The organism is Chryseobacterium sp. JJR-5R, from assembly GCF_034047335.1.
Taxonomy (GTDB): domain Bacteria; phylum Bacteroidota; class Bacteroidia; order Flavobacteriales; family Weeksellaceae; genus Chryseobacterium.
The window spans coordinates 4,151,497-4,207,579 of the sequence record NZ_CP139137.1; the positions used below are offsets into that span (position 1 = coordinate 4,151,497).

The 56,083-nt window shown below is 40.9% G+C and carries 58 protein-coding genes and 2 tRNA genes (2 of these 60 running past the window's edge); 27 read left to right on the forward strand and 33 right to left on the reverse strand.

What is annotated here, in order from left to right; all coding sequences use genetic code 11:
• The 7 genes from SD427_RS18350 to SD427_RS18380 form a co-directional block, all read left to right on the forward strand.
• Window positions 1-231 carry the end of an NAD kinase gene (locus tag SD427_RS18350; protein WP_320559228.1) on the forward strand. The gene continues 636 nt to the left of window position 1, outside the view, so only the last 231 of its 867 coding nucleotides appear in the window; the start codon falls outside the window, past its left edge; its stop codon occupies window positions 229-231.
• A 69-nt stretch (window positions 232-300) separates the two neighbouring features.
• A complete protein-coding gene (gene fbaA, locus SD427_RS18355) occupies window positions 301-1,371 on the forward strand; it encodes a class II fructose-bisphosphate aldolase (protein WP_320559229.1) in 1,071 nt (356 codons plus the stop codon).
• 95 nt (window positions 1,372-1,466) lie between these two features.
• Complete coding sequence (accD, locus tag SD427_RS18360; protein WP_320559230.1) at window positions 1,467-2,321, forward strand: acetyl-CoA carboxylase, carboxyltransferase subunit beta; 855 nt, start codon at window positions 1,467-1,469, stop codon at window positions 2,319-2,321.
• A gap of 53 nt (window positions 2,322-2,374) precedes the next feature.
• Complete coding sequence (locus tag SD427_RS18365; RefSeq protein WP_320559231.1) at window positions 2,375-2,887, forward strand: DUF6973 domain-containing protein; 513 nt, start codon at window positions 2,375-2,377, stop codon at window positions 2,885-2,887.
• Between the two features lie 573 nt (window positions 2,888-3,460).
• A complete protein-coding gene (locus SD427_RS18370; RefSeq protein ID WP_320559232.1) occupies window positions 3,461-4,864 on the forward strand; it encodes a nucleoside recognition domain-containing protein in 1,404 nt (467 codons plus the stop codon).
• Window positions 4,865-4,873: 9 nt separating this feature from the next.
• Window positions 4,874-5,611: an ATP-grasp domain-containing protein gene (locus SD427_RS18375; RefSeq protein WP_320559233.1), complete on the forward strand. Its 738-nt coding sequence runs from the start codon at window positions 4,874-4,876 to the stop codon at window positions 5,609-5,611.
• A 15-nt stretch (window positions 5,612-5,626) separates the two neighbouring features.
• A complete protein-coding gene (locus SD427_RS18380) occupies window positions 5,627-6,022 on the forward strand; it encodes a hypothetical protein (protein WP_320559234.1) in 396 nt (131 codons plus the stop codon).
• 23 nt (window positions 6,023-6,045) lie between these two features.
• Here SD427_RS18380 and SD427_RS18385 read toward each other — a convergent pair whose 3' ends face one another.
• From SD427_RS18385 to SD427_RS18400, 4 genes are all read right to left on the reverse strand, one after another.
• Complete coding sequence (locus SD427_RS18385; RefSeq protein ID WP_320559235.1) at window positions 6,046-6,927, reverse strand: ferric siderophore ABC transporter substrate-binding protein; 882 nt, start codon at window positions 6,925-6,927, stop codon at window positions 6,046-6,048.
• Window positions 6,928-6,964: 37 nt separating this feature from the next.
• Complete coding sequence (locus SD427_RS18390; RefSeq protein WP_320559236.1) at window positions 6,965-7,363, reverse strand: biopolymer transporter ExbD; 399 nt, start codon at window positions 7,361-7,363, stop codon at window positions 6,965-6,967.
• Window positions 7,364-7,370: 7 nt separating this feature from the next.
• A complete protein-coding gene (locus SD427_RS18395) occupies window positions 7,371-8,078 on the reverse strand; it encodes a MotA/TolQ/ExbB proton channel family protein (RefSeq protein ID WP_320559237.1) in 708 nt (235 codons plus the stop codon).
• A gap of 174 nt (window positions 8,079-8,252) precedes the next feature.
• Window positions 8,253-8,714 (reverse strand): hypothetical protein, encoded by a 462-nt coding sequence (locus SD427_RS18400; protein ID WP_320559238.1) that lies wholly within the window; start codon window positions 8,712-8,714, stop codon window positions 8,253-8,255.
• A 463-nt stretch (window positions 8,715-9,177) separates the two neighbouring features.
• Between SD427_RS18400 and SD427_RS18405 the strand changes: the two genes are divergently transcribed.
• From SD427_RS18405 to SD427_RS18415, 3 genes are all read left to right on the forward strand, one after another.
• Window positions 9,178-10,974: a DUF885 domain-containing protein gene (locus tag SD427_RS18405; protein WP_320559239.1), complete on the forward strand. Its 1,797-nt coding sequence runs from the start codon at window positions 9,178-9,180 to the stop codon at window positions 10,972-10,974.
• A gap of 89 nt (window positions 10,975-11,063) precedes the next feature.
• Window positions 11,064-11,786 (forward strand): hypothetical protein, encoded by a 723-nt coding sequence (locus SD427_RS18410; protein WP_320559240.1) that lies wholly within the window; start codon window positions 11,064-11,066, stop codon window positions 11,784-11,786.
• Window positions 11,787-11,791: 5 nt separating this feature from the next.
• Window positions 11,792-12,241 carry a DinB family protein gene (locus SD427_RS18415; protein WP_320559241.1) on the forward strand — a complete coding sequence of 150 codons (450 nt, stop codon included), beginning with the start codon at window positions 11,792-11,794 and terminating at the stop codon, window positions 12,239-12,241.
• Between the two features lie 89 nt (window positions 12,242-12,330).
• Here the strand turns inward: SD427_RS18415 and SD427_RS18420 are convergent, their stop codons facing one another.
• Window positions 12,331-12,951 (reverse strand): endonuclease III, encoded by a 621-nt coding sequence (locus SD427_RS18420; protein ID WP_320559242.1) that lies wholly within the window; start codon window positions 12,949-12,951, stop codon window positions 12,331-12,333.
• A 33-nt stretch (window positions 12,952-12,984) separates the two neighbouring features.
• On the opposite strand from SD427_RS18420, the gene SD427_RS18425 reads away from it, so the two are divergent.
• Window positions 12,985-13,434, forward strand: a complete 450-nt coding sequence (locus SD427_RS18425) for a peroxiredoxin (RefSeq protein WP_320559243.1) — start codon at window positions 12,985-12,987, stop codon at window positions 13,432-13,434.
• 158 nt (window positions 13,435-13,592) lie between these two features.
• On the opposite strand, the gene SD427_RS18430 is transcribed toward SD427_RS18425, so the two are convergent.
• The 5 genes from SD427_RS18430 to SD427_RS18450 form a co-directional block, all read right to left on the reverse strand.
• Window positions 13,593-14,135, reverse strand: coding sequence for a GNAT family N-acetyltransferase (locus tag SD427_RS18430; protein WP_320559244.1), 543 nt, complete (start codon window positions 14,133-14,135; stop codon window positions 13,593-13,595).
• On the reverse strand, window positions 14,095-14,646 hold the full coding sequence (locus SD427_RS18435; RefSeq protein WP_320559245.1) for a hypothetical protein: 552 nt from the start codon (window positions 14,644-14,646) through the stop codon (window positions 14,095-14,097). Before SD427_RS18435 ends, SD427_RS18430 begins: the two co-directional genes overlap by 41 nt.
• Before the next feature lie 154 nt (window positions 14,647-14,800).
• The gene (locus SD427_RS18440) at window positions 14,801-15,886 is read right to left on the reverse strand and encodes a mannose-1-phosphate guanylyltransferase (protein WP_320559246.1); all 1,086 of its coding nucleotides are present in this window, start codon (window positions 15,884-15,886) and stop codon (window positions 14,801-14,803) included.
• A gap of 2 nt (window positions 15,887-15,888) precedes the next feature.
• Window positions 15,889-16,479, reverse strand: coding sequence for a SprT-like domain-containing protein (locus tag SD427_RS18445; RefSeq protein ID WP_320559247.1), 591 nt, complete (start codon window positions 16,477-16,479; stop codon window positions 15,889-15,891).
• Window position 16,480: 1 nt separating this feature from the next.
• Window positions 16,481-17,821, reverse strand: a complete 1,341-nt coding sequence (locus tag SD427_RS18450) for a TolC family protein (protein ID WP_320561064.1) — start codon at window positions 17,819-17,821, stop codon at window positions 16,481-16,483.
• Between the two features lie 98 nt (window positions 17,822-17,919).
• Between SD427_RS18450 and SD427_RS18455 the strand changes: the two genes are divergently transcribed.
• The 8 genes from SD427_RS18455 (at window position 17,920) to SD427_RS18490 (ending at window position 25,142) form a co-directional block, all read left to right on the forward strand.
• Entirely contained in the window at window positions 17,920-19,164 is a 1,245-nt protein-coding gene (locus tag SD427_RS18455; RefSeq protein ID WP_320559248.1) for a folylpolyglutamate synthase/dihydrofolate synthase family protein, read from the forward strand.
• 42 nt (window positions 19,165-19,206) lie between these two features.
• Window positions 19,207-19,281, forward strand: a tRNA-Val gene (locus SD427_RS18460).
• Window positions 19,282-19,316: 35 nt separating this feature from the next.
• Window positions 19,317-19,391, forward strand: a tRNA-Val gene (locus tag SD427_RS18465).
• 127 nt (window positions 19,392-19,518) lie between these two features.
• Window positions 19,519-20,499, forward strand: coding sequence for a hypothetical protein (locus SD427_RS18470; RefSeq protein WP_320559249.1), 981 nt, complete (start codon window positions 19,519-19,521; stop codon window positions 20,497-20,499).
• 43 nt (window positions 20,500-20,542) lie between these two features.
• Window positions 20,543-21,013 carry a DUF4280 domain-containing protein gene (locus SD427_RS18475; protein WP_320559250.1) on the forward strand — a complete coding sequence of 157 codons (471 nt, stop codon included), beginning with the start codon at window positions 20,543-20,545 and terminating at the stop codon, window positions 21,011-21,013.
• Window positions 21,013-23,688 (forward strand): hypothetical protein, encoded by a 2,676-nt coding sequence (locus SD427_RS18480; RefSeq protein WP_320559251.1) that lies wholly within the window; start codon window positions 21,013-21,015, stop codon window positions 23,686-23,688. The genes SD427_RS18475 and SD427_RS18480 overlap by 1 nt, the downstream gene beginning before the upstream one ends.
• 16 nt (window positions 23,689-23,704) lie before the next feature.
• Window positions 23,705-24,655, forward strand: a complete 951-nt coding sequence (locus SD427_RS18485; RefSeq protein ID WP_320559252.1) for a hypothetical protein — start codon at window positions 23,705-23,707, stop codon at window positions 24,653-24,655.
• Between the two features lie 10 nt (window positions 24,656-24,665).
• Window positions 24,666-25,142 carry a DUF3592 domain-containing protein gene (locus SD427_RS18490; protein WP_320559253.1) on the forward strand — a complete coding sequence of 159 codons (477 nt, stop codon included), beginning with the start codon at window positions 24,666-24,668 and terminating at the stop codon, window positions 25,140-25,142.
• Window positions 25,143-25,329: 187 nt separating this feature from the next.
• Here SD427_RS18490 and SD427_RS18495 read toward each other — a convergent pair whose 3' ends face one another.
• The 4 genes from SD427_RS18495 to SD427_RS18510 all read right to left on the reverse strand — a co-directional run bounded on the left by SD427_RS18495 (window position 25,330) and on the right by SD427_RS18510 (window position 28,155).
• Entirely contained in the window at window positions 25,330-26,298 is a 969-nt protein-coding gene (locus SD427_RS18495) for a glycosyltransferase family 9 protein (RefSeq protein WP_320559254.1), read from the reverse strand.
• Window positions 26,299-26,300: 2 nt separating this feature from the next.
• Window positions 26,301-26,720: a SufE family protein gene (locus SD427_RS18500; RefSeq protein ID WP_320559255.1), complete on the reverse strand. Its 420-nt coding sequence runs from the start codon at window positions 26,718-26,720 to the stop codon at window positions 26,301-26,303.
• Window positions 26,721-26,815: 95 nt separating this feature from the next.
• Entirely contained in the window at window positions 26,816-27,931 is a 1,116-nt protein-coding gene (locus SD427_RS18505; RefSeq protein WP_320559256.1) for a glycosyltransferase, read from the reverse strand.
• Window positions 27,931-28,155 carry a uroporphyrinogen decarboxylase gene (locus tag SD427_RS18510; RefSeq protein ID WP_320559257.1) on the reverse strand — a complete coding sequence of 75 codons (225 nt, stop codon included), beginning with the start codon at window positions 28,153-28,155 and terminating at the stop codon, window positions 27,931-27,933. Before SD427_RS18510 ends, SD427_RS18505 begins: the two co-directional genes overlap by 1 nt.
• A 152-nt stretch (window positions 28,156-28,307) precedes the next feature.
• On the opposite strand from SD427_RS18510, the gene SD427_RS18515 reads away from it, so the two are divergent.
• Window positions 28,308-30,839, forward strand: a complete 2,532-nt coding sequence (locus SD427_RS18515) for an ATP-dependent Clp protease ATP-binding subunit (protein ID WP_320559258.1) — start codon at window positions 28,308-28,310, stop codon at window positions 30,837-30,839.
• Window positions 30,840-30,934: 95 nt separating this feature from the next.
• Here the strand turns inward: SD427_RS18515 and SD427_RS18520 are convergent, their stop codons facing one another.
• Window positions 30,935-31,462, reverse strand: coding sequence for a hypothetical protein (locus SD427_RS18520; protein WP_320559259.1), 528 nt, complete (start codon window positions 31,460-31,462; stop codon window positions 30,935-30,937).
• Between the two features lie 114 nt (window positions 31,463-31,576).
• Between SD427_RS18520 and mnmA the strand changes: the two genes are divergently transcribed.
• Window positions 31,577-32,764 carry a tRNA 2-thiouridine(34) synthase MnmA gene (gene mnmA / locus SD427_RS18525; protein WP_320559260.1) on the forward strand — a complete coding sequence of 396 codons (1,188 nt, stop codon included), beginning with the start codon at window positions 31,577-31,579 and terminating at the stop codon, window positions 32,762-32,764.
• 61 nt (window positions 32,765-32,825) lie between these two features.
• On the opposite strand, the gene SD427_RS18530 is transcribed toward mnmA, so the two are convergent.
• Window positions 32,826-33,179: a helix-turn-helix domain-containing protein gene (locus SD427_RS18530; protein ID WP_320559261.1), complete on the reverse strand. Its 354-nt coding sequence runs from the start codon at window positions 33,177-33,179 to the stop codon at window positions 32,826-32,828.
• 104 nt (window positions 33,180-33,283) lie between these two features.
• Here SD427_RS18530 and SD427_RS18535 point away from each other — a divergent pair, with 104 nt between their 5' ends.
• The gene (locus tag SD427_RS18535; protein ID WP_320559262.1) at window positions 33,284-34,039 is read left to right on the forward strand and encodes a glucose 1-dehydrogenase; all 756 of its coding nucleotides are present in this window, start codon (window positions 33,284-33,286) and stop codon (window positions 34,037-34,039) included.
• Between the two features lie 56 nt (window positions 34,040-34,095).
• On the opposite strand, the gene SD427_RS18540 is transcribed toward SD427_RS18535, so the two are convergent.
• Entirely contained in the window at window positions 34,096-34,239 is a 144-nt protein-coding gene (locus SD427_RS18540) for a hypothetical protein (protein ID WP_320559263.1), read from the reverse strand.
• A gap of 218 nt (window positions 34,240-34,457) precedes the next feature.
• Window positions 34,458-35,204 (reverse strand): hypothetical protein, encoded by a 747-nt coding sequence (locus SD427_RS18545; protein ID WP_320559264.1) that lies wholly within the window; start codon window positions 35,202-35,204, stop codon window positions 34,458-34,460.
• A 118-nt stretch (window positions 35,205-35,322) separates the two neighbouring features.
• On the opposite strand from SD427_RS18545, the gene SD427_RS18550 reads away from it, so the two are divergent.
• Entirely contained in the window at window positions 35,323-36,219 is an 897-nt protein-coding gene (locus tag SD427_RS18550; protein WP_320559265.1) for a hypothetical protein, read from the forward strand.
• 47 nt (window positions 36,220-36,266) lie between these two features.
• Here SD427_RS18550 and SD427_RS18555 read toward each other — a convergent pair whose 3' ends face one another.
• From SD427_RS18555 to SD427_RS18595, 9 genes are all read right to left on the reverse strand, one after another.
• Window positions 36,267-37,010, reverse strand: coding sequence for a LytTR family DNA-binding domain-containing protein (locus tag SD427_RS18555; protein WP_320559266.1), 744 nt, complete (start codon window positions 37,008-37,010; stop codon window positions 36,267-36,269).
• A 58-nt stretch (window positions 37,011-37,068) separates the two neighbouring features.
• A complete protein-coding gene (locus tag SD427_RS18560) occupies window positions 37,069-37,344 on the reverse strand; it encodes a 2TM domain-containing protein (RefSeq protein ID WP_320559267.1) in 276 nt (91 codons plus the stop codon).
• A 42-nt stretch (window positions 37,345-37,386) separates the two neighbouring features.
• Complete coding sequence (locus SD427_RS18565; protein WP_320559268.1) at window positions 37,387-37,668, reverse strand: 2TM domain-containing protein; 282 nt, start codon at window positions 37,666-37,668, stop codon at window positions 37,387-37,389.
• 268 nt (window positions 37,669-37,936) lie between these two features.
• Entirely contained in the window at window positions 37,937-38,506 is a 570-nt protein-coding gene (locus SD427_RS18570) for an isoprenylcysteine carboxylmethyltransferase family protein (protein ID WP_320559269.1), read from the reverse strand.
• Window positions 38,507-38,546: 40 nt separating this feature from the next.
• Entirely contained in the window at window positions 38,547-38,852 is a 306-nt protein-coding gene (locus SD427_RS18575) for a 2TM domain-containing protein (protein WP_320559270.1), read from the reverse strand.
• Between the two features lie 11 nt (window positions 38,853-38,863).
• Window positions 38,864-40,180 carry a 2TM domain-containing protein gene (locus SD427_RS18580; RefSeq protein ID WP_320559271.1) on the reverse strand — a complete coding sequence of 439 codons (1,317 nt, stop codon included), beginning with the start codon at window positions 40,178-40,180 and terminating at the stop codon, window positions 38,864-38,866.
• A 135-nt stretch (window positions 40,181-40,315) separates the two neighbouring features.
• Window positions 40,316-40,966 carry a hypothetical protein gene (locus SD427_RS18585; RefSeq protein WP_320559272.1) on the reverse strand — a complete coding sequence of 217 codons (651 nt, stop codon included), beginning with the start codon at window positions 40,964-40,966 and terminating at the stop codon, window positions 40,316-40,318.
• 95 nt (window positions 40,967-41,061) lie between these two features.
• Window positions 41,062-43,305 carry a TonB-dependent receptor gene (locus SD427_RS18590; RefSeq protein ID WP_320559273.1) on the reverse strand — a complete coding sequence of 748 codons (2,244 nt, stop codon included), beginning with the start codon at window positions 43,303-43,305 and terminating at the stop codon, window positions 41,062-41,064.
• 253 nt (window positions 43,306-43,558) lie between these two features.
• Window positions 43,559-44,461, reverse strand: a complete 903-nt coding sequence (locus SD427_RS18595; RefSeq protein ID WP_320559274.1) for an AraC family transcriptional regulator — start codon at window positions 44,459-44,461, stop codon at window positions 43,559-43,561.
• 152 nt (window positions 44,462-44,613) lie between these two features.
• Here SD427_RS18595 and SD427_RS18600 point away from each other — a divergent pair, with 152 nt between their 5' ends.
• Window positions 44,614-45,117 (forward strand): superoxide dismutase family protein, encoded by a 504-nt coding sequence (locus SD427_RS18600; protein ID WP_320559275.1) that lies wholly within the window; start codon window positions 44,614-44,616, stop codon window positions 45,115-45,117.
• Between the two features lie 77 nt (window positions 45,118-45,194).
• Here the strand turns inward: SD427_RS18600 and SD427_RS18605 are convergent, their stop codons facing one another.
• The 3 genes from SD427_RS18605 to SD427_RS18615 all read right to left on the reverse strand — a co-directional run bounded on the left by SD427_RS18605 (window position 45,195) and on the right by SD427_RS18615 (window position 50,716).
• Window positions 45,195-47,324: a carboxy terminal-processing peptidase gene (locus SD427_RS18605; protein WP_320559276.1), complete on the reverse strand. Its 2,130-nt coding sequence runs from the start codon at window positions 47,322-47,324 to the stop codon at window positions 45,195-45,197.
• Window positions 47,325-47,566: 242 nt separating this feature from the next.
• Entirely contained in the window at window positions 47,567-48,373 is an 807-nt protein-coding gene (locus SD427_RS18610) for a DUF4249 domain-containing protein (protein WP_320559278.1), read from the reverse strand.
• 3 nt (window positions 48,374-48,376) lie between these two features.
• The gene (locus tag SD427_RS18615; RefSeq protein WP_320559279.1) at window positions 48,377-50,716 is read right to left on the reverse strand and encodes a TonB-dependent receptor; all 2,340 of its coding nucleotides are present in this window, start codon (window positions 50,714-50,716) and stop codon (window positions 48,377-48,379) included.
• Between the two features lie 320 nt (window positions 50,717-51,036).
• Between SD427_RS18615 and surE the strand changes: the two genes are divergently transcribed.
• Both surE and SD427_RS18625 read left to right on the forward strand, forming a co-directional pair.
• Window positions 51,037-51,807, forward strand: a complete 771-nt coding sequence (gene surE / locus SD427_RS18620) for a 5'/3'-nucleotidase SurE (protein ID WP_320559280.1) — start codon at window positions 51,037-51,039, stop codon at window positions 51,805-51,807.
• Window positions 51,807-52,469, forward strand: coding sequence for a GNAT family N-acetyltransferase (locus tag SD427_RS18625; protein ID WP_320559281.1), 663 nt, complete (start codon window positions 51,807-51,809; stop codon window positions 52,467-52,469). Before surE ends, SD427_RS18625 begins: the two co-directional genes overlap by 1 nt.
• 87 nt (window positions 52,470-52,556) lie before the next feature.
• Here SD427_RS18625 and SD427_RS18630 read toward each other — a convergent pair whose 3' ends face one another.
• From SD427_RS18630 to SD427_RS18640, 3 genes are read right to left on the reverse strand one after another with little or no spacing between them, the layout of a single operon-like run.
• Window positions 52,557-53,960: a radical SAM protein gene (locus tag SD427_RS18630; protein WP_320559282.1), complete on the reverse strand. Its 1,404-nt coding sequence runs from the start codon at window positions 53,958-53,960 to the stop codon at window positions 52,557-52,559.
• A gap of 11 nt (window positions 53,961-53,971) precedes the next feature.
• Window positions 53,972-54,205, reverse strand: a complete 234-nt coding sequence (locus SD427_RS18635) for a hypothetical protein (protein WP_320559283.1) — start codon at window positions 54,203-54,205, stop codon at window positions 53,972-53,974.
• Complete coding sequence (locus tag SD427_RS18640; RefSeq protein WP_320559284.1) at window positions 54,202-55,023, reverse strand: prolipoprotein diacylglyceryl transferase; 822 nt, start codon at window positions 55,021-55,023, stop codon at window positions 54,202-54,204. Before SD427_RS18640 ends, SD427_RS18635 begins: the two co-directional genes overlap by 4 nt.
• A 128-nt stretch (window positions 55,024-55,151) precedes the next feature.
• Here SD427_RS18640 and SD427_RS18645 point away from each other — a divergent pair, with 128 nt between their 5' ends.
• On the forward strand, window positions 55,152-56,083 hold the 5' portion of the coding sequence (locus SD427_RS18645; RefSeq protein WP_320559285.1) for a GMP reductase. It continues 109 nt past the right edge of the window; 932 of the gene's 1,041 nt are visible here — the first part of the coding sequence; its start codon is at window positions 55,152-55,154; its stop codon lies beyond the right edge, outside the window.

Below are 56,083 nucleotides of genomic sequence, written 5' to 3' on the forward strand. Positions count from 1 at the left end.
AACGTAAGGCCGCTGGTGGTCAATGACCGGGTTGAAATTAAATTTAAAGTGGAGAGCCGAGTATCACAATACTCCCTTTCCCTGGACTCCAGACTGATCCACATAGAAACAGATAAGGAAATTATCATCAGAAAAGCAAATTTCCAGATCCTTCTCGTGCAGCCCAATAACCTGAGCTTCTATGAAACCATCCGCCAAAAGCTGCTTTGGGGGCGGGACAAAAGAAATTAGCAATTAAGCAAAAATGATTACCTTTACAGGAATTTTACAATCCGAATAATTTATATTAAAAAGTAAAACATGAGCAGAATTTTCCCGGCAGGAGTTGCCACAGGTCAATTAGTTACCGATATTTTTCAGCATGCTAAAGAAAACAAATTTGCATTACCCGCAGTGAACGTCATTGGTTCCAGCAATGTAAATGCAGTAATGGAAACTGCAGCAAAGCTGAACTCGCCTGTTATTATCCAGTTCTCTAACGGAGGTGCTGCCTACAATGCAGGAAAAGGGTTAAGCAATGATGGACAGAAAGCGGCCATTCTGGGAGGTGTAGCCGGAGCGAAACACATCCATACCCTGGCAGAAGCTTACGGAGCTACCGTAATTCTTCATACGGACCACTGTGCCAAGAAATTATTGCCTTGGATCGACGGCTTAATGGATGCCAGCGAAGAATTCTTCAGACAGACCGGAAAATCACTGTACTCTTCCCATATGCTTGACCTTTCTGAGGAATCCCTTGAAGAAAACCTTGAAACATCTGCAAGATATTTCGAAAGAATGGCTAAAATGCAGATGACCCTTGAGGTGGAAATCGGTGTTACAGGAGGTGAAGAAGATGGTGTTGACAATTCTGATGTTGACAATTCAAAACTGTATACGCAACCTGAAGATGTAGCTTATACGTATGAAAAGCTGAAAGCTATCTCTGAAAACTTTACCATTGCAGCCGCTTTCGGTAATGTACACGGCGTATATAAGCCAGGAAACGTAGTCCTGACCCCGAAAATCCTTGACAATTCCCAGAAATATGTTCAGGAGAAATTCGGGACTGCTGAAAAGCCGGTGAATTTCGTATTCCACGGAGGTTCCGGGTCCACACTGGAAGAAATCAGGGAAGCGATTGACTACGGAGTTATCAAAATGAATATCGATACCGATCTGCAGTTTGCTTATACGGAAGGCGTAAGAGATTACATGGTTGACAATATTGATTATCTGAGAGCCCAGATCGGAAATCCGGACGGAGAAGAAAAACCGAACAAAAAATTCTATGACCCGAGGGTATGGGTAAGAAAAGGTGAGGAAACATTCTCTAAAAGGCTGGTTCGCGCATTTGAAGATTTAAATAACATAAATACTTTAAAATAATTTTGTAAAAAGTACAATGTATAGCGTAAAATGTAATTAACTGCATTCTACTTTAAACATTGTACTTTTCTTCATTATACACTAATACAGACACTATGGCATTCGAGTGGTTTAAAAGAAAAGCACAAAATATCACGACATCTACTGATGAGAAAAAAGACGTTCCCAAAGGTCTTTGGCATCAGACTCCTTCCGGAAAAATTGTTGAGCATGACGAATTGAAGAGAAACAACTATGTTTCTCCTGAAGACGGCTTTCATGTAAGAATAGGAAGTGCCGAATTTTTTGATATCCTTTTTGACGAAGGGAAGTTCACTGAGCTGGATGCCAATGTTGAAAGTATCGACATCCTGAACTTTAAGGATACGAAACCTTATGCAGACCGGCTGAAAGAGGTAAGAGCCAAGACCAAACTTACCGATTCCATCAGAAATGCGGTAGGAACCGTAAAAGGGACCGAAATGGTGGTTTCCTGTATGGATTTCGCCTTTATCGGAGGTTCTTTGGGTTCTGTCATGGGAGAAAAAATAAGAAGAGCTGTTGACTACTGCATAGAAAAGAAGCTTCCTTATATGATTATCTGTCAGTCGGGAGGGGCAAGAATGCAGGAAGCTACTTATTCCCTGATGCAGCTGGCTAAGGTTCAGGCAAAGCTGGCACAGCTTTCAGAAGCAGGCCTTTTATATATTGCTTATCTGTGCGACCCGACGTTCGGAGGAATTACGGCTTCTTTTGCCATGACAGCCGATATCATTATGGCTGAGCCTAAGGCGCTGATCGGTTTTGCAGGACCTAGGGTAATCCGCGAAACCATCGGAAGAGACCTTCCCGAAGGGTTCCAGACTTCTGAATTCCTTCAGGAAAAAGGATTTGTGGATTTCATTGTAAAAAGAACCGAAATAAAGGATATTGTTGCTAAAACAATCAATCTACTGACGGTAAAAGCCTAAAATAGTATAACAAGATATTCTCTCCCTGATTAATTAGGGAGAGATTTTTATTGATGAGGACTTTCAGAATATTTTTCAACACCATCCGGAGTATGAGCTTAAAAAAGATCATGCGCCTTCTGTCGCTTGTTCTCCCCCATCCTGTTTTTGCTGTACTGAGTTTTTACGCTACGCTTAAAGCGTACAGCATTGCTCAGAGAAAATTTCCGGATACGGCCTCTACCAACGGCATCGGAAATTCATTCAGGCATGCACTCTGGTGCTGTTTTATCCTGATGTACTGCTGCAAGGTCTCTTCTCCTGAAAAAGCCCTGGATTTCTGCAAAAGAATTACGGATCTTCACGAAGAACTTTTCCCCAACAAGCTGTTGGAAACCAAAATGGATCTTCACAACAACAAGATAGGAATGGATTATTTTATGGAAATGCTTGAAGGCGTCCACCGCCAGTTTTTTGAAAAGAGCTTTTTCATCAACGGACTGGAGAAAAAAATGAAAGATGCCAAAATACTGAAGGATACAGATGACGATTTTGAAGGTTTCCTGGTGTATCTGGACGAGAAATAGAGCTGTTTGAAATTCCTGCCGTACATTATCCGTGCCTTTAACACAAAATAGCTAAATATCTGGAATTAAAATAATTACCATTACCTTACACATGTAAGTAACAACAGCTTCAGTAGCATTTCTTTCTATCTAAGCTTAAATATTCAACCGATCATGCTTTTATCATCCGGTTATCCATCTGCTTACTGGATTTAACCCTCCGCTTCAAATCAGGAATAACATTTCTAATTTTAAAATTTTTATCTTCCGGAATAACAGTGAAAATGTATAAGAATTCTGACGGGACTGATCCGAAACAATAAACTTCTCTCTTCTATAAGAAAAAGCCTGAGGATTCACTCCCTGCCACATCCCTAGCCCGGATAGAAACGGTTACCCCACAGCAGGCCGGGAACTGCTGCTGCGCGAGGAGTAAAAGTGGATAGCCGGAACAAGCTCCCGATAAAAGACGTTTCCTGTACAGCCGGATACTGAACATTTCCGGGTTATCCAGCATTTACAAATGTTCAAATGTACCTGCCTGCTTTGTAATCTGAAGTTTTTTTGATAAGTTTAACCCATCTAATTTAATCTATGGTCCTCAGCAGAATCTGGTCGGCATTCATCATTATTGCCATTGCCATTGCCGGTATAAAATACATTTCATCAAGCCATTACCAAACCATTTTTAATGATATGGTGGTAGGAAAAGGCGGCGATACCGTGCAGATCTCCACACAGAAAATAAGCACTTTGTCTCCTGTGGTGCGGGACAGCCTGATGAAAAAGCCTGACTTTGCAGAAAGCCGCATCCATTATAAAACGGATTCCCTGAAACAGGAAGTGAAGGTGTACCGGGTGCAGGAAGCAGATGGCGTTATCGGGACTTCTGAAACGGCAGTAAAGATCTGCATCGGCCTTATTGGTATCATGACGCTGTTCATGGGATTCATGAGTATTGCTGAAAAAGCAGGCGGCATCAATCTTTTAAGCAGGCTGATCCAGCCTTTTTTCTCCAGGCTGTTTCCGGACATCCCCAAAAACCACCCTGCTTTCGGACATATGCTGATGAATTTCAGTGCCAATCTTCTGGGACTGGATAATGCGGCCACGCCATTCGGACTGAAAGCGATGGAAAGCCTGCAGTCTTTGAACCCCGATAAAGATACCGCGAGCAATTCCCAGATCATGTTCCTCTGCCTTCATGCCGGAGGAATGACTTTGATTCCCGTTTCGATTATCGCCATCCGGGCTTCCATGGGTTCAAAAACTCCGACCGATATTTTTCTTCCCTGCATGATTGCAACATTTGCCGCAACTTTAGCCGCTATGGTCATCGTTTCACTATACCAGAAGATCAACTTATTAAAACCGGTTGTTATTGCCTATGTGGGCGGGATTTCCGCAATGATTGCGCTGCTGGTTCTGTATCTGGTACAATTAAATAAAGATGAACTGGATATTTTCAGCAAAGTACTGAGCAACGGACTGATCCTCTTTATTTTCCTGGCGATTGTCCTGGGTGCGGTTTATAAGAAAATCAATGTTTTTGATGCATTTATCGAAGGGGCAAAAGAGGGCTTCTGGACTTGTGTGAAAATTATCCCTTACCTGGTCGGGATGCTGATTGCCATTTCCCTGTTAAGGACTTCCGGGGTTTTTGATGTAGTTATCGACGGCATGAAATGGGTTGCTTACAGGGCAGATCTGGATGCAAGGTTCGTGGACGGGCTTCCAACTGCTTTAATCAAACCATTATCAGGTTCCGGAGCACGGGGCATGATGGTGGATACCATGTCAACCTTCGGAGCCGACAGTTTCCAGGGCAAACTGGCAGCGGTTCTCCAGGGGAGCTCAGATACAACTTTTTATGTGATCGCCGTCTATTTTGGAGCTGTAGCCGTGAAAAACACAAGATATACAGTGGTGGCCATGCTTCTGGCAGATCTGGTAGGTGTTATTACGGCAATTGCTTTGGCTTATCTTTTCTTCGCTTAACCTGAATTTATGAAAGCCTATATTCAGACTGATAAAGATGGTGAGTTCTATAATATTAATGCTTTTGTAGCTTTCGAGGGCTTCAGAAATTTTGGCTATGAAACCGGGAATTTTGTCAATGCAGACGAAATTTCAGATGACAATCCTGAGAATATATTAGTCGGCGGCATTGGAAATGTAAGGAAAAGGCTTAAAAACCTGAATATAGCCCGTACTGATAAAGAAATAGATTATCCTGAAGAATTAAAGCCGTTTTTAAAAAGAAAAGTATGGGAATCCACTGTCAATACCATTTTTAAGGATAAAAACAGCCGGAATATCTTCATTAAGCCCAAAACCGAGACCAAATTATTTGCTGGAAAGGTCATCAGACATGAAATGGATTTCCTGGGATTGATTGATCAGGAAAAAGATACAGAAATCTGGTGCTCAGAACGTATTGACTTTAAAACGGAATGGCGCTGTTTCATCCGGTATAAAGAAATCCTGGATATCAGAAGGTACAAAGGCGATTGGGATACGAAATTAGACGTAAAAACGGCAGAAGATGCCATTGAGCGGTTTACCTCTCAGCCCAATTCATATGCCTTGGACTTTGGTATTACCGGAAATAATGAAACCGTATTGATAGAAGTGAATGACGGGCATTCACTGGGGACATACGGAATTTCATCTGCCCATTATGCAAAATTCCTTTCCGCAAGGTGGAGCGAATTAACCCATACAGAAGATTACTTAAACTTTTAATTCAAAATATATTATATGATTACTGATAAAGAATTTACGTTGCGCCTGATCCGCCAGCTGACCCAGGCACTGGAAAAACTGATCCTTGATAAGCCTGAAGAAAGCCTGATGCAGAAAGAGCTGGATTTCGATTCCTTAATGAAGGATATTTTTAAAATGGATTTTACTGAAATTTCCTCAAAATCCAAAGAAGAACTTATTGAAATGGTTAATGAAAGACAGGAAAGGGACCATAAGGATTATTATGAAATGCTGGGAAACCTTTTCTATTTTACCGGCAGGCAGAATAACAATACAGACTGGTTAGACAAATCAAAAACATGTTATGAACTGTACCTGCAGACCAGCGGAATTTTTGCGCTTCCGGTGATCAACAGGATTAATGAAATAAAAAAAGCACTTGAATCATAAAGTAAATAAAGTGCTTTTAAATTTTAGAAGGTAATTTTATAGGTTCCGGTGGAAGATACACCGGACTTTTCCGCTTTTACGTATCTTTTTACCCATGAAACGGCGGTTGATGCGATGCACGGATCGGCTGTACCGCCTGATCTTCTTGCGGAAACTACATTTCCTGCCTTATCTACCGTATAAGCTACCGTAATGGTTCCGCTTGCCGTACAGCTGTTGGCCGGCTGAGAACCGCCTCGGCCCATGGTCCCGGGAATAAACCCGACCAGCTTGCGGTCGATTCCCACTTTGCTGTCGCCATTCCCGTCACCGCCTAACGGATCCCCGGCATTTCCGATTCCGTCGCCGTCGCCCTGGCTTCCGGCTTTGGTGCCTCTACCCCTGATCAGGTTGCCGATTGCTGCCGTGCCTTTACCGTCCCCGTTTCCGGTTTTTGAATTGGCCGTTGCCGCACCGGATTTTTTTGAAGTTTTGGAAGCACTTGTGCTGGCCGTTGATTTTTTATTCTCTTTTGATTCTTCTTTTTTAGGAACCGTAACTTTAGCATTATTCCCGGTAATGATCTTATCTTTAGCCTCGGATTTCTTGGTTTCCGGCTGAGGCTGGGGTTCAATCACTGTTTTTGTTTCCGGAACAGCCGCTTCTAAAGGGTCCGGAGTAATTTCTGACGGTGCTGCCAGGCTTCCCGGCTGGTCAGCCGGCTCCTCCGCTCCGTTTCCGTTCCTGTTGTCCCCGAAGTTCACCAGCATGGTCGTGATCACTTCCGGCTCCTGCCCCTGAGGCTTCGGCTTTAATTTATATAAAAAAACAAACAGCAGGATGGCAGACCATATCAGGACAGAAAGCAGCGCGCTTTTTATCCGGTCTCTGTTCTGTTCATTCTTACCTATACTATCGCTTCTCATCTTTACATGATCTTACCGGATCTTCCGGATTGATTGGCTATTTATCTTTAACGGTTGCAATGGCAATGTTAAACTTATGTTTTTCAGCAATTTCCATCGCAAAAACCACGTCTTTATGCATCGTGTTTTCATCTGCCCGGATGGTAAAGGACTTATTGGTCTGGCCGGCAAGCTTATTCACTACCACCTGCTCTAAGTCTCCTTTATTCACAGGACTGTCATCTACAAAATAAGATCCGTCCGGCTTGATGCTTACGGTAAGCGGATTCGGAATGTTGTCATCAACAGCCCCTGTTTTTGGCAGCTTTACATCAATCGCGCTCTGGTTGGCTGCAGAGGAGGTGATCATAAAGAAGATCAGCATCAGCAGGATAACGTCTGTCATCGCAGCTAAACTGAATTCCGGGCGGGCTTTATTTTTTCTCTGAATCTTCATTGAAATATTATAAAGGTTTGTTGATTAAATCTAGAAATTCACCGGACATATTCTGTGCTTTCAGAACAAACTTATCAATCCTCGTTAAAAGGATATTGTAGAAAAAGTTCGCCGGAATGGCTACGGCCAGACCGACTGCCGTCTGTCCCAATGCCGTATAGATTCCTTCGGAAAGCGTTTTCGGGGAGAAAGCCCCTTCCATATTGGATAAATCAAAGAATGCAATAATCATCCCGATTACGGTCCCCAAAAGCCCGAGCATCGGAGCAATACTGGGTACTACGGCCAAAAGGTTCAGGTTTTTTTCCATATTTGCCACTTCAACCTGTGCCTGGGATTCCATGGCGCTGACAATATCAGAAACCGGCCGCCCCAGTCTTGAAATTCCTTTCTCCAGGATTCTTCCTTCCGGCGAATTCTGCCTTTTACAGTAATCTGCTGCAGATTCAATCTTCCCTTCTTTGATAAAATCTTCAATGTTATTCATGAAATCGGCATCGGTTTTTGAGGTGACCCTTTTGATGAAGAAAAACCGCTCAAAGAAAAGATAGACCGAGAATATCCCCAGTAACAATACTGTAACCATTACTATTTTTGCGAATATTCCTCCGTGAAACATAATTTCCCAGAATGAAAATACTTTCTTGGGAGCCTCTGCCACCGCAGATGTTGTAACCTGTGCGAATAAAATCTGAGTAAGTTCCGTTAACAGCATTAATATGTATTTTTATAAAAGTTGTAACGACAAATGTAATGGAATATTATGAAATGTTCTCTTAAAAATTGCTTAAAAACCACTTAAAATCTATTATTACCCAAAACAGCAAATTTCTCTTCAAACCGTTTTTGAAAAGAAATTACTTGTATAAATTATCTGGAGAAAGACTTTTTAGTCTTCGTCTACCACAATATCATCCTGCTTGAATTCACATTTCAGCCTGAAAGGAATCGGGGTGTCTGATCCGGTATAGAAATCATCAATGGTGCCTTTCCAGATTACCTGGAGCACATCTTCTTCGTTTTTTTCAAACTGGAGCTCATTATCATAAATAAAAGCATCTTCATCATCAAACAGATCCACTTCGGTAAAAGTATCTTCGTCTGAATCGTTGATCCTGATGGTTTTCCCTTCTATTTCACCTGATTCCAGGGGGAAATCAAAAACTTCAAGTGAAAGTTGCGGAAAGTTGTACTGCAGAGAATCATCATCTACATGATCCAGGCTGTCATCCGTAATTATTTCAACCTCTAATAAATGCTGCTGGTTGCTGTAAACCGCTTTACAATAAGTGTTTCTGATATTGTACTTTAGCGTTTCCTCCGGATGGTAAATTTTTAAAATCCCTTTCATTATTTCTTAAAAAAGAACTGTAATACTATGATTGTTAAACGTTTTCAACAAAGATAAACAATAGATTGAATGTGAAAAATTTTTTGAAAATTATTTTTAAAAAATAATTGATAATTTAAAATAGCCTTGCTTAAAGAGTATTTTAAAGATAGCAACCTTAAACTTCAGAATTTTATTTCAGGAGCTGTTTCCCGCTATCCACTCTTACTCCTCGCACAGCCGCTTCTGCCTCTCCTGCTGTGGGGTAACCGTTTCTATCGGGGCTAAAAAAGTGGACTGTACATAAAAATTAATCCCGTACCATTTACTTTAAACCATATCATCACGAAATTTCAGAAAAGATTTCGCGGACTTATCAGAGGCAGAATTTTTTGCGGCATTGAGAAAATCAGAGCTAAAAAATAATCTTTGCCTTTTTATTATTGTTTTAATATTTACATTTGCCTCACAAATATTCTGAAAAATGAAAAGCATTGTATCGAAAAGTATTCTGGGTTTAGGTTTAGTAGCAAGTCTTATTTCCTGCAAAAAATCAGATTCCCCTTTAACAAAAGTGACCCCTTCCAACCTGGATTCCATAGCTTCCAATTATTATGAGCAGTATCTGAAGATGTACCCTCTGGAAGCAACTTCACAGGGCGATTTAAGATACAATGACCAGCTTCCGATTACCATTGACAAAGATTTTATTTCCGGGGAAGTGGCGTTTTATCATTCCGTACAGAAACAGCTTGAGAATGTTGATTATAAAAACCTTCCGGATGAGAAAAAAGTAATCTATGATGTACTGGACTATACCTTAAAAGATAAGATTGAAGCCTATGCCTATCATCCGGAATACATTCCGTTTACACAGTTTGGCGGCCTCCCGCTGACTTTTCCGCTGTATGGAAGCGGCCAGGGAAGCCAGCCGTTCAAAACCGAAAAAGATTACGGCGACTGGATGAAGAGAATGGAGAAATTCCCGGACTGGATGAATGCGGCAGCTGATAATTTCCGCGAAGGCATCAACAGTAAAATAGTGCTGCCTAAGAAACTGGTGGTTAAAATGATCCCGCAGATGAGAGCGGAAGAAATTACATCAGCCGATCCCGATAAAAATATTTTTTACGGACCGATTAACAATTTCCCGAAGGATTTCACCAAAGAGCAGAAAGAAAGGCTTACAGCATCTTACAAAGAGGTGATTACCAAAAAAATTATTCCGGCCTATATCCAAATGGGCGATTTCCTGGAAAAGGAATACCTGCCGAAGGCCCGTGATACGGACGGTTACAACAGCCTGCCGAACGGAAAAGAAATCTATCAGTTTTACGTAAAAAGCTGGACAACCACCAACCAGTCTCCCGAAGCCATCAATAAAACCGGGCTGCAGCAGGTTGCCATGCTCCGTGCAGAAATGGAAAAAGTAAAGCAGCAGGTAGGCTTTACCGGAACGCTGGAAGAATTTATCAGCTTTGTAAAAACAGATCCGAAGGCCATGCCGTATACCACCTCAAAAGAAGTGATGGACGCATTTAACGGGATTCTGGCGAAAATTACCCCAAAGCTGAAAACCATGTTTTCCGTTACCCCGAAAACAAAATTTGAGATCCGCCAGACTGAAAAATTCAGAGAGGCCAGTGCCAGCGCAGAATATATCCAGGGAACCCCTGACGGGAAAAGGCCGGGCATTTTTTATGTTCCGCTTCCTGATCCTGCGAAATTCAATGTCACTTCAGGAATGGAATCGCTTTTCTTACATGAAGCCATTCCGGGACATCACTATCAGGTTTCTCTTCAGCAGGAAAACACGGAACTTCCGAAATTTATGAGATTCGGCTGGTTCGGTGCTTATGGTGAAGGCTGGGCGCATTATTGTGAGACGCTGGGTCCTGAATTCGGCTTATATACCGATCCTTACCAGAAAATGGGCTATCTGAGCGACCAGATGCTGAGGGCCGTACGATTGGTTGTGGATACCGGCCTACACACCGGAACCATGAAAAGAGAGGAAGCCATTAAATATTTCCTGAGCAATATCGCTTATGACGAAGCCGGCGCAACCGCAGAAGTGGAACGGTATATGGCCATGCCGGGACAGGCCTTGGGCTACAAAATCGGTTCCCTGAGAATCCGTGAGCTGCGGGAAACATACCAGAAGGAACTTGGGAAAAAGTTCAGCCTGGCCAAGTTTCATGATGAAGTATTAAGCCAGGGATGCCTTCCGTTGGATGTGCTGAACAGGAAAATGGATCTTTGGGCGAAGAAACAGAAATAAAACTGTTAATAGATTTACCATATGCCACTCAATTTTATATTTAACAACAAACAACTCTATTGATCCCTATAATCAGAAAACTATTATTTATGGCAGCTTTTTTACTGTCTCTTCAGTCTTTTGGGCAAGAAGTAGATTGTGAAAAACTTTATAATGAAGCTAAAGAAAAATTTGAAAAGAATTTTGGAGATGCTTCAGATGTAGATTATTCCGGATTGGGTAAAACCATTCTGGAAAATCTTAATATGAGTAAGTTTACAGAAAAAAATCTGGTCTTGTATGTCAGCAATATTATAGAATACTGCCCTTCCGGCATTCCAAAAAATCCTTGCAGAATATTTAAAGATACTGCATATCGATTTAATGAAGAAAGATTGTGGACTTCTGATCAGATCCTGACTCTGCGGGAAAAAACAAAAAAAAATATCATTCCGGTAAACAATCAGAATTTCTTTACAGAACAAGACCGTTTTTACAGTCAGTTTAAAATTAAGAACTTTAAAAAAGGGATTCAGAAAATGAGCTGGCAAATAAATGACGGTTCAGAACTTACACAAAGAGGCAGATCGTATTATTATTTTCCTTACAAAAATCACGTAAAAGAATTAATACTTATGAAAATCTCGACACATAATATATTTTTGGATACAGACACTATGCAAACTATCGTATATCATCCAAATTCTAAAGAAATATATGTTAATTTTATTTTTGAAAATGATCCGGCTAAAAATTATGTGCAAACCTGCCGGTACATCGATGATCAATGGAAATTAACGGATTCAGAAAATGGAAATTATAATTCAAACTGATTAAAATGATCATAGAAAGCCTGAAATCCCTTTACACAAGGGATTTAAATAAACTGAAAACAGAAATTGAAGCGTATGAGAATGAGGAAATCCTCTGGAAAACAGATAAAAACATCTCCAATTCTGCGGGAAACCTGTGTCTCCATCTGGTGGGGAACCTCAACACTTATATCGGAGCCCAGCTTGGAAATTCCGGATATGTAAGACAGCGGGATTTAGAATTTTCATTAAAAGATATTCCCCGGCCCGAACTTATTCAACAGATAGAAAAAACGATTGATGTCATCTTTTATTCACTTGGCAAAATTACGGAAGAAGATCTCAAAAAAGATTATCCGGGTGAACCGTTAGGATATAAAATGACCACAGAATATTTTCTTATCCATCTGTTCGGGCACCTGAATTACCATTTGGGACAGGTCAATTACCACAGGAGGCTGCTGGATGTAGAATAATTTTTCAAATTTCAACTTTTTAACCATCCGGTAATTCCTGAATTTTAGCGGCCTCAATGAAGAAAAATTTCATGCCTGCCAGCTAAGCTTTATTTTTCAAACAACATCTTTGTAATAAAGTCTTTTTCTCCCCTTCCTCTTGCCGGAGAATATTCCCTTCCGTAGTAAATAATCTGGAGGTGAAGCTTGTTCCAGACGCTTTCAGGCCAGATGGACTTTGCATCTTTCTCTGTTTCTACCACATTTTTTCCGGATGTCAGCTTCCATAGGGTCATCAGCCTGTGAATGTGCGTATCTACGGGAAAAGCGGGAAACCCAAAGCCCTGGCTCATCACCACGGAAGCCGTTTTGTGCCCGACGCCCGGCAGCGCTTCCAGCTCTTCATAAGTCTGTGGGACTACTCCATTGTGCCTCTCCAGTAAAAGTTCGGCCATTCTCTTAAGGTTCCTGGCTTTGGTATTCGATAGCCCGATTTCTTTAATCAGCTCCCTGATTTCCTCCACTTCCAGCTCAGCCATCTTTTCAGGTGTCCCGGCTACTTTAAAAAGATTCGGTGTTACCTGGTTCACTTTTTTATCTGTGGTCTGGGCAGAAAGTGCAACTGCTACCATTAAAGTAAAAGGATTGGTATGGTCCAGCGGAATAGGAACTTCCGGATACAGTTTCTCTAATTCCTGCTGAACAAGTGCAGCTCTTTGCTTTTTTGTCATATAACCGTTAAATTTGAACAAAATTAAAGTATTATGCTGAAAGCAGGAGACAAATTACCAACATTTGAAGGAATTAACCAGGATGGAGAAACCATACAGTCTGAAAACCTGATCGGAAAAAAATCCGTTATCTTTTTTTATCCTCAGGCCGGTACGCCTACCTGTACGATAGAGGCATGTAATTTAAGCGACAACTATGCCCTGCTTGAAAAAGCAGGATTCCAGCTGTTGGGCGTAAGCGGAGATTCTGTTAGAAAGCAGAAAAATTTCCACAGTAAATTTGCCTTTCCTTATGATTTAATTGCTGATGAAAACCGGGATATTATTGAGAAGTTCGGGGTGTGGCAGGAGAAAAAGACATTTGGGAAAACCTATATGGGCATTGTGAGAACGACTTTTATTTTTGATGAAAAAGGAATATGTGTCCGGGTGATTGAAAAAGTAACTGCAAAAACAGCCGCCGGACAGATTTTAGAAGGATAATTTTAAGTTCTTTGAATTGTAAGAGACCGAAACAGGTTATTTAAAATTTAGAGTTTAACAGTTTTTACCGTTCCGGAAGTATCAGCAAAATTTTGCATTGCTGGAATCCTTCCGGAACGGCAAACGTGATGGTTCACTTAATCAGCTATTGAGGATTATTATCCCGTTTCATAGTACATCAGTTCTTCCGGATCATCAGGGATATGAACAAACTTCTGAAATCTTAGTCCTAATTTTTCGATCAGTTTTTGGGAAGAAAAATTGTCTTTGGTGGTAATGGCAGAAATCTTCTGTAGCCCGAAATCATTCATACCGATTGATTTTACTTTTAAAGCTGCTTCATACGCATACCCTTTTCCTGTAAATTCATCCAAGAGAGAAAAGCCGATGTCAACAATGTCCAGACCTTCTCTTTCAAAAATCCCTACTCCGCCGATTTTTTGATGCCCTTCTTTGGTAATTATCAGGTAATTGCCGAATCCCAGTTTTTCAAACTGTGGGAGAAACCTGTTTCTGATATAATTTTCCGCATCGGAAACCGTTTTCAGATTCCGGTCTCCGATGTATTTAATAAATTCAGGCCTGTTATAAAGATCAAGGATAAATGCTCCGTCTTCCACAGACATCGGACGGATGATCAATCTTTCCGTTTCATACAATTTATCTGCGTTTTGTGGATCTGGCTGGTTTTTTAGGCTCATCTTTCGGTTCTTCTTTTTTCTCGATTTTCAAAAGCCTGGGGTTATTTGTACATCTTTTATTGTAAAGTTCAATGTAAGGCCCATTATCCTTTACATCCACAATATCACCGGTCGCCTTGCTGATCGTGAGTGTAAAATGCTTTTTCTGATATGGACATTCTTTTGAAGTCAGCTTCCCCAGATCCAAATGATAAAAAGACCGGTCTTCATGGTAGTTTCCTGCCATATCTCTAAAGTCTTCATCTATGATGTAACCGTCTGCTGCCGCAAAAGCTGCCGCATCCTGAACATTATCTATCTTACCGACAAATTTTCTAAGCGCAGCCAAATCTGTAATATATTGGGTATTGCCACCTGAAGAATAAATAATATAATAAAACTCATCATCTTCCGCAATCCCTATATTGAATCCTGAAGACTGGGGAACATAATTTTTTATAACTCCGGTCTGCTTTATGACATTGTCTTTTCCGTAACTTTTATGAATCAGCATCCACGTGTCTGTTTTCATATCCGGAACTATATTCTGAAGAATTCCGGAAACACTGTAAAAATGAATTTTTAGCTGGGCATAAGAAAATACCCCTGTAAAAAGCAGAATACATATACTGAATTTATATATTAAGTTTACCATACTGTAAAAACGCAGAATGCAGTGAATTATTTTACATGAACTTGTCTCCTTTTTTTAAATTTTTCAGATCCAGAACATAATCCTTGATCAGCTGGTCATTATCCAGAGGACAGATCAGCAATGCTTTATCAGTATCCACGACAATATAATTTTCCAGTCCGTCAATAATTACGGCTTTATTGGTATTTTTAAGCCGTATTACATTTCCTGTTGAATTGTAGGTAAGAATCGGCTGTCTGGTTTGTACTGCGTTCTGGTTATCATCTTTATCTGCATTCTCATATACCGAGGTCCAGGTTCCCAGGTCGCTCCATCCCAGGTCGGCAGGGATTACATATACATTTTTCGCCTTTTCTAAAATACCGTTGTCAATAGAAACTTTCTGAACTTTAGGATAAATGATCTCAATACAGCCCTCTTCATTTTCGGTATTGTATTCGCAGGCCATAAAATGCTGGGTCATTTCCGGAAGGTACTGCTCAAATGCATGTTGTATGCTTTTTACATTCCAGATGAAAATCCCGGCATTCCACAGGAAATCACCGCTCTCTAAAAAGCTTTTTGCTATTTCCAGGATTGGTTTTTCCGTAAAGGTTTTTACTTTATAGTGAGAAGAATCATGCTTGTCTACAAACTGGATATATCCATATCCTGTATCAGGCCTTGTCGGGGTAATCCCCAAGGTAACAAGATATTCATGTTCAGCAGCAAGATCGAAGGCAAGTAATGCTTTCTCTAAAAAAACATCTTCTTTCAAAATGAGATGGTCTGCAGGAAGAACAATCATAGTGGCATCCGGATCAATCTCTGCAATTTTATTAACCATGTAAAGATTACAGGGTGCCGTATTTTTCAGTAAAGGTTCGCCTACTATATTTTCTTGAGCAATTTCAGGCAGCTGTTGATGAGTAAGCTCTACATATTCTTTGTTGGTAATAACGAATATATTTTCATCAGGAATGATTTTGCTGATCCTGTCATAGGTCTGCTGAATCATGGTACGGCCTACTCCTAAAATATCCTGAAACTGTTTAGGAAATTTCTGCGTACTCATAGGCCAGAATCTACTGCCGATTCCTCCCGCCATAATCACGCAATATCTATTTGATTTTGACATTATTAAGTGCATTTTTCTACCCTTGCTAAAGGCTTGAAAGAGTATTTCCTTCCTGTAGCCAGGTGTCTACAAAGATAGTTTTTTTTAATAAGACCTTCCAATAAATACTTTTCATTCCGGTACGTAAAGAGGTCTCCTTTTGTCAGGCTCTCAATAAACACATGTTTATCATCCTGATTTTCAATATGAAAATATTTTACCAGATCAGGGCTCGCCATGAAATTGGCTTTGGGAGATTTTGAAAATTTTATAATAATAGGCCTTAAGTTTTCTTCATAGACAGTAAGGCTTTGCAACAGCATCTGCCTGAAGGTTTCTTTCCATTCATTTCCATGGGGAGCTATTTTCCTGCCGTATTTCTCAAAAGCAATAAGATGTGCCAGTTCATGGGTCAGCACAAAGAAAAAAAGCTGCGGAGCAAGAGTGGAATTGACGGTGATCTCATGGGAACGGTCCGGGAGTTTCCGGTAATCCCCCAGTTTAGAGTCTCTGTTCCGGGTAACTTTGATATGAATATGATAATCTGCAAACCATACCTTTAAATATTGAAGCGTATTCTGCGGCAAATATTTTTCTAAAGACCGGATGGACATGCTATAAACTTAATGGAATTCCTGAATAGAAGTTCAGCAGTTTAAGGCTGAACAGATAATTAAATTTAGACTGGGCTACAGATCCCTGCGCATTGGCATAGTTGTTTCTCGCTACATTTACATCATAAATGGTCGTCCTTCCTGCTGCGTAACTCTTATCCGCAAAATCCAGAGACAGCTTTGTGCTTTTTTCGGCCTGAACGGCAGATAAATAAATTTCATAATTGGCATCAACGTCAAACTGGGCTTTCTGAACATTCTCCCTAACTACCTGCCTCTGCTGCTGCATGGTGACTTTGGCAATACTCTCATTTAACCTTGATTGCTCTACCTGAAGCTTTGTAATGCCTTTATTAAAAATCGGGATATTTAAGCTCAAACCACCCTGCTGACCGAAATTTTCTTTATACTGCGGAAAAAATCCGCCTTCCTGAATGTAAAAAAGCGAACTTCCTACATTATTTGTATTCAACAGGTTATTGTAGAAGGTTCCGATGCCGACGCTTGCCGTTAAGGTTGGCCAGAAAGCCGTTTTCGTTACTTCCGTCTGTGCTTCCGCTGATCGTATCCTGCTTTCCGCCGCTTTAATCTGCGGCTGGTTTTCATAAGCTGTCGTCAGTACCTCATCAACAGATTTCAACTGAGGTGCAAGCTGATCCGGGACATTTACATCTTCAACATCAAAATCTTTATATTCCTGAAGCTGCAGCAGCTGGGCCAAAGCGAATAAGCTTCTGCCTACATTGATTTCCGCAGTTTTAAGGTTTTGTTTTTCCCTCGCCAGTCCTGATTCTGCTTCTGCAAGAATGGTTTGTGCCGTTGTTCCTACGGTAGTGGTTATTTTTGCCCGGTCATACTGCTTCTGGGCATTTTCTACAGCAGACTGGGAAATTTTTACAATTTCCTTGTTTAAAAGTGTTGTTAAATACTGCTGGGCGATCTGCAGGGAGATATCATTTTTAATGGTTTCAATATCGTATTGGCTGGCTTCTACATCAAATTCCGTTTTTCTGATGGCTTTTTCAAGCCTTCCGTTATTGTAGATCAGCATATCGGCACTAAGGTTGGCATTGTTGCTGTACCTGTCATTCCGTATACTTCCCGTCCCTAAAGAAGCCTGCCCGAAACTTACGCTGTTCCCGAAATTTCCGGAAACGGACGGCAGGTAGTTCCTCTTTGCAATGCTGAGGTTGAGATCCTGGATTTGTTTTGAATATTCATTTTGGATCACCTGCAGGTTATGCGTGGTGGCATAGTCTACACATTCTCTCAAAGACCATTTTTTCTGGGCATTTACAGCCAGGCAAGACAATCCCAAAATAATAGCCAAAACTCTTTTCATGTTACGCTTTTTCATAATTAGACGAACCAAATATAAAAAAGTTACAGTTTCAGGAAATTATTGTTTCATATGTATGAAACTTTTGAGAATTTTGTACCATGACAACCGAACAATATCAGGAAGCTATAGAATGGCTTTTCGTACAGGCTCCGAATTACCAGACGGACGGGCAAAAAGCCTATAAGCCCGGATTGGATAACATTATAAGGCTGTGTGCGTTTTTTGGAAATCCTCAGGAAAAAATAAAATGCATCCATATCGGCGGTACCAACGGCAAAGGCTCTTCAAGCAACATGCTGGCTTCCGTGCTTCAGGAACAGGGATACAACACGGGATTATACAACTCACCCCATCTTATCGATTTTACAGAGCGAATTAAAGTAAACGGCAGAAACTGCGACAAAGAATTTGTATATCAGTTTATTCAGAAACTGAAAAACCTTCCGGATGATATCCAGCCTTCTTTCTTTGAGTTTACCACCATCATGGCTTTCGAATATTTCAGTCAGCAGCACGTAGATTTCGCGATCATTGAAGTCGGGCTTGGCGGAAGGCTGGACTCCACTAACATCATCCATCCGCTGATTGCCGCCATTACCAATGTTCAGCTGGACCACCAGAACATCCTGGGCGACACGATTGAGGAAATTGCCGGAGAAAAAGCCGGAATTATCAAATATGGGGTTCCTGTAGTTTCCGGGGACGAAAATGAAACAGTGAAAACTATTATTAAGGAAAAAGCGGAAAAAGAGCATGCTCCTTTTATTGATGCCGCTTTATTAAAGACAGATTTAAAATCTGACCTGGAAGGGAACTACCAGAAAAAAAACATCAAAGTGGTTCTGGCTTTAATTCATGAGCTGAAAAAAATGAACTACTCCATTTCTGATCAGCGTATTGAAAACGGACTTTTAAACGTTCATAGAAATACAGGATTTATAGGCCGCTGGTTTGAATTTTCAAAGCGCCCGCTTACCATCTGCGATACAGGGCACAACCAGGCAGGCCTGGAATATGTTTTTGATCAGCTGAATTCCATCGGCCGGCATAAACATGTGATCCTGGGCTTTGTCAATGATAAAAAAATTGATGACGTAATGAAAATCTTACCGGAAAATTCTGACTTCTATTTTGCGAAACCTTCTATTTTAAGGGGAAGGCATCCTGAAGATTATGAAGATTTGCTCCGGGAAGCAAAAATTTCCTATAAAATTTTCAATTCCGTACAGGAAGCATATCTGTCTGCAAAAGAACGATGTACAAATGAAGAAATGATTTTTATAGGAGGAAGTAATTTTGTTGTCGGAGAATTTTTAGAAAAAAATTTGGAGATTTCTGAATAAGTCGTATATTTGCACCACTCTAATCGAGGAAACAAGATAGTGGGGCTCTTAGCTCAGTTGGTTCAGAGCATCTGGTTTACACCCAGAGGGTCGGGGGTTCGAATCCCTCAGGGCCCACTAAAAAGGATACTGAAGCCTTTAAAAAAATTTCAGGGCTCTTAGCTCAGTTGGTTCAGAGCATCTGGTTTACACCCAGAGGGTCGGGGGTTCGAATCCCTCAGGGCCCACAAAATCTCTCAGGAAACTGGGAGATTTTTTTTGTTATTGTCTTTAAAACCCGTCATCCTTTTTATTTAATGACTATTTCTTTAAATTTGATGAGCCAAGCATAATGTTGAAAGAAAAATATTTTCCATGGACATACTGATGTCAAAAAAAGAGATCCTCAGAGGACTCAACAGTCTCAGAATACAACCCGACGGTTTATCACAAAGGAAATATGGAGTTTCTGTAAAATATTTTTTCGGTAACGAACATATTCCTGAAAAAAGAATCGATTATGAAATCGCTGTCGATCTTGAGCTTGAACATCACAGAGGCATTCTAACCATTCATAAGGACCATATTTTCTATAACCGGCACGAACCAGACGGCATGAATGAGATTTTAGGAAACGCTATTTCCAAGGCATTCTATCCTATCAGAACACATCTTAACGAAAAGGGATTAACCACAAATGAAATCCTCAACCACGAAGATATAAAACAGCGTTGGGAAAAAGAAAAAGCACTCATCCTTGAAAAATACAGCAGCGGACCCCTGGACGATTTCTTTTTCGCAGCTGATGAAAAAATCAGCAACAGGTCCGGACTGGAACAAAGCCTGCAGTTTGACTGGTTCTGGAACTTATTTTTCCATCCGAAGTTTATCAATTACGGAGAATCAAGAAAAACAGAGACCGCGTTATTTTTACCGGTCATCCCCTATCAGTTCCCATTGAGGTTCCAGGGAATTCAGACGATCAATAAAATTCCTACAGATTACCATTCTTTCATCATAGAATTTGAAAGTCAAGAAGAGCCGGCACACCCTTGGTTTATTCCTGAAAATGCTGTGCATTCAAATTACTTTATGACCCTGAAGGTTATTTTCGATTTGGATGTATATCACCATTTTCCAATGCATATCCGTGCAGACTTTGATGTATTCTCAAGAGACCCTACCGGAAACAGGAATTTAATCAAAAAGATAAAATACACCCAGTTTCAGCAGAATACTGACGGGTTCAGATTTATGAAACTAAGTCCGGGAAGCCCTTTTATTACCGGCGGGCTTGTGGTTTCAGAACCTAATAAATGGGGGTTTTACAAAAATAAATATGAAAATGACTGGTAAAATAAAAAAACACTAATTTTACACACCACACAAATCAATTAATATGTCTTTAAAAGAAAAAGTAGTACAGGGAGCGCTATGCCAATGTCAGTTTGGTACTACTCCGGACAAATTAAAGGTACTAACCCAAAAAAAATATTTCGTAAACGACTTGAACGGAAGTTCAAAACTGGCTGCCACCCACAAAGATATAGGTGCCACTTTTGAGAAAAACACGTTCGGACCCTGCAAAAAGCAGAATAACAAGCCCTGCAACGCCATTGTCACCGAATGGAGCGGATATTATGAAAAGGAAAAATATTCACCGCCAGACGGCTATATCTTGCTTCAGGACAGCAAAGCGACCTGCCCTATCGGCGGAAAAGACTGCATCAGCATCATCAAAACCGGACAGATGGGCGAGCCTTCTCAGAACAATATAAAAAATGCTGATGGAGATCTCCAGTCCCACGTCAATACTGTCATTGATATGAGAAATTACCAGACCAATGACACTTATAAATTCGGGTTTTAATGGGAACAGCCGGTATAAAAAAAGCTTTAATTAAAGAGCCTAAACAGAATGTAAAGCAATACGGAACAGGATTTATCGTAGAGCTGGGGCATTCCCAAAACACTTTTACGGCTTATATAGACAGAACCTGCCTCGGAACAGGAACTCAGAATCCAGATAATACCATCAGCAGCGTAAAATGGTTTCTGGTGAGAGAACATATCTGGAAGGCCTATAAAGCTCTTTATCCTACATTGGGACCAAATGATTTTTTTGAAACTTTAAAGACGCAGACCCAGGATCATAAGACTTTTGAGGGAAACAATAAGGAAATAAGTATTGGAGATATTAAAACTTCTAACGGAAATGTTGGCGTTATATATCTGTTGATCCCTTTCAGCGTGTATCCTGAACTGGATGGTGTAACGGCGCTAAGGGTTGTGGCATTAGACCGGCCCCAGGTTTTATACTGCCATTTTAAATTTCCTTCAGGCGGTTATCTTCCTTTACAGAATACGGAAAAGAAAGCTGCCTACGGCCAGACCGTACAGGTAGAAATATACACCCACCTGCTGCCGGATTTCAACAACAGGCTGGATAAATTTGTTTTTAATGTAGAGTTGCTTAACAAAGGAAAAGTGGTTGCCTTCCAGAAAGATGTGGAAATTACAAATCCCGGACAGTTTGTTTATAACGGAAGAAAATCCGTACGCTTTTTCCTGGACCCTGAATGGCAGAAAAACCATAACGGTGAAAAGCAGGATGAGAAATTTTACCTTAGATTAAGCGGCATTATAGGATTTACCGCCCCCGTTCTTATCTCTGCTGATGCACAGCGAACTACAGGGGAATATGATTCTGAGCTCGCAACCTCAGACTGGTCTAGGCTTGAACACGGAAAATGGGTATATGATACGTCCAGGGAATTACTGGTTCCTTATGATACAATGAGCTCTATGATGGGGCAGTTTGAAGTTCAGAAAAATAATCAGATCCAATACATTGGGGACATTCGCTATACCAAAAGAGAATATGACCCCTGCGGGTATTCAAAAATTACAGTAAAAGATGATGACGATGCGGAAAGAGACCCCTTAATACTGTTTGATGAAGAAGATACCAAAAATCCGATAGACCGTACTTCGCAGGTTTTTTCCATACTCGGAGGGGATACGAGAAAAAATATTTCCATTACGCTGGATAAGCTTTCCGTAAAAGACGTTTTCTGCCAGGGCATACTGCTTGAAGAAGGGCAGAAACATAGCGTACAAACCAATGTTTTCCAGGTCGATAAAGTATTTTCAGCCCAAAGAAACACTGCAGGTTTTATAACACAGGAAGACAAAACACATTCCCAGCAGCAGAAAGATGCCGGAATCACAGTCACAAACGAGAACAGAAACGACACAGATGTTTTAAGAACCAATCAATCCTACAGCCCTTCTGCTGTACAGCACTGGCAATCCGGCGTAGATTATAAATTCTCAGGCGACAGTAAAATTATCCTTATGCTCAGGTATATGTATAATAAAACGGTGCTTGAAAGATACACAAGCGGTTTATCTGCAGATGTCATCAATAACCTTTGGCTTTTCAATTATTTTGTCCTGAAGGAAAATATGGCTCAGACCTATTTCCTCCCCGTAAGCACCTGCAGATATCCTAACCAGGTTGCCAAAATAAAAGTATATCCCAATGTAAGCTGGACATTCCATCTTAATTACGGAATGAAAAATCCACTTTATTACAGGGATACCTGGGTAGAAATGCGTCAGCACAGGGTTGAAGATGCCGTAAATAAAGCACAGGCAGCAGATATTGAAGGGTATAACGGGGATGTCCAGACAAAATTCAGTCTGTCTGTAGAGGCAAAATGGAACGGTTCAGAAACGGCAAAACTTGATCAGAAAATATCTGAAAATGTCAAGCTTATTGTAGGAAAGTTCATTAAGATTAAAAAGTTCGTAGATAATGTTACCGGGAAAGACAGAGGAAATTCTACAGACGGAATGAATGCAAGCCTTATGGCACGGGTCCGCAGAACACCGCTCACCATAGAAATCCTTTCCCCTCAACTGGCATTTGGTGCCGGATGGGAATATAAATTCGGAAGAAAGGAAAAAGGGGAAGATAATATTTTAGTTCCCAGTTTAGGACTGGTTGCCAAGGCAGATCCGGCAATAGGCGCTGAGGCAACCATAGATTTAATTGCCTGGGGGAAGAAACTGCACCCGGCTGCCGAAGCCGTGATCACAGCTTTGGACCTTCTGGCATATGCGGCCAATGCAGAAGTACGGTTTGACCTTAAATTTTTCGGGAAGCTTATTATTCAGGGAAGCGTAGAATTCAGCAGGTTAAAAAAAGAAGGAGAATTAAAAGGTGTAGGAGAATTTGGTTTCAGCTTAACCTTATCCGCTAAAGCGACAGGAAAAGTGAAGGCCATTATTTACGAAGTAGATTATGATTTCGAGGCAAAAGCTGAAGGAAAGGGATATTTTTCACTAGGGATAAGTGCCGGCTGGGATGACAATAAAGGATTATACCTACAGCCTATAGTAAGGCATTCAGGGATTAAAATTACCTTGACCTATAAAGCAAAATTCGGAAGTACGGAAAGGGAAACCACGGAAGAATTTGTAATTATTAAAGAAGGAAAAGCCGAAGATATTGACACAAAATTTTATTTGAATGATTAAAAAAGGCATATACATAATGATAACAGCAGCATCCTGCTTAGGTTACAGCTGCTCACAAAACAATAATAAAAAAAGCATTCCTCAGGCAAAAAAAGAAAACAACATGGCATCATCACAGGCAGATCAGAAAGTAAACTCATTTTCAACGCGTCCTTATTACAGTGTAGATTTTGATAACGGGGACAGCGGCTGTCAATTTGAAATATTCGTCAATGACATTCCTGTTGCCAAAAAAATAGGAATAAGCGGTGCCATGACCTCATCTGCACCCATTAATTCCTGTATTTTAAAGAGTGGAAAACAAAAGCTTAAGATAAAACTGTACCCTAACGTAGGAAAAGACCGGATTACGGTTTCAGGAAAAAATTCCTCCCCTTTCTCATTAGCTGTATCTTACCGTAAAGATGCATGGAACCACAGTGACATAAGCGAAGTCTCTGTTTTTAAGATCCCTGCCATTGTAATTCCGGAATCCGGACTTCCTTATTTTGAAAAAGAATTTGAATTTGAGGCAGAGGTCCCTTATCAGTTTGAAGGTTGGGCAGATTCAAAAGATCTGACGAAAATCCCGGATATTGATGAAAAAGTGATGAGCAAGTATGAAGAGATCCGTAAACTCCTGACCGCAAAAAATTACACCGCCTTTGCTGCTATGAAGCACAGGAAAGATACAGAAATGAATACTTCCTTTTATTTAAAGCCGAACGAAATTACAGAAGGGGATGCATTTGACAGAGAAGCTTTTACAGAGAAAAATGCAGAAGTCCAGCCTCTTACCAATACAAAAGTTACCTTTTACGGAGACGGCAGGCTGGTAAGTTTAGAAGATCCTAAAGATAAAGGCTCTGCTTTAAGGACAAAAATAAAACATGTTTCCGCAGACGGCAAAGTGAAGGAAGAAGTTATAAAATTCCCAATTTTATTCCATATTCCAAAAAATTCAGACAAACTTGAAATCATACGGTAAAAAGAGATCAGTGAGCAACAGCAGAATCCCGGATATTACAGTCAGCCTCTTTTTCATTTCATTTACATTGATCCTCCTTACGCTTGGAGGCGGTGGTATATTTTACAGTGCAGGAAAACTGGGGAAAAACTTCCTGTTTGTATTTACCGGCAGCCGGACGGAAGGAAAGATTATCGCGTACAGCGGAAGCTACACTACCAACAATAAAGGAAATTCCACAAAAATGTATACTCCGGTAATCCAATATACTGATCATACGGGTACCGTCAGGGAAATTGAAACGGATTACAGCAGCAGCAGCCGGGAAAGTAATGATGAGGCAACCGTGTATTATGATCCCGTTAAACCGGCAAGAGCGGTAAGAGGCGGCTTTATGAGCCTTTTTTTCTGGCCTTTCCTGATACTTTGTTTTTCACTAATGGGATTATCCATCGCCCTTTATCTTGCAAAAGCCATGATAAAAGGGCTAAAGAAGCCCAAAGGATAATATGAGTTTTATAAAGGTTTTACAGCAAGACCGGTTTTCTATGTCTGGGAACATTCTTCCTTTCAGAAAAGATCAGTTTTAGATCTGTACAGCACGAGCAATTCTGAAATCACAGACGTTTAAAAAAATAAGGGATCCTGGAAAAAAACAGGATCGGGTTAAAAAGAATCAATCAATAACCTGTCATTCATTTGATTTTCTCAATTACCTTCTGAATAGTAAGCTCTTCCAGACAGGCCCAGTCGCCGCGGAAACATTCCCTGTCCCCGAAAACAGAACACGGCCTGCAGGTAAGATCCTTAACCTGCACGATATCATTCCCGCTTTGCCCGAAACCTAAAAACCCGGCATACGGATGGGTCTGCGCCCAGACAGAGACACACCTTGTCCCCACCAGGCTGGCCAGGTGCATATTTGCAGAATCCATGGAGATCATCAGTTCCAACTGGGCAATCTTATTAAGCTCTTCGGTCAGGCTCAGCTTACCTGCAAGGCTGAAGGTATTGGGAATTTCCTTTTCCCATCTTTGCAGGACTTCGGTTTCCTTTTCGCCGCCGCCGAAGAAATAAACCGTACTCTTCTGAGATAAAACCCTCACCAGCTCATAAGATTTTTCCAGCGGGAGCATTTTCCCTCGGTGCTGTGCGAAAGGTGCAAAACCAATACCGGACTTATGGGTTGCTGCCGGTCTTAACTGATGTGAAAGTTCTACCTTGAATCCCATTTCCCTGAAAACATCAGCATAGCGCTCTACCGTTCTTCTTAACTGCTTTTTGTTCAGGTTCCAGATATCAGTGAGCTGCTCCTTTTCTTCTTTTCCTTTATTGATTTTAAAAACCTTCAGTCCTCTGCGGCGGTAGATTTTATCTAAAATCTTTGTTCTGATCACATCATGGAGGTTGGCAATCAGATCAGGATGGAATTCGTTAATTAATTCATTGGCCAGTTTTCTCAGGCCGAAAAAACCTTTGTATTCATCCAGGCTGATTCCTTTGAATATAACGTTCGGAACTCCGTCAAACAGGCTCCCGAAATTTTTCCGGGAAACCATAACAATTTCCACTTCGGGATTCTGCTCCAGAAACTCCCGGAACACAGGCACGGTCATGGCAACATCGCCAAATGCAGAAAAACGGTATGCTAAGATTCTGGTCACAACTATGATTTCAACTGATAGGCTACTGCGTAAAATTTAATCTGTTTGGTCATCGCCATCAGTCCGTTGGCTCTGGAAGGGGAAAGAAATTCCTGCAATCCGATTTTAGAGATGAACTCAAAATCAGAATCCAAAATTTCCTGGGTGGAATGGCCGCTGTAGATGCTTACCAGCAGGGAAACAATCCCTTTCGGTAAAATACCGTCAGAATCCGCATCGAAAAACAGTTTCCCTTCTTTGAACTCTGCATCGATCCATACTTTGCTTTGGCAGCCTTTAATCAGGTTGTCATCACTTTTTCTGTCACCAGGAAGCCCCTTAAGCTCTTTTCCGAGATCAATAATATATTCATATTTCTGTTCCCAGTCTTCGAGAAACGCAAATTCGTCGATGATTTCCTGCTGTTTTTCTTTAATGGTCATTTTAATTGATTTCTTTAGGCAAAGATACTAAATTATGCTTTAGGCATGAAGCAATAGGATGCAGCCAGATATAATAATAAGGCCGCCCGCTCATCTCAGCGCTTTATATTCAGTGGGCCTGATGCGCTTTCGAAAACCTGCAGGAGTTTAATCTCCTCATTTTCCCAGCACAGGACATGGGCTGCTTTTTCAAGCTCAGACTGATAATTTTTCCTGCCTTTACTGATAACGGCCTTAACAGATTGTGCAATATGTTCAGGCCGGTGATCCATAATGATTTCGCCTATATCGAACTGCTGCTTGATATTTTGCATTTCAGGAAGGCCGGAAAGGATCAGCGGAACACGCGCCTGAATACAGTCCAACACTTTATTGGGTAAAGAATAATAATAGCTTTCTCCGCCGTTTTCCTCGATACTCATTCCGCAATCAGCCCTTAATGTTACTTTTCTTAAATCACATGGCAGCAGCTTCCCTAAAAACCGGACTTTATTCTGAAGGTTTTCATGGATCACCAGTTCTTCATATTCTTTTTTCTTCGGGCCGTCGCCTGCAATTTGAAAAATTATCCCCTCCAGATGATGCATAGCCAGAATAGCTTTGTCGATACCGCGGAACGGATTGATGACTCCCTGGTACAGGAGTATTTTCGGATGGTTTTCCGGAATATCCGGAATATTATTTATTTTCTTCGGCGCATTCTGGACAACAGCGGCATTAATCCCATACTTGTTTTTAAACCAGGCCGCGTAGCTTGCACTTGCCGTCATCATCAGTTTGATATCAGGAATGACAGATTTTTCAAGGTACCTCCACAATTTTTGTGACATTTTGCCCTGAACCGCCGGCATTTCTGAAAATATCTCATGGCTGTCAAACACAAGCGGTATATTTAATTTTTTAGCGATAAGATAGTTCGGAAGCAGCGCATCCAGGTCATTCGCATGGAGAATGGTATTTTTATCGGCTTTTTTCTTTAGCTGGCGGTACAGTTTCCAGTTGAATTCAAAATAAGCAGTTTTCAAGCTTTTGGAGATTAAACGGATCCTTGAAAAAGGATAAGGCCGGGACATGTCTTCTGCCCCGTTCCAGTCATTTCCGATAAGTTCAATTTCATACCCGTTTTCATACAAGGTATGGCAGACCTTTTCTATACGCTGATCCGTATATAAGTTGCTGAATGCAGAAGCAATGATTTTTTTTCGCGGCATTACTTATTCCGGTCTGATAAAAGATGATAAACCTGTATAAAACAAATCAGCGCATTCGGGATGATAACCGGCCACAGCAGCCCGCTGAAAATACCGTAAACCACAAAGCATATACAGCCGACCATATTGACGATTCTTATTTTTCTTATATCCTTCAGTATGAAACTCAGTACAATAAAAAGTGATGCGGAATATCCTATATAGGCAGCAGTTTCGGAATTCATGAGAAAAGTTTAGAAAGTCACAAACTTAATCATTTTCAGCAAGATAATAAAATTTTTTCTGCCATAAAGTCATTTATTGGTTTTTGGTAAAATATTTGTAATTTAGATAATGGATAAACGGCAATGTTGCCTTTATTCTAATGAGATACATTATGGATTATAAGTTTTCACAAGGTTTGAGCCAGGTGTTCAAACAAAGCAAAAGCGAAGCGAAGAGGCTGAATAGTGAATTTCTTAATACAGAACATCTACTTTTAGGTATTATAAAAACAGAAAACTCTGCAAAAGAAATCCTTCAGAACCTTAATGCGGATTTAACACAGATCAGAAGAAAAATTGAAACTCTAAATACATCAAGTCTTAATCCTATTTCTGAAGAAGTAACCAATATCTCTTTTACGAAGATGGCAGACCATGCCATTAAACGTGCGGAGCTGGAATGCAGGCAGTATAAAAGCAATGAAATCAATACGGTTCACCTGCTTTTAGGCATCCTGTATAAATATGAAGATCCTACTTCTAATGTACTGGGCGCTTATGATATTGATTATGAAGGCGTTTCAAAGGAATACCAGACGATGCTGAAAAATTCCGGACAGGCACCGCAAATGAGTGCCTATGATGACGATGATGAAAGAGAGGATTTTGAGCAGATGAGGAAGCCTACAGGAAATCTGGGCGGTTCCAAAAGCAAAACTCCTACCCTGGATAATTTCGGGAGAGACCTAACTTCTTTGGCACGAGACGGAAAATTGGATCCTGTAATCGGCCGTGAAAAAGAAATTGAAAGGGTTTCCCAGATTTTATCCCGCAGAAAGAAAAACAATCCGCTTCTTATCGGGGAGCCGGGCGTGGGTAAATCTGCAATTGCGGAAGGGCTGGCTTTAAGGATCCAGCAGAAAAAAGTATCACGGGTTCTTTATGGAAAGCGTGTGATCACATTGGACCTGGCAAGTTTGGTAGCCGGAACCAAGTACCGCGGCCAGTTTGAAGAAAGAATGAAGGCTATTATGACGGAACTGGAAAAAAACAGGGATGTCATCTTATTTATTGACGAGCTTCATACCATTGTGGGCGCAGGAAGTTCTACAGGAAGCTTAGATGCATCCAATATGTTCAAACCGGCTTTGGCAAGAGGAGAAATCCAATGCATCGGAGCTACCACGCTGGATGAATACCGCCAGTACATTGAGAAGGACGGCGCTCTGGAAAGAAGATTCCAGAAGGTGATGGTGGAACCTACCTCTATTGACGAAACCATTCAGATCCTGAATCAGATCAAGGATAAGTATGAAGAGCATCATAATGTGATTTATACTCCTGAAGCCATTCTGGCGTGTGTCAACCTTACGTCAAGATATATCACAGACCGTTTCCTTCCGGACAAGGCCATTGATGCCATGGACGAAGCCGGATCCCGAGTGTATATTAAAAACATGAAGGTTCCGACTGAAATTATTGATTTTGAAACCAAAATCGAGGAAATCAAAGAACTGAAACAGAAAGCAGTAAAAGCGCAGGACTATCTTGAAGCAAGAAAACTGAAAGATGAAGAAGAAAGGCTTCAGATGGAGCTGAATTCTGCCCAGGACAAATGGGATAAGGATGTAAAAGAGAAGAAAGAGACTGTAACGGAAGAAAACGTCGCCGAAGTGGTTTCGATGATGAGCGGTGTTCCTGTAACCAAAGTAGGTAAAAATGAGCTGGATAAGTTAGCCGGAATGGATAATCACCTGAACGGAAAAGTAATCGGTCAGGAAGATGCTGTGAAGAAGGTAGTAAAAGCCATCCAGAGAAACAGAGCCGGGTTAAAAGACCCGAATCGTCCGATCGGTACATTTATTTTCTTGGGGACAACCGGTGTCGGTAAGACCGAGCTGGCAAAAGTAATGGCAAGGGAGCTTTTTGAATCTGATGAATCACTGATCAGGATCGATATGAGTGAATACATGGAGAAATTTGCCGTTTCAAGATTGGTGGGTGCGCCTCCGGGATACGTTGGTTATGAAGAAGGCGGACAGCTGACAGAAGCGGTAAGAAGAAAACCTTATGCTGTGGTTCTTTTGGATGAGATTGAAAAGGCCCATCCTGATGTATTCAATATCTTACTGCAGATCCTGGATGAAGGCCACGTGACAGACAGTCTTGGAAGAAAAATCGACTTCAGGAATACCATTATTATCCTGACTTCAAACATCGGAACAAGGGATCTTAAAGATTTCGGGGACGGTGTAGGATTCGGGACGGCTGCCAAGAAAACAGGCACGGATTCCAGAGCGAGGAGCACGATTGAAAACGCACTTAAAAAAGCGTTCTCACCTGAGTTCTTAAACAGAATAGATGATATCGTGATCTTTAATTCTCTTGAAAAAGAAGATATCAAGAAAATCATCGACCTGGAACTTAACAAGCTGTACAGTAGACTTGAAAAGTTAAACTATAAAGTGGACCTTACCGATGAAGCAAGAGAATTTATTTCTGAAAAAGGATGGGACAAAGATTTCGGGGCAAGACCACTGAAAAGGGCAATCCAGAAATACATCGAAGACCTGTTGGCCGAAATGTTGGTGAACAAACAGCTAAACGAAGGTGAGACTGTAATTCTTGATGTCAATGAGGCAAAAGATGCTCTGACCGGAAAAACTTCAAAGCCGAAGAAATCTGCAGCTGAAAAGTCTTCTTAATTTTAAAGAACAACTCAATACAAATAGAAAGCACCGGAAATTTCCGGTGCTTTTTTATTAAGATCAGGTATAAACTGAATCTAAAATAAAGGATTTCAAAGCCCAACTACAAAACCGATATTCGGGACCAGTCCTGTAGAGAATATGCTTGAATTTTCCTTCCAGAGCACATTGTACATCAGACCGATCTGTATAAAAGAATTGCTGCCGATCCGCTGCATATAACCGCCGCCAAGATACAATGCATCTTCTTGGTTGTTCATTTTGTAATCGTAGAACTTATCCCTGTAATTGATAAAATAATGCTGGTAATTGGCACCCAGGTAAAACATATCGGCGATATAATAATTGATAAAAGGCCCGATACCGAGCATGGTAGAGCGGTAGAAATCTGAAGTCTGCCAGGAAATACTTCCTGTCACTCCGCCTTCAAGATCATCTGTGAGCCTGTACCCGACCCTCGGCGAAGCTGATAAATAAAAAGTACTCTGGCTTCCTAACCCCACACCAATCCCGCCGCCATAAGTCCAGCGGTTACGGTTTCCGGATAATGAATCTGCTTCCATCTGGGAAAATACAGACCCGGAAATAAGAAAAAATAAAGGAATTATCAGTCTTTTCATAGCATTGTTTTTATCGATGCTTAAAATTATGCTTTTTTTACGAATATTTTTAATTGTATTTTTGCGGCGTCAAACTAAGAACTCCCGTTAAGAGTTTCGTAAAATTGAAATACAATGAAAGTAGTAGTAGGATTATCCGGAGGTGTAGACTCCAGTGTTACAGCATATCTGCTGCAACAGCAGGGCCATGAAGTAGTGGCTTTATTTATGAGAAACTGGAACGACGCTTCGGTAACACTGGAAGATGAATGTCCGTGGATCGAGGATAGCAATGATGCGCTGATGGTCGCCCAGAAATTAGGGATCCCTTTTCAGGTGATCGATATGAGTGAGCTGTACAAGGAAAGAATTGTTGATTATATGTTCGATGAATACCAGAAAGGAAGAACCCCGAATCCTGATATTCTGTGCAACAGGGAAGTAAAATTTGACGTTTTTATGAAAACAGCGATGTCTCTGGGAGCGGATAAGGTAGCTACCGGACATTATGCAAGAGTAAATTCAACAGTTGATGAGAACGGAAAGGAAATTTTTCATTTGTTAGCCGGAAAAGACAACAACAAAGACCAGTCTTATTTTTTATGCCAGTTATCTCAGGATCAATTGTCTAAAGCATTGTTTCCGATCGGGGAACTGACGAAACCTGAAGTAAGGGAGATTGCCAGGGAAATCGGATTGGTAACCGCAGATAAAAAAGATTCCCAGGGATTGTGTTTTATCGGGAAAGTAAGCTTGCCTCAGTTTTTACAGCAGCAGCTGATCCCGAAAGAAGGTGAAATTGTGGAAATTTTCAAAGATTCGCCCTTATTTTCTCAGGCAGTCCCTGAATTTTCTTCAAAACAGGAAGAACTGAAATTTTTAAGCCGGAAAATCGATTATAAAAAACCCGACGGAAAAGTTATCGGAAAGCACCAGGGAGCTCAATTTTTTACCATCGGACAAAGCAAAGGGCTGGGAATCGGAGGACATAAGGAAAGCTGTTTTATTATCTCCAGAGACATGGAAAACAACATTATTTTTGTAGGTGAAGGCCACCAGTTCCCGGGGCTGCTGAAGAAAGCACTTAAAATCGATAATGCTGAACTCCATTGGGTACGTGGAGATTTAAGATTAAAAAACGGCGAATCCATGGAAGTAATGGCAAGGTTCAGATACAGGCAGTCTTTGCAGAAAGCAACGGTATACCAGTTTGAAGATGCCTTTTATGTAGAATTTGAAGAAGTGCAGTCTGCTATTGCGGAAGGACAGTTTGCGGCGTGGTATATTGATGACGAATTAATAGGAAGCGGAGTTATTTCGTAAATATAAATTGAAAGACCTTATTTAAAGGTCTTTTTTTATGTAGTTCATCCAGTAACTGCAACTATTTCCCGATAATCTCTTTTCTGTGCGCAATTCCCCAGTCTGTCAGGTTATTGATGATCGTCTTCAGAGTTGCTCCATGCTTCGTAAGTTCATAGTGTACTGTCACAGGGTGTATATCCAAAACCGTTCTTTTTATCAGTTTATTAATTTCCAGTTCTTTCAATTCTTTGCTCAGCATTTTATTGGAAATCCCGGCAACATCATTCAGAATATCAGAAAATCGCCTTTTATTATAATAGCAGATAGAGGTAATGATAGATATTTTCCACTTTCCGTTCAACACGTCCATAGAATCCTGAACGGCCATCATTTCCTTTCTGTGCCGTTCCTTTTCAAGAGGTTGACATGCCATAAGGTTACATTGTTACTTAGAGGTTACTGTTACTTTTTGTTACAAAGTTACCAAAATAAATTTCATTATACTAATTTTGCCTCTAAGTTTAAACCATAGAAACAATGAAAAAATTAGAAAATAAAGTAGCATTAGTTACGGGAGCTTCCAAAGGGATAGGTGCATCAATAGCAAAATATTTTGCAGCAGAAGGCGCGAAAGTTATCGTGAATTATGCTTCAAGTAAAACAGATGCGGAAAAAGTAGTAAAAGCCATTACGGACAATGGCGGAACAGCAGTTGCTGTACAGGCCGATGTTTCAATACAGACAGACGTAATAAAATTATTTGATGAGGCAAAAAACACCTTCGGAACACTGGATATTTTGGTAAATAATGCCGGAATCTATAATTACCAGCCTGTTGAAGAGGTAAGTGCAGAAACATTTAACCAGCAGTTCAGCATCAATGTATTAGGTTCTGTCTTTGCGATTCAGTCTGCTGTAAAACTGTTTGGCGAAAAGGGTGGAAATATTATCAATATCAGTTCTGGAGCAAGCAATACGCCGCTGCCTACGGGATCGGTTTATTCGGCAACAAAAGCCGCATTGGACACCATTACTATTGCTTTGTCCAAGGAATTTGCAGGCAGGAATATCCGTATCAATTCTATTTTGCCGGGTGTTGTGGAAACGGAAGGCTCACACAGCGCAGGCTTTATCGGCAGTGAGTTTGAAGCTAAATTGGTCGCCAATACACCGCTCGGGCGTACAGGCCAGCCGGAAGATATTGCCAAAGCAGCCGTTTTTCTTGCTTCCGATGATGCCGGATGGATCAACGGAGAGAAAATTTCCGTGTCCGGCGGAATTTACGGCCTATAGTTTTTACATAAGCCCGAAGCATTCTGTTTCGGGTTGTTTTAAAAATACAGGATGCCTTATTTCTTAACGTTCAGGTTCAGGTTTAAGATTATGATTACAATAGATTCTATTATTAAAATCATAATTAAAAACCCGACAGGTTTCCCCAGTACAATTCCTTTTATCAGTTTTACAATTCCCAAAGCAAAAATTGAAAACATAAAATAAAAAGTTGTTTTTGAAATCTTTTCTCTGAATAATTTTAAACTGAAAACCAAAATATAAAATCCTGATACCAATAGTAAATAGAACCTGAGGAAATGAGACCCTTTTAAAGAAATCGGATCAACAGTATGATGAACTGCTGTAAGCCAGATAAAACTTAGCAAGAAAGGAATTGTGTGAATGAAGATTTTTTTCATTATTTCTGAACTTTCAGTTAATCGCCTCCTCCTCCACAACCGCCGCATCCGCTGCCACAGCTGTTTCCGCATGAACTGCTGCAACCTGATGAGCTGCCATGACAACTTCCTCCGTCTCCCCCATTCCCGCAGCTGCTTCCTTCCCCATTGTTGTTCCGGTCTTTAGGGTTATTATTTCTGTTGAGGAAAGCACCGGCGATAAATAGTACGGGGATGATAATGAACAGTGCTGATATACTATATACAACATCTGAACAGGAACTCAGCATAAAAATCACTGACAGTAATAAAACAATTTTAGAGCTTTTTAACCCTGATCTTCTATATTTCATCTTTTCCTTTTTGTCTGCCCAGATGTCTTCCGGAGCTTTCTGCTGAAAAATTTCCTCGTAATTTTTTAATGTTTCAGAAAACCAGGCTTCATGTTTTGCTTTTTCATTGGAACCTCCAAGGGAAGGTTGATGATGCAATTTCTGCTGCAGGATATCCGGGCAGAATTCTTCCCAGTAACTCCGGGTATAGATCAGGTGCATATGCCAGACTTTATCAATTACCCGGCTTGGAGAGGCTCCGCCAGGTACAATACAGCAGAGATAAACAAACTTTTTATACTCTTCAACGGCTTTTCCGGTAAAGCTATCCGTCCAGTTTTCCTCCAGTGCCAATTTCTTTGAGAAAGTAATTTCTGCACCGGGAGCATCCAGTGAGAACCCGCTGATCCTGTTCCAAAGGTTTTTGTCCTGTATAACGATTTTTGTTTCCATTGTTTCAACTTTTAAGGTTTACTCAAATTTGCATGGAAATAAAAATATAAAAGTCTCACTATAGTCTTTTTTAGTTTTAAAAAAATCTTAAATTAGTCTTATAGAAATTGATATATTGATGAATAAAGAAGATATTCTGCATCTGGAAAAATTAATGAATTTTTTAAGCCGGAATTATTTAAAGAAAAACCATTGGGAACATGTTTCAAAAACCGAATGGTCTTATATTGTTTCAGAACTTAATGAACTGATCATCAGTGAAAATAAAGGGAAACACATTAAGAAGAAGCCTGATCTGCTGGGCCTGAACTACCTGTATGAACATCTTATTATCAATAAACTGAAGAAATACCAGCAGAACAACCAAATGGTCGTAAGCAAACCGAATCTGGCCAAATTAAGCCTGATTGTTAAGGTATTAGGATATTCAAATTATATCGAATTTATCAATTCCAATACGGAAGCGTTTAATTTTAATGATCTGAGAATTGATATGGCTTATGTGAAGCAGAACACAGAATTGCTTGACAGGCTGGTCGGCTGCTGGTATTCTTATAACAGGAACCTGCCTGAAAACCCGTTACAGGCGAAAGAAGACCGGATCTGGCGTTCGGCAACGGAAATCTACAAATCTGAAACTTCCGGTGAGTATTTCATTGAAAGAAGCGGCGGCGACCGCCACAAATATTTCGGTAAGGTAACTGCTTATTCAGATTATGTATTCATCATTATGAACAGCAATACATTCCTCCGCCAGCGCCATTTTATTTCAAGAATAAAAGACATCAAGGAAAAGCTGAAAAATCCGGAACATAAGCTCCATGAACTGCATTTTATAAGTACGTGTATAAGTTTTAACCATGAGCCGATTGCCCTTTTCGAAATTTTTCAGAAAGCAGACCGGAAAACATTTATTTCTGATTCTGTCAGCTACCCGATTGACAGCGAAGAAATCCCTGAATCCATTGTGAGGCAGCTTGAAGACACGGAGTCTAACCGTATCGATTACCGATAATTAATTTTTTATGTTCAGATCGGATGATGATGTGACGGAATCTGCAATCAGCCCACCAGCCAGTCTTTAAAATCCTTTACCCGGTCCCGGCTTACCGTAATGTCTTCCTGCGGCTGAAACTCCATCTCCACTTTATAATTGGGGGAAGTGTGGATATTCTTAATATACCCGGAATTGATGACAAACTGCCGGTTCACCCTGAAAAACTGTTTTTCATCCAGCACTTCTTCCAGCTCGTCCAGAGTAAAGTCTGACGGATAAGCCCTTTCCCGGGTCTGCAGGTAAACAATTTTATTTTCACTGAAAAAACAGCTTATTTCCTGCGTCTGGACTATTTTCAGGTTATATCCTATTTTAACCAGAATCCTGGAAAGCGTGTTTTTTTCTGTTTTAATCAGCTGCTTAATCTCCTGCGAGTTGACAGAATGATCTGAAGGGAGAAAGGATTTGAATTTTTCAACAGCCCCGGACAAGTCTTCATCCAGGATCGGTTTTAAAAGATAATCAATGCTGTTTAGTTTAAACGCTTTCAGCGTATATTGATCAAAAGCCGTGGTGTAGATGATAAAGCCTTTGGTAGGGACTTTTTCAAATATATCGAATGATAAGCCGTCCCCTAAAACAATATCAGAAAAAATAAGCTGCGGATGTTCATGTTCAGAAAACCACCGGACGCCTTCCTCTACAGATTCTATTTTGGCAACCACTTCTATTTCAGGAAATTCATTAAGCATTCTCTCTAGTTTCCTTGAAGCCGGTTTTTCATCTTCTATAATGACTGTTTTGATCATTGGGTTTCTTTTTCCGATTTAAAAATTCCGAATAAAATTACTTAAAATAAGGCAGACCTTAAAACCGGATTGGTTTTTTCGTTTTATTCATTTCTTTCTCGATGACTCCTCTTTCCCATTCAGCATCCAGGATAAACAGCTTTACCGCTTTTACCGTCAGGATAATACCCCAGATCAGAAGGATAACGGAGCCGTTCCACATAGAGAAATTAAAAATTCCTTTTTCAGCAATGTCATCAAAGAAAATGATAAAAGATACAATTCCGAACCATAAAAGGTTTTTATAGAATTTTTTTAAGTCGCTTACTCTTTGTTGTGCCTGATTGTAGTTCATTTTGATTTAATTTTTAAGGTTGACGGTACAGATTGAATTGTTTTATATTTTCGGTTCCTGTTTCATAAGTTCCCTGATTTTTTTCTCTTCCCAGCTCTTCCCGATGCCGAAAGTATTGATCCCATGCGCGGCAATACCTATTCCCCAGCCTAACATCGGCCAGAAAAACCAGAGGTATTCCTTGGAAGTTACAAGGTTCAGGACAACCAGAAACGGGATGACCAGGCAGTAAGAAGTAAGGTTGCCATAGAATCCTTTTAATTCTTTCACTCTTTTTGAGGCTCTTTCGTAAGCTGCGTTCTCTTGGTTGAATAATGTTTCCATATTTTTTATTTTAAGTTAAACTGTTTGTTTTTGTTGAGACAAATGTAGGTCAGGATAACACTTCAAATCAATTTTATCTTACTGAACGGCAGGAAATGACACCCGAACGGTAAAAATCCCGACTCAACGGAGAATCGGGATTTTAATAGCTGTACTGTTTGCAGGGTTTAGCTTAAAGATACAGGGTTTAGTAACCTGAGCTCAGGATGGGAAATGCTTAAACGAATGCATTCTATCACAAACGCGGACAAAAATATTTCCTGATATTCTAATAAATAAACGGAACCAGTTTCTTTGTTTGCCGCCTGTATTCCAGGTATTCTTCACCAAACTGCTCAATCAGGGCTTCTTCTTCAATCCTGATCCTGTAACTGAAAGCGATGAAAGGAGGGACAATTGCGAAAATGAATGAAATCCAATTATTTAAATACAATCCGAGCCCTAGGGAAGTCAATAGAGAAAACGCATAGGAAGGATGCCTCACGTACCGGTAGAACCCGTGTTTCATGATTTTATGATCCCGCTTTATCGTCACATCCACGGTAAAATACTTACCGAGCGACCTGATGATGATAAACCGGACTAGAATACCGGTCAGAATAAAAAACATTCCCAGATATAAAATCCGGACCTCATCGGAAATCGGAAATTCCGTATATTCAGAGGATATAACCGCACCTGCTATTGAAAAAGGGATGGCAATCCACAGGAAATTCAGTGTTGAACGATCCTTATCTTTCCGGTCCCCTGCTCCGGATTTCAGCATATTTTTGTAAAGGAATTCGCTCAGAAACCAGGCAGCCATGGAGGCCGTAAATATGATCTGTAATGTATTCATTATACTATATTTATCAGAATGATCCTGTAGTTTTATCGCCTTACGGCCGCTTTTCTTTTTCCATCAGTTCTCTGATCTTCTTTTCTTCCCAGTTATTCCCGAAGATAAACCCGGGAATGAATACGCGCAGCGCGTAAACAGCAAGCCCGATTCCCCAGAATACCGGAAGGCTGAAATATTTAAACTGCCAGATACTTTCATGAGGCTTTAACGATTTGTAATTCACTGATAAAATGAAAATATTTACGGCCACGTAAACAAAGGCAAAAACATAGAAATTCTTAATTTTTTTAACCCTTCTTTCTGCTTCTTTATACCTGAAGTCATCCTGGTCTATATTTTTCATGTGCTGATTTTTTAGTTTTTATTCTGTTTTTCGAGTATTTCCCTGATCTTTTTTTCTTCCCATTTTTTACCGATGGCGAAAACATTCATCCCGTGTGCCGCAATCCCGATCCCCCATCCCAGCATAGGAAAATAAAACCAGATATCGTCCGGGGTGGTGGTTAAATTGACAATGATTAAGACAGGGATCACGATACAGTATGAAATAAGGTTCCCGTAAAACCCTTTGATTTCCTTCACCCGTTTCTGGGCTCTTTCGTAGGCTTTATCTTTATCCTCGGATTTAATATTGATTTCATTGGGCTTAGACATAAGCACCGGAAGCTTTACTTTAAAATAATCCCCGGATTTTTCAATGAACACGTTCCGCTTCGTGAGCAGGGCATATCTTTGTACGATATTCGATAATCCGATTCCTGAGCTTTCCCTGATCTGTTCCCTCACCTGCAGGTTGTTTTCAATGCAGAGCGTGTCATTTTCTGAAAATATTTTAATAATCAGCGGTTTTGCAGAGGTGGCAAAATTATGTTTGATGCAGTTTTCCAGAAGCAGCTGCAGAGACAGCGGGACCACAAATCTCCGGTAATCTTCTTTCCGGACGCTGAATTCAAAATCCACGCTGTCTTCAAACCTTGTTTTCAGTAAATCACAGTAGGTTTTTGCAAATTCCAGCTCATCTTCAACCGTTACTAGCTCTTTGTCTTTCTGCTCCAGGACATACCGGTAAATCTTAGACATGGAAGCGGTGAATTTCTGGGCCTGCCGCGGGTTCTCATCAATCAATGAGCTTAATACATTCAAGGAATTGAACAGGAAATGAGGATCCAGCTGGTTTTTTAAGCTTTCAAACTGGGCGTTTGCCGATTTTGCAATCAGTTTCTGCTCTACCACCTCTTTTCTGGAGGTCTTTTTCAGTTCTTCCATAAAGCCCCGGGCATGGAGAAAAGCGGAGATCAGGAGTGCCACATTAATGGTGAACCAGTTGATGAAATTGTACTTCCCCGAGAAATATTCTGCTGTGGTCGCTGTTTTCTGAAAAATAACAAAATTCACATAATTACAGAAGTACACCAGGACCGTATTGGCAATCAGGATGGAAACAATACTGATGGCAGCCCTTTTGGTCGTGGCTTCGGACCAGGGGAACTTTTTATTCAGAAAATCATTGATCAGCCCGTTTCCCATTCCTAATAAGAATGAGTACATCAGGCAGACGGCAACGGTAAGCACGAAGTTTTCCAGGCTTTTTTCATCGGTAAAGCCAAAGAAAAAAAGCATGGAGGTACCCAGTGATATCCAGCATAAAGTAATAAGGTTCTTACGTTTCATGATTGATTTTCCTGATTCAAAATTAACGGATATTACAGGTGCAGCCAACTATTTTTTGCTGAGCTGTTATTTTCCGGCACTGAACGGCATAAAAAAACCTTCCGCATCCGGAAGGTCAGAGTAAATATTCTACTGTTATTTCTTAGCTCCGTTAATGAAATATTCAGCTTCTGCCTTGCCCCAGTTCGGTTCCAATGCAGATTTCGGAGTATAGGAATTAAATTTTGCTAATGCCTCCTTAAACTGTTCCATTCCTTTGGCCTTGCTGCCTCCGTACTGCTCAGGCGTGAAGTACGTATCTTCTGCCTTAATCAAAGCAATCCTAGGGTTACTCGGATCCAGCTTTTCAGCTTTTTTAAGCTCTTCGGTTGCTTTTGCCCCGTCTGTCATGAATCTCTGCTGAGGGTTGACCATCATTTTCATGGAATACATCATTTTGCTTAACAGATGGATTTCCGCATTATCCGTAGGCGCTACGTGAGAGGCAGCTTCTATATATTTTCCGGCTACGCCTGCTATAAAATCAAGGTCCTGGGTTTTCCCCTGCTGCATCAGCATCCTTCCTTTCTGGATGTTGGCTAAAGCCGCGTAATAAAAAGGCAGCCAGTTGTTTTCATCTTTCCCTGCAATCCTGTGGAAATTGTTGGATAATGCCGTGAATTCTTCAGGGGTCTTTGAGGTTTCAATTTTAGCAATGTTTTCTTTCATTGCTTTTTCATAATCAGACTGAGCGAAAGCGGTTAAACTTACAAAAGCTAAAGCAAAGCTTAATAGATATTTCTTCATTTTTTTTATTTTTAAAGGTTATATTTTATATAGTATTCAAAGATATGTATTAATTTATATACTTAAATGAACATACCTTCCGTTTATGTGTCTTTTTACAGATTATTGTTAATGGCATCCTCGGTTTTATCTACTCCGAAGCTGATAAAAGCCCCTACGAAGACAAAGGTATTTACAGGCGGGACAACCGCTGATCTTTTTGCCCCGCCATCTGAATTTGAAAAGTTATAGCCGTATACATTTTTCGATCCTAAGATATTGGAAACACTCAGAACCAGTATGGTAAATGCCTTTGCATCTTTTTTACCCAGGTTCGGGAGGTAGTTCAGGCTGAAGTTCAGGGCATTAAAACTCTTCAGGCGGCCTTCATGCCTGATATAATATTCAGGTTCACCGGTAACGTTTTCAGAAGCAATATCGTAATATGGGCGTCCTTTTGCATATGTATAAGAAAGATTAAAACCCGTTTTCCAGTTTGTCACAAATTTTTTTGCTACAGCAGACAAGGTATGTTCTGAAGCGAAACCGGGTTTCAGGCTGAAGGGATAATTCATAAAATCCCTTTTGGAATCCAGGAAAGAATAGCTGACCCAGTAATCTATATTCTTGAATGTTTTCTTATCCCTCCAGAACAGCTCAAGCCCTTTGGCATAGCCATATCCGTTGTTATTGTCAGCGGTCTGGACATATTGATTCTGGCTGTCAACATACGGAAGGTTTTTAACTTTCAACAGGTCATCATATTTTTTATAAAAAGCCTCAAACCTCAGGCTCCTTCCGTCTGCAGCCCGCTGAACCTGGAAAATATAATGCTGTGATTCCTGAAAATCCAGGTTTGCAGGCCCGTTGATGTATTTGCTTTCCGGATTCTGGTAAAAAAGCCCGTACGCGAAAGAAGCCGTCCAGTCTTTAGCCAGGCGGTAAGCTAAGGCCAGACGGGGAGCAATATTGCTTTTTTCCAGGTAAGAGGAATACTCTGCCCTTGCCCCGATCTTTGCTGAAAACCGGTTGCTGAAACCAAGATCTGTTTCCATAAAGGCGGAAGAAATCAAATCTTTGTATTTTCTCTGTGCGAAATCTCCGAAACCTGTTTTTTCACCGGTACTGTTCAGCTCAAACCCTGCCCTCAGTGCACTGATTTTATTGATTTTTCTTTCCAGAATCGCTTTAACGTTGATATAATTTCCATCTGTCAGAAGATTTGTATTTCCTGTTTCTACATTGTTTTTTTCAGTCGAAAAATTCAGGTCTGAACGGTTGAAAGAATATGAAGCTCCCGTATTCAACAGGTATTTTCCGAATTTTTGTTTGTATGAAAGGTTATGGTACGTATTTTTTCCCTTTAAATTAACCCCCGAAAAATCATATTCAGGTTCCAGGCTTTCCGTTTTTACCCCCAGACTGTTGGCATTGTACATCCCGTAGTATTTAAAAAACCCTCCTGATTTTGTTTTGATTCTGAAATTAAAATCACTGTTGAGCCCTTCAGGCGCATCTGTGAAATTTGTATTAAAATTAAGAGCTTCCTGCATCAGTTTAAGGTTGGAGTATCCTAAGGTTGCCCCGTAAGAATAATTGCCGTTATCACTGAGTTTCTGGAATCCTGCATTCAGGAAGATCGGGGAAATGCCGAAATCATAGGAACTCTGGTCTGGCAGATCTACGCTTTCCAGCATCAGAGCACCGGATAAGGCCTGTCCGTATAAAGCAGAATACCCTCCGCTTGAAAAAATATTCCCTTTGAAAAGCGACGTATTGAAGCGGTCCCGGCCTGCAATTCCCGGTACTGAGTTGGAAAAGTAATTATTGATCAGGCTTCCGTCCATAAAAATTTTAGATTCGGTGCCCGTTCCGCCCCTGATGAACAGGCCTTCCGTTTCGCCTATTTTCTGTACCCCGGGAAGATAGGTAAGCGCTGAGGAAATCTGCCCGTTTGCTCCGGCTGTGGTATAAATATCAATCGGGGTCAGGAGTGCTGTTGCCCTTTTTTTGTCACTCGCTTCGATAGAACCTGCGGAAACCACCACGGCATCAATTTCACTGATCTGTTCTTTCAGTTCTGCGATAACGGAAACATCCGGGCTTTCAAGGATAACGGCCTTTTCGACATCATCGTATTTCGGATGGGTGAAGGTGAGAATTTTATTTCCTTTTTCTGAAGTTTCAAAAGAGAAATTCCCGTCTGCATCGGTTGTTGCTCCGTCATAGGTATCTTTTAAGGTAACATTAACTTCTCCCACGCCCTTGTTTTTATAGGTTACTTTACCTGAAATCTTTACCTGGGCAAAGCTTACAGTAAGGGATAAGAAAGAAATTAAAAATAGTATTCTTGTGTTCATAGTGATGATTTCGATTCAAAAGTATAACGAAATTCTGCTGCTGCTCAATTTTTGTTACTGAGCGGTAGAATTTGGAATCTGAACCGTTGGTTTTGTTTTTTTTGGTGCACGAATAGAAGTCTTTTTAAGAATCTGCTGCCTGATTTTCTTATTTTGGATTTTATTTTAATACAGATATGTAATGACCCCGGTAAAAAATTCGAAAATCTTTGCTCCTCCTCCATCAGAAGAGAATTTTATGGCAGGTTCTTAACTAATCAATGGGGATACAGAAATCCACCATCATTTTTCCTTCCGGATGTTCCCTGAAATTGGTGTGGTAGACCTCAAAAGGGAAGGCTTTGCGCATAGAATAACTGTTTTCATTCATCCATAAAAAGAGTGAAACCCAGCATTGTTCAAAATCGGCCAGGGTGACTTCGCCGCTTCCGACGATAAATTTCCCGGCTTCTGCAGTTTCAGGAAAAACTTCGCCATCCTGCCGCTGCAAAGGCTCATCCAGAAGCATACATGCGTGGATCCTTACTTTATCCGGCGGCGTTACTTTGAAGCTGTCATGGTATACGGAAAGCATTTTTACGTTTTCGCGCGGAAATAGTTTCCTTGCTTTTGCCCAACTGATCAGGATGTTAAAAGATGGTTCTACCCGGGCAATCCCAAGGCTCATTACCGCTGCCAGGTTCATTTCCGGAAGATCTGTTACTTTAATTTTTAAATTCATTTCAGCCCATTTTAAAAGGTTTTCTATTTGGCAAATGTACTGGCTGAAAATGGCATTGGTTTGTCCGTTCATGCTGTGTTCCGCAGAAATCCTGTGAAAGCTTTCAGGTGCTGATTTTCTGAAAGCGGAAGGAGATAATCCGTAATGCTTCTTAAAAGCTTTGTTAAAGGAGGAATGGCTGGAAAACCCGAACTGAAGATAAATATCCTTTACCTGCACATTCTTCCGTGAAGCAAGATAGAATGCACATCTTTCAATTCTTCTCCGCATGATATAGCCCTGTACGGTTTCTCCTGTAATCAGCCTAAAAATCCTGTGGAAATGAAACGGTGAATAGGCAGCAGCCTCTGAAACGGTTTCCAGTGTAAGCTCCGTATCCGGATGATCATCAATATACCGGATGGCATTAACAATTCTTTTTTTATATTTTTCCATTTTACTTCAGTTTATTTCCTGCAAAAGTACCAGGATCGGATGAGAACAACTTGTCTTTTATTGCTGATTGTTTAAAAAACAAAACAATTGTAAATGGTTTGGAAAATCTTTTCTAAATTTAACATGTAATCAAACACTTAAATCATTCAAAAATGAAAAGCAAAACATTAGTAGTATTAGGTGCGTCTGCCCTGTTTGCTGTTTCCTGCGGCACTACCTATACCTACCAGGTCATGTCTAAAAGCAATACGCAGACCGGCGGAACGGCGAGGTTTACCCAAAAAGGAAATGAAGTGGTCATGAAACTGGATGTAACCAACCTGACCCCGGGAATCCACGCGGTACACATTCATGAAAAAGGCGACTGTTCGGCGGCAGACGGAACCTCAACGGGCGGACACTGGAATCCTTCTAAAAACGACCACGGAAAATGGGGCGCTGAACATTTCCATATGGGAGACATCGGTAACCTGACGGCTGACCAGAGCGGCAATGCCATGCTGACATTCACAACTGATAAATGGTGCCTGGGGTGTACTGATGAATCTAAGAATATCATCGGGAAAGGCCTGATCATCCATGCCGCAGCAGATGATTTCCATACCCAGCCTACAGGAAATGCCGGAGGGAGAGTGGGCTGTATAGAAATAAAATAAGCACTACCCTACTGCCTTTATAAAAAAGAACCGCTAATGGAAATCAGCGGTTCTTTTTTATCTGTATTATAATGAGGTTATGATTTTGCACTCATGTCTGCAATGATATTCATGGCTTCCTGAAGGTAAGTATCTTTTCTCATATTTTTAATCCACATTTCAGACTTCTTCCTGAATGCTTCATCTTTTTTCTCTCTTTCAATTTCGGCAGGATACAGCATGAATTTCAGTCCGTTATCAAATTTTGTCAATACTTTGAATTTCTCTATCTGGGCTTTTCTCTGCTTCATTACTTCATTGAATTTATTGATATTCAAAGTGATGGTCTCTTCTTTATCCAGCTGTTCTCTCCATTGCGCAGATTCCAGTAACAACTGGTAATTGCTGTTTTTGGACATTCTGCCGGAACTTTTGGCTTCCAGGGCTTTCACATCGAAAGCGTTTAATTTCTTGAAACCCGTTGCCGGAATCTTGTCCCATGCCAAAGCAAAGTCATCATATCTTTCCCCGATTTCGGCATAGGTAAAGAAATCTTTCATCTGGATATCGGAAACAATCCCTTTTCTCTGGGTAGATTCTCCTGTTATCCTGTAGAATTTCTGGATGGTCAGTTTTAAGGATCCGAAATCATCTTCCGTATTCAGGAATCTGTTCAGGTCAACGAATGTCTGAACGGTTCCCTTCCCGAAAGACTGCGGCGAACCGATAATCATTGCCCTTCCGTAATCCTGCATAACACCGGCCAAGATTTCAGAAGCCGAAGCAGAAAGCTCATTCTGCATGATCACCAGCGGGCCTGTCCAGATCGGGGTTTCATTCTTATTCTTTAAGGTCTGGATTTTCCCGTTTCCGTCTTTTACCTGTACGTAAGGCCCGGCCTGCATGAAAAGACCCATAATATCCCCTACTTCGGTTAATGAACCCCCTCCGTTATTCCTTAAGTCTAAAACAATGCCTTCAATATTCTGGGCTTTCAGCTTTAATATCTCATTTTTGATGTCATCTGAAGCGTTTCTTCCGTTCGGATTTTCAAAATCAGCGTTAAAGCTCGGCAGGTTGATAAAACCGTATTTTTTTCCGTTCGGTGAATTGACTACCACACTTCTTGCAAAAGTATCTTCAATAGCCACTTCTTCACGAATCATGGTAACATCTTTGATACTTCCGTCTTTTTTCTGAACCGTCAGCGTTACCGGAGTTCCTTTTTCACCCCTGATCAGACGTACGGCTTCATCAGAAAGCATTCCTACTACGTTCACGGCATCTTCTTTCGGTTTGGATTTTACCTTTAGGATCTTATCCCCTTCAGAAAGCTGTTTTGATTTCCAGGCAGGGGCTCCGATAGTCAGGGCTCCCAGGTACAGGTTCCCTTTTTTCTCTTGGATGATAGCGCCAATCCCGATTACTTTCCCTGTAAAATTGGTATCGAAATCTTCTTTGTCTTTCGGGGAATAATAATTGGTATGCGGATCGAATACTTCAGTATATGCATTCATATATACCGTGAACCAATCCATTTTCTTTCTTTTTTTGAACCTTGTGAAGGTCTCTTTAACCAGGTCTTTTACCTCGTCAGTCGCTTTTTTAAGCTTCTGGTCTGCAGCAAGCGGCTGGTATTTGATGGTATCTTTAAGGTTGTACTTCTGCACAGAGTCTTTCTTCTCTTTCTGTGCCTCTTCCTTGCTGTTCATGGATTCAATTTCCTGAAGGATATTGTATTTGATAAACTTTTTCCATTCGTTGTACTGCTCCTGCTTGTTTGCCGGTACTTTTTTAACCTTTGGCTCAAGCATAAGGGTTTCATCTTCTTCAAGGTTGATCGGCTTACTGAAGATATCCTGTGTAATTTTATCAATCTCGTCTACCCTCTGGTACAGCCTGTCGATGGTCAGTTTGTAAAACGTAAGGTCTCCCTGATTGATATAATCATCAAGCTTGGTTTCATGCTTTCCGAATTCATCCATATCAGACTGAACGAAATATCTTTTGCCCGGATCCACCAATTCAAAATAATGCTTGTAAACGTCTTTTGAATAAGCATCGTTAATCGGTTTCGGGCTGTAATGTAAGTAAGAAAGGGTATTTTTTACGCTCACCATTATCGTCTGCATCTTTTCGTCATCATTCTTTGGCGAGTTGAAACAAAACATTAGACTTGTTAATGGAATCAGGAGTAAAAATTTATTCAGTTTAAAATTTTTCCACATAAATCTGCAATGTATTTTAATATTTTTTTTTTAGAAAAGTATTGTAATAAGTATTAATTTTTAATTTATTGTTACGAACTATCAAATTTAATACCTTATTTATAAATATCAGGCAGTTTTAAGGTTTTTTGTTAAAATAGATGCCATCTGTTACAGCTTATCGTCAAACCGCCGTTCAATTAGCTGAAATAATGTAGCTTAGAAGTAATATTTTTATATTTGATGATAGTAATTTAAAGTTGTTACTGGATCACAATGCTTTTTGTCCTGACGGTATGGGCAGAAAAATACCCTAAAGACCCGTTGCTGATATTGCCTGGAGGATTAGCCGGCGTGACTCCTCCTCCCGGGCCTCCTCCTGAAAGCTGCAGAAGAGCGGAATAAAAAGTATAGACATTGTTATCAATCGACTGCATCTCGACATGGATCATATCTCCCGCCACCACTTTGATATCATCTGTTTCTTCATCATCATTCGGCAGCAGCAGAGGCCTTTGGTTCGGGAGCCCATTGTTTACATTATCAGAGAATTCCGAGAAGAATTTTTTAGGGTTATTGTTTACCGTAAAAACGAAAAGATAACGGTTTCCTAAAGCGGGAGAATCTGTAAAGACAGGCAGAAGCGTATAGCTTGTCTCTCCTCCCACCATGAAAGAATCCTGCTCAAGCCCCTCGAAATCTACCGGTTGAGGCATGGTGCTCTGTGCAGTGTACTGCTGCCCTTCGGCATTGATATTCAACGTGTAAACTCTTCCGGGCTGTCCTGTAAATGCGGATGCCTGATAAACTCCGTTGCCTGCATACTGCATGGTTTCCGTGTGACCGGCATTATCGCTTAAAACCACCTGGGCATTCGCAACAGCCGGATACTGATTGGACTCTGTAAAATCCACCGACTTTGTTATTTTTACAAAATAAGGCCCGGCCTGATCCGTTATATTGCCTTCGATGACGATTTTACCGCTCTGGTTTTCCAGGTCAAGATCGATTTCTTTTTCGCAGGCCGTTACCAAAAATAAGGCAGTTATGATTAAAACTATATTTTTCATCAGTTAAAATTTGAAATTATACGTGATATTGGGTACCCATTTGAACAGCGAAGTCTGCACTGCCCTTGTTGTTCCCGGTTTGTCAGGATTGTCTTCAAAAGTAATCGTGTAGGCATTTTCACGCCCGTAGATGTTGTAAATACCAAATGACCAGGAACCTTTAAACCGTTTACTGCCTTCCGGCTCATAAGTAGCGTTCAGATCCATCCGGTGGTAAGCAGGCATCCTGTCGGCATTCCGGCTGCTGTACTGGAAGATCGTCTGTCCGTTCAGCTCATACTTTCCGGTAGGGAATGTTACCGCATTTCCGGTGCTGTAGAGGAATAATCCTGAAAAAGACCATTTCGGGTTCAGCTCATAGGTTGCTACTACCGAAAGGTCATGGGTTTTATCCACCCTTGCATTATACCATTCATTGTCATTGATGCCGTTTATCTTCCTTTCTGTTTTGGATAAGGTATAGGAAATCCAGCCGGTGAGTCTTCCGCTTTTCTTTTTGGCAATGATTTCAAGGCCGTAAGCCCTTCCCTTCCCGAAAAGCAGCTCACTTTCTACATCGGCTGCAGTATCGAATGAAATCTGTGCCCCGTTTTTGTAGTCAATCTGGTTCTGCATGGATTTGTAATACACCTCGGCATTCAGCTCGTAATTATTATTGCTGAAATTCCTGCTGTAACCCGCGCTTACCTGATCTGCAATTTCAGGTTTTACGGTATAGCTACTCCCGATCCACTGATCGGTAGGGTTTCCGCTTCCGCTGTTGCTCAGCAGGTGCAGGTTCTGGGTATTCCGGGAATAGCCTCCCTTTACGCTGCTCACTTCATTGATCCTGTAATTCGCGGTAATCCGCGGTTCAAGGTTAACATATGTTTTCCCGAATTTCCCTTTTTCCAGAAATTCAGAACCGGTAAGTATGCCGTTTTCATAGGTGTTAAAAGTATCGCCGCCCAAAACACTGAACAGCGAAACCCTCGCCCCGTAATTGATGGTCAGTTTTTCGGTTGCCTTGAAATCATCATTTATATAAAATGCATTTTCCCAGGAATACCTTGAATTTCTCGGAAAGCTGCTTACACTGGTACCGGAAGCACTGCTTGGCGTAATGGTATGGTAAACAGACTGTAAACCGAAACGGACAGAATGCCTGTTCCCGGCAAACCAGGTAAAATCCTGTTTCAGGTTCCAGTCATCGATCACCGAATCCAGCCCGAAAGTATTGTTGTTGCTGCTCAGGCTTACATTGTAATTGTAGTTGCTGTAGATCAGTGATGTATTGGAGAACAGTTTACTGCTGATGATGCTGTTCCAGCGTAGAGTGGCCGTTGTATTTCCCCAGTCTGTAGAAAAAGTATCTCCCAATCCCAAAACATCCCTTCCGAAGTATCCTGATAAGTAAAGCCGGTTGTTTTCATTGATCTGGTAATTTGCCTTCAGGTTTAAATCATAGAAATACAGCTTGCTGTCTTTGAAATCATCCGTTGCCTTAAGGAATACATCAGCATACGTTCTTCTTCCTGAAACGATGAATGAAGATTTTTCCTTCTGGATGGGCCCCTCAACGCTTAGCCTGCTGCTGATCAGCCCGATTCCTCCGTTGACATTGTAATCTTTATTGTTCCCGTCCTTCATTTTGACATCCAGAACAGAAGATAGCCTTCCTCCGTACTGGGCAGGGCTGTTTCCCTTGATGATGCTGGCATCTTTCAGGGCATCACTGTTAAAAGTGCTGAAAAAGCCAAGAAGATGAGAAGCATTATACACTGCTGCTTCATCCAGTAGGATAAGATTCTGGTCGGTAGCCCCGCCTCTTACGCTGAAGCCGCTGCTGCCTTCACCGTTGCTTTTGATGCCGGGTAAAAGCTGTATTGTTTTCATGACATCTTTTTCACCGAATAAGACCGGAAGCTTCTCAATACTTTTAATGCTTAAGCTTTCCGTTCCCATCTGCGCGGAAGTCAGGTTCCTGTCTTTTTTAATTCCTGAAATCACCACCTCATCAATTTTCCCGGTTCTTTCTTCTTCCTCCCCTTCTCCGGAATCCAGCTGTAGGTCCTGCTTGATGTTGTCTTCAACGGTGATGCTCTGCTGAAAATCTTTATATCCGGGATTGGAAACTATCAGGCGGTAGGTTCCTTTCGGAAGGGAAAGCGAGTAAAAGCCGTATTCATTGGCAACCACTGAAACAGAAGGATCCTCAGCAACCCTTACGGTAACTCCGATCAGCAATTCGCCGTTTTTTTTGTCTTTTACTGTGCCGCTTACCGAATACTGCTGTGCAAAAACAACAGTACTGAAACAGATTGCTGCTGCGGAAGTGGCCGCCTTTAAAAGGAATGTCTGCATGGGTTATTTTTTATTGTCGTATAGCTTGTTATAATTTTAAGTCATTTGTAAAATATGAAACATAGAATCCGGAGCAGTGCATACAAAAGCCCTTCTGCCGGCAAATGAGCCGCAATAATACGATTTAATAATGTATTACTGCACCAGGAAAACGCCGGAACAGGTAAAATATTTTGCTGTTTCAGAATCCTAACAAAAAAATAATACTGCTTTTGAAATTATTATTCTGTGGGTTGAAGTACCGCTATCTGCTTACTTCAGGTAAAATTATCATGGAGTATTTATATTACATCGTATATTTGTTAAAATTAAAATTTAATATGGAAAGACCTCTTATTCTGGTTACGAATGATGACGGAATCACAGCACCGGGTATCAGAAATCTTGTCAGTTTTATGAATGAAATCGGAGACGTTGTGGTGGTAGCACCCAACTCCCCTCAAAGCGGTAAAGGCCATGCCATTACCATCAATTCCACTCTGAGTTATGAAGAAGTGCAGCTTGAAGGTCCGCAGACGGATTTTTCATGCAGCGGAACGCCTGTAGACTGTGTAAAAATGGCCCTTGATAAAATTTTACCGAGAAGGCCGGATATTGTGGTTTCAGGAATCAACCACGGAGCCAATTCTTCCATTAACGTGATCTATTCCGGTACCATGTCTGCCGCAGTAGAAGCCGGCGTGGAAAGCCTTCCTGCCATCGGATTCTCCCTGCTGGATTTCAGCTGGGAAGCAGACTTTACACAGGCCAAGGATTATATCCAGAATATTGTCAGAAGAACCCTGGAACAGCCTATGCCTAAAGGAGTTGTTTTAAATGTTAACATCCCGAAACTTTTAAAAGAAGAAATTAAAGGCGTGAAGGTCTGCAAGCAGGCTCATGCCAAATGGGAAGAAAATTTTGACGAAAGGATAAATCCCCACGGTAAAAAATACTACTGGCTGACCGGATATTTCAATAATATGGATGAATCCGAAGATGCTGATGAAACGGCTTTGGCCAACGGATATATCTCAATTGTTCCGGTGAAGTTTGACTTAACAGCGTATGAGTATATAAATACACTGAGCGAGGTAATGAAGTTTGAATAATGTATCAGAAACTAGACAATCCTGTTTATCATTCACTTAATGAATACCACAAAAATTTTTGTTTAAACTTTGGAGATTCTAAGTTTTATAATCCTGAAGTTGCGGCTTTCGGTGGTTCATTAAAGGTAGCAAAAGATAAAGATATCGCAGAATATTTAAAAATCTGTGATGATTTTCTTATTTTCGGAGCTAGGCCTCAAGATAATTTTACAAAAGTATTTTCTCAGCTTGTCTGTGACCAATATGTCTTAGAAAAGAAAATCGACCTGGATTTTACAGAAGAAATAGTCCTTTTACAAGAGGAAAATAATGAAGAACTCTTAGGTTTTATTAAAAACTTCTATCCTTATTACTTTAAAAGCAGAACTCCGGAACTGGGCCGTTATTTTGGCATTTTTAAGGACAATAAACTGGTAGCAGTTACAGGTGAAAGAATGCAGATAGCCGATATGACTGAAGTAAGTGCTGTTATTACAGATACGGCTTATCATGGAAAAGACTATGCCAAACAGCTTATTGCCTTTGTTACCGATAAAATATTTGAAGATCATAAGACTCCTTTCCTCCATGTGGCGGAAAGTAATACTGGCGCTAAAAAACTTTACGATAAATTAGGTTTTAATCACAGAGGAACCATCAATTTACGGAGTGTAAAGGGGTAGAAACTACCCCTTCTCCTTATTTGATAGAATTTTTATTCATTTATTTAGAAGAAATTCAAGTTTTGTTCATTCATTAAATACATGCATTTAAAAGAGGATTTTATCTTCTCTTCTCAATTCTTCCAGGTATTTGATTTTATCGTCCCGGTAAAAAAGGTTCATGGTCTCAAAAGGGATTAATTTTAAATCTTTATTGACGATATGAACGCATGATTTCTTTACGGCACGGACATCAAAATCGTGGGCATCCATAAAATTCATGATGATAATCCTGAACAGATTGTCGTAATCCAGATTCGGAGCTGAAACGTCCGGCAGGCAGCACAGCAGCTGATTGACTTTAGGCTGTACCTTGTCCACAGAAATTCCCGTACTGAAAATATCCAGGAGCTTCATCTGAAGGCCGCTGTCCTGCTCATATACAATCGTATTCCTGGTTTCATTGTTCAGCAGGTCAGCCGGATTAATGTACCGGGTTAAAGGGATGGTTTCACCTTCCAGTTTCAGGATATATCCCATTGCCAGCGCATCCGGATTGCACGGGACCGGAATAATATCATCTCCGTTGAGAAGCGGGAACTGGTTCAAGATTTCCTGCCTTACTTCTGTTAATGTAATTTTTTCATGCGCAGAATCATCACGGTTCCTGCCGGCAATTTCCACAGGCTGGAAAGTAATTCCGCGGACACATTTCTGTTTTAAGGCAAATTCAATGATTTTTCCGATCTCATCAATATTTTTATCTTTCTGGAGAACAATTACCAGCGTAGTGGAAAGGTTCAGGGCATTAAGCTTTTCCAGTGCTTTCATCCGGATATCCGTAAGGTCTTTTCCTCTGAAATCCTGAAGCACTTCAGGCCTGAAAGAGTCAAACTGAAGGTAAACTTCAAATTCCGGGGCATAGGTGGCTAACTTTTCCGCAAAACCCGGATCATTGGCAATCCGTACCCCGTTGGTATTCAGCATCAGGTGCTTGATCGGTTTTGATTTCGCAATATCCATGATTTTAAAAAACTCAGGATGGATCGTCGGTTCGCCACCGCTGATCTGTACCACGTCCGGTTCGCCTTCATTTTTAACAATAATATCAAACATGGCTTCGATTTCCTCCAGGGTCCTGTGGCTTCCGTAATGCGGGGAAGACATAGCGTAACAGGTCGGGCAGGTAAGATTGCAGCGGTCTGTTACCTCAACGATCGAGAGGCAGCTGTGCTGCTCATGGTCAACACACAGGCCGCAGTCATAAGGGCATCCGTATTCAACGTCAGTTCCGAAATGGACCGGCATTTCAGAGGCCTTGTTATAGTTTCTGATGTTTTTGTAATAGTGGACATCTGAAGCAATTTTCGTCTTAAAAAATCCGTGATCCGGACATCTTTTGGTCATGAAAACAGCTTCGTCTTCAATAATGATCTTGGCACCTACCCTTTTGAGGCATTCCGGGCAAAGGCTGAGGGTATAATCGTAATAGGTATAATTTCTTACAGGCATAGTTTGGATTTTTACATTCCTCCGCAGACAAACCCGCTGATCAGTCCGCAAATTAATAATGAGATCAGCATGGTCAGCAGGAACTGCTTGGTTGAAAATTTACGGCTGTCTTTGCTTTCATAAATAAGTTTGACAAAAACAGTAATAATCAGTGAGACAAATAGTGAGACCCCGAGAATGACCAGAATGATCATCGCGACTAATCCTTCCAGGCCTCCGACTTCCAAAAGCGTCAGGTTTTTCATATTTTTTTGGTGTTTTTTATGACCGGTAAACGGATCTCTTTTTTAATCTTATAAATGTAATAAATAATTACACATACACACACGATCTGGATGGTACCTAAATTTCCTAACAGTTCTGTTCTGGGCTTGATGAAATCCAGCATGAACCTGAATGTAAAATAGCTGAGCATAAAGAGCTGGAATATAAACCCTGACGGAAAGTTCCTTCTTGCCTGCAGGGTTTTTAGGCAGATCCAGAGGACGATCAGAAAAGCAATTTCATACAGTGCAACCGGATGCCTCAGATACTGGTCTCCCAGATGCATCCCGAAAACTGAGTCCGTAGGAATTCCATAGGTTTCTTCATGGATTCCTGTCAGGAAACAGCCGATCCTGCCGATGATCATAGCCAACATCAGAGGATAAACCATCAGGTCTCCGGTACTTGTTCTGTGTCCGACTGTTTTTTTCGCCAGTTCCACGCCTACGAGCCCGAAAGCCAGCCCGCCGACAATGGTATTGTTTGTCCAGAATGTTTTTATCGTAAAATGTTCAAAAAGCCTGTACGGATTTTCCAGATTACCGATTAATTTAGAACCGATTAAAGCTCCCGCAGTTGCCCCGATCAAAACCGCTGCCGAAGTATTGAACGAAACTTTTTCTGCTGATTTTCTTTTCAGGTAAAAATAATAACGCATCCCGATAAATATCCCTAACGTTTCAAAAACAGGGTGCGCAAGAACCGTCTTGCCGAAAATCTGAAAAGTAACCGGGAAATCCATCAATTCAAAAATAAGGTTATTTTTTTGTAATGCAGGCAAATAATATCCTTCACTCATCTAATATTTCTTTGGGGGTATGTATATAGAGATATAGAGGGTAAAAGTATCTTAAATTGCTTGTAAAAACCCCTATTTTAAATATCCGTCAAATCTTTTCCTTAACTTTAAGTAAAATAGTTTCAGTTATGAGAATAGAATATGATATAAAACTGGGTTTTAAGGACGTGATGTTCCGCCCGAAACGCTCTACGCTGAAATCCCGTTCGGAAGTTGACCTGGAAAGGGAATTCACATTCAGGCATACAAAGAAGAAATGGAAAGGAACCCCGGTTATAGCGGCCAACATGGATACGGTAGGAACTTTTGAAATGGCTGTTGAACTGGCAAAGGACAAGATGATTACAGCCGTTCATAAACATTATACCGTTGAAGAATGGTCTGGTTTTTTAAATTCCCAGCCTGAAGATATCCATCAGTATATTGCTTTAAGTACCGGGACCGGAACTGCAGATGAAGAAAAATTAAGGATTATCCTCGGAAAGCACCCGAAAATTCAATTTCTCTGTATTGATGTAGCCAACGGTTATTCCGAACATTTTGTAGATTTTGTAAAGCGGACAAGGGCTAATTTCCCGGATAAGATTATTATTGCGGGCAATGTGGTGACCGGCGAAATGGTTGAGGAACTTCTTCTGGTAGGTGCGGATATTATTAAAGTCGGCATCGGGCCGGGCTCGGTATGTACTACCCGTATAAAAACCGGTGTAGGCTATCCCCAGCTTTCTGCCGTTATCGAATGTGCGGATGCGGCACACGGCCTGGGCGGCCATATCATTGCAGACGGCGGGTGCAAAGTGCCGGGTGATGTTGCAAAAGCTTTCGGGGGCGGCGCAGATTTTGTGATGCTGGGCGGAATGTTTGCAGGGCATGATGAAAGCGGCGGTGAGATCATTGAGGAAAACGGGAAAAAATTCCGGCTGTTTTACGGAATGAGTTCTAAAACAGCCATGGACAAGCATTCAGGAGGAGTTGCAGAATACAGGGCTTCTGAAGGAAAAACGGTAAAAGTTGCTTATAAAGGTCCGGTTTCAGAAACGGTAAAGGATATTCTGGGCGG

What these genes read in the sequence shown, in the direction of transcription:
- fbaA (WP_320559229.1), top strand. Translation starts at nt 301, where the DNA reads ATGAGCAGAATTTTCCCGGCAGGAGTTGCCACAGGTCAATTAGTTACC.
- accD (WP_320559230.1), top strand. Translation starts at nt 1,467, where the DNA reads ATGGCATTCGAGTGGTTTAAAAGAAAAGCACAAAATATCACGACATCT.
- SD427_RS18365 (WP_320559231.1), top strand. Translation starts at nt 2,375, where the DNA reads ATGAGGACTTTCAGAATATTTTTCAACACCATCCGGAGTATGAGCTTA.
- SD427_RS18370 (WP_320559232.1), top strand. Translation starts at nt 3,461, where the DNA reads ATGGTCCTCAGCAGAATCTGGTCGGCATTCATCATTATTGCCATTGCC.
- SD427_RS18375 (WP_320559233.1), top strand. Translation starts at nt 4,874, where the DNA reads ATGAAAGCCTATATTCAGACTGATAAAGATGGTGAGTTCTATAATATT.
- SD427_RS18380 (WP_320559234.1), top strand. Translation starts at nt 5,627, where the DNA reads ATGATTACTGATAAAGAATTTACGTTGCGCCTGATCCGCCAGCTGACC.
- SD427_RS18385 (WP_320559235.1), bottom strand. Translation starts at nt 6,927, where the DNA reads ATGAGAAGCGATAGTATAGGTAAGAATGAACAGAACAGAGACCGGATA.
- SD427_RS18390 (WP_320559236.1), bottom strand. Translation starts at nt 7,363, where the DNA reads ATGAAGATTCAGAGAAAAAATAAAGCCCGCCCGGAATTCAGTTTAGCT.
- SD427_RS18395 (WP_320559237.1), bottom strand. Translation starts at nt 8,078, where the DNA reads ATGCTGTTAACGGAACTTACTCAGATTTTATTCGCACAGGTTACAACA.
- SD427_RS18400 (WP_320559238.1), bottom strand. Translation starts at nt 8,714, where the DNA reads ATGAAAGGGATTTTAAAAATTTACCATCCGGAGGAAACGCTAAAGTAC.
- SD427_RS18405 (WP_320559239.1), top strand. Translation starts at nt 9,178, where the DNA reads ATGAAAAGCATTGTATCGAAAAGTATTCTGGGTTTAGGTTTAGTAGCA.
- SD427_RS18410 (WP_320559240.1), top strand. Translation starts at nt 11,064, where the DNA reads ATGGCAGCTTTTTTACTGTCTCTTCAGTCTTTTGGGCAAGAAGTAGAT.
- SD427_RS18415 (WP_320559241.1), top strand. Translation starts at nt 11,792, where the DNA reads ATGATCATAGAAAGCCTGAAATCCCTTTACACAAGGGATTTAAATAAA.
- SD427_RS18420 (WP_320559242.1), bottom strand. Translation starts at nt 12,951, where the DNA reads ATGACAAAAAAGCAAAGAGCTGCACTTGTTCAGCAGGAATTAGAGAAA.
- SD427_RS18425 (WP_320559243.1), top strand. Translation starts at nt 12,985, where the DNA reads ATGCTGAAAGCAGGAGACAAATTACCAACATTTGAAGGAATTAACCAG.
- SD427_RS18430 (WP_320559244.1), bottom strand. Translation starts at nt 14,135, where the DNA reads ATGAGCCTAAAAAACCAGCCAGATCCACAAAACGCAGATAAATTGTAT.
- SD427_RS18435 (WP_320559245.1), bottom strand. Translation starts at nt 14,646, where the DNA reads ATGAAAACAGACACGTGGATGCTGATTCATAAAAGTTACGGAAAAGAC.
- SD427_RS18440 (WP_320559246.1), bottom strand. Translation starts at nt 15,886, where the DNA reads ATGTCAAAATCAAATAGATATTGCGTGATTATGGCGGGAGGAATCGGC.
- SD427_RS18445 (WP_320559247.1), bottom strand. Translation starts at nt 16,479, where the DNA reads ATGTCCATCCGGTCTTTAGAAAAATATTTGCCGCAGAATACGCTTCAA.
- SD427_RS18450 (WP_320561064.1), bottom strand. Translation starts at nt 17,821, where the DNA reads ATGAAAAGAGTTTTGGCTATTATTTTGGGATTGTCTTGCCTGGCTGTA.
- SD427_RS18455 (WP_320559248.1), top strand. Translation starts at nt 17,920, where the DNA reads ATGACAACCGAACAATATCAGGAAGCTATAGAATGGCTTTTCGTACAG.
- SD427_RS18470 (WP_320559249.1), top strand. Translation starts at nt 19,519, where the DNA reads ATGGACATACTGATGTCAAAAAAAGAGATCCTCAGAGGACTCAACAGT.
- SD427_RS18475 (WP_320559250.1), top strand. Translation starts at nt 20,543, where the DNA reads ATGTCTTTAAAAGAAAAAGTAGTACAGGGAGCGCTATGCCAATGTCAG.
- SD427_RS18480 (WP_320559251.1), top strand. Translation starts at nt 21,013, where the DNA reads ATGGGAACAGCCGGTATAAAAAAAGCTTTAATTAAAGAGCCTAAACAG.
- SD427_RS18485 (WP_320559252.1), top strand. Translation starts at nt 23,705, where the DNA reads ATGATAACAGCAGCATCCTGCTTAGGTTACAGCTGCTCACAAAACAAT.
- SD427_RS18500 (WP_320559255.1), bottom strand. Translation starts at nt 26,720, where the DNA reads ATGACCATTAAAGAAAAACAGCAGGAAATCATCGACGAATTTGCGTTT.
- SD427_RS18505 (WP_320559256.1), bottom strand. Translation starts at nt 27,931, where the DNA reads ATGCCGCGAAAAAAAATCATTGCTTCTGCATTCAGCAACTTATATACG.
- SD427_RS18510 (WP_320559257.1), bottom strand. Translation starts at nt 28,155, where the DNA reads ATGAATTCCGAAACTGCTGCCTATATAGGATATTCCGCATCACTTTTT.
- SD427_RS18515 (WP_320559258.1), top strand. Translation starts at nt 28,308, where the DNA reads ATGGATTATAAGTTTTCACAAGGTTTGAGCCAGGTGTTCAAACAAAGC.
- SD427_RS18520 (WP_320559259.1), bottom strand. Translation starts at nt 31,462, where the DNA reads ATGAAAAGACTGATAATTCCTTTATTTTTTCTTATTTCCGGGTCTGTA.
- mnmA (WP_320559260.1), top strand. Translation starts at nt 31,577, where the DNA reads ATGAAAGTAGTAGTAGGATTATCCGGAGGTGTAGACTCCAGTGTTACA.
- SD427_RS18530 (WP_320559261.1), bottom strand. Translation starts at nt 33,179, where the DNA reads ATGGCATGTCAACCTCTTGAAAAGGAACGGCACAGAAAGGAAATGATG.
- SD427_RS18535 (WP_320559262.1), top strand. Translation starts at nt 33,284, where the DNA reads ATGAAAAAATTAGAAAATAAAGTAGCATTAGTTACGGGAGCTTCCAAA.
- SD427_RS18540 (WP_320559263.1), bottom strand. Translation starts at nt 34,239, where the DNA reads ATGTTTTCAATTTTTGCTTTGGGAATTGTAAAACTGATAAAAGGAATT.
- SD427_RS18545 (WP_320559264.1), bottom strand. Translation starts at nt 35,204, where the DNA reads ATGGAAACAAAAATCGTTATACAGGACAAAAACCTTTGGAACAGGATC.
- SD427_RS18550 (WP_320559265.1), top strand. Translation starts at nt 35,323, where the DNA reads ATGAATAAAGAAGATATTCTGCATCTGGAAAAATTAATGAATTTTTTA.
- SD427_RS18555 (WP_320559266.1), bottom strand. Translation starts at nt 37,010, where the DNA reads ATGATCAAAACAGTCATTATAGAAGATGAAAAACCGGCTTCAAGGAAA.
- SD427_RS18560 (WP_320559267.1), bottom strand. Translation starts at nt 37,344, where the DNA reads ATGAACTACAATCAGGCACAACAAAGAGTAAGCGACTTAAAAAAATTC.
- SD427_RS18565 (WP_320559268.1), bottom strand. Translation starts at nt 37,668, where the DNA reads ATGGAAACATTATTCAACCAAGAGAACGCAGCTTACGAAAGAGCCTCA.
- SD427_RS18570 (WP_320559269.1), bottom strand. Translation starts at nt 38,506, where the DNA reads ATGAATACATTACAGATCATATTTACGGCCTCCATGGCTGCCTGGTTT.
- SD427_RS18575 (WP_320559270.1), bottom strand. Translation starts at nt 38,852, where the DNA reads ATGAAAAATATAGACCAGGATGACTTCAGGTATAAAGAAGCAGAAAGA.
- SD427_RS18580 (WP_320559271.1), bottom strand. Translation starts at nt 40,180, where the DNA reads ATGAAACGTAAGAACCTTATTACTTTATGCTGGATATCACTGGGTACC.
- SD427_RS18585 (WP_320559272.1), bottom strand. Translation starts at nt 40,966, where the DNA reads ATGAAGAAATATCTATTAAGCTTTGCTTTAGCTTTTGTAAGTTTAACC.
- SD427_RS18590 (WP_320559273.1), bottom strand. Translation starts at nt 43,305, where the DNA reads ATGAACACAAGAATACTATTTTTAATTTCTTTCTTATCCCTTACTGTA.
- SD427_RS18595 (WP_320559274.1), bottom strand. Translation starts at nt 44,461, where the DNA reads ATGGAAAAATATAAAAAAAGAATTGTTAATGCCATCCGGTATATTGAT.
- SD427_RS18600 (WP_320559275.1), top strand. Translation starts at nt 44,614, where the DNA reads ATGAAAAGCAAAACATTAGTAGTATTAGGTGCGTCTGCCCTGTTTGCT.
- SD427_RS18605 (WP_320559276.1), bottom strand. Translation starts at nt 47,324, where the DNA reads ATGTGGAAAAATTTTAAACTGAATAAATTTTTACTCCTGATTCCATTA.
- SD427_RS18610 (WP_320559278.1), bottom strand. Translation starts at nt 48,373, where the DNA reads ATGAAAAATATAGTTTTAATCATAACTGCCTTATTTTTGGTAACGGCC.
- SD427_RS18615 (WP_320559279.1), bottom strand. Translation starts at nt 50,716, where the DNA reads ATGCAGACATTCCTTTTAAAGGCGGCCACTTCCGCAGCAGCAATCTGT.
- surE (WP_320559280.1), top strand. Translation starts at nt 51,037, where the DNA reads ATGGAAAGACCTCTTATTCTGGTTACGAATGATGACGGAATCACAGCA.
- SD427_RS18625 (WP_320559281.1), top strand. Translation starts at nt 51,807, where the DNA reads ATGTATCAGAAACTAGACAATCCTGTTTATCATTCACTTAATGAATAC.
- SD427_RS18630 (WP_320559282.1), bottom strand. Translation starts at nt 53,960, where the DNA reads ATGCCTGTAAGAAATTATACCTATTACGATTATACCCTCAGCCTTTGC.
- SD427_RS18635 (WP_320559283.1), bottom strand. Translation starts at nt 54,205, where the DNA reads ATGAAAAACCTGACGCTTTTGGAAGTCGGAGGCCTGGAAGGATTAGTC.
- SD427_RS18640 (WP_320559284.1), bottom strand. Translation starts at nt 55,023, where the DNA reads ATGAGTGAAGGATATTATTTGCCTGCATTACAAAAAAATAACCTTATT.